A 57,671-nucleotide genomic window follows, 5' to 3' on the forward strand; every position below is an offset into this window, starting at 1 on the left:
CCACCTACTAGCTAATCCCATCTGGGCACATCTGATGGCAAGAGGCCCGAAGGTCCCCCTCTTTGGTCTTGCGACGTTATGCGGTATTAGCTACCGTTTCCAGTAGTTATCCCCCTCCATCAGGCAGTTTCCCAGACATTACTCACCCGTCCGCCACTCGTCACCCGAGAGCAAGCTCTCTGTGCTACCGTTCGACTTGCATGTGTTAGGCCTGCCGCCAGCGTTCAATCTGAGCCATGATCAAACTCTTCAATTTAAGTTTGATGCTCGTGAATTAAACTTCGTAATGAATTACGTATGTTCACTCAGAGACTTGGTATTCATTTTTCGTCCGAGGACGTTAAGAATCCATGTCACTTTGAGTGCCCACACAGATTGTCTGATAAATTGTTAAAGAGCAGTGCCGCTTCGCTTTTCGCTGCGGCGCGGGGTGTGCATATTACGCTTTCCCGCTTCAGAGTCAAGCGTTTATTTTCGCTATTCTCTGCTGACCCGGCGGCGTGTGTGCCGTTGTTCCGTGTCAGTGGAGGCGCATTATAGGGAGTTATTCCGACGTGACAAGAGGAAATTTAAAAAAAGTTTCTATCCGCCTTTTTTTTCACCAACAGCGGTGAAATCAAGCTACAAATTGTTCTATTTGATGTATCTGCAACCACAATCACATTCGAGGTGGCATAATTATCAGCATGAATCTTTAAGGAATAAAAGCGATGCCATTAAGCGCACAACAGCTGGCCGCCCAAAAAAACCTGTCGTATGTGCTGGCAGAAAAGCTGGCGCAGCGGATTTTAGCGGGTAAATATGCCCCGGGGAGCATCCTGCCGGGTGAATTGGAGCTGGGTGAGCAGTTTGGAGTAAGCCGTACCGCGGTTCGCGAGGCGGTGAAAACCCTGACGGCAAAAGGCATGGTGCTTCCACGCCCTCGTATTGGCACGCGCGTGATGCCACAGAATAACTGGAATTTTCTCGATCAGGAGCTGCTCTCCTGGTGGATGACCGAAGACAACTTTCATCAGGTCGTCGATCACTTTCTTGTAATGCGCAGCAGCCTTGAACCTCAGGCATGCCTGCTTGCCGCCACGCTCGGGACAGCAGAGCAGAAAGCGCAGCTTAACGCACTCATGGAAGAGATGGTGTTCCTGAAAAAACACTTCAACCGGGAACGATGGATTGAGGTCGATATGGCCTGGCATGAACATATCTATATGATGAGCGCCAATCCGTTCCTCACTTCCTTTGCTTCGTTATTCCATTCGGTGTACCACACCTACTTTACCTCTATTACACAAGACGAAGTGGTAAAGCTGGATTTGCATCAGGCGATAGTAGATGCCATTCAGGAGAGCGACGGGCAGCGAGCCCTGACTGCATGTCAGGCATTGCTGACCGCACCAACCCACCAGCAGGTAAATAAATGACAGAGAAAAAAGCGCGCAGCATGGCCGGATTGCCGTGGATTGCAGCCATGGCGTTCTTTATGCAGGCACTGGATGCCACCATCCTCAATACGGCGCTTCCCGCCATTGCGCAAAGCCTTAACCGCTCCCCGCTGGCAATGCAGTCCGCCATCATTAGCTACACCCTCACGGTGGCGATGTTGATCCCGGTAAGTGGCTGGCTGGCCGATCGCTTCGGTACCCGCAGAGTTTTCATGCTGGCCGTAACGCTCTTTACGCTCGGTTCACTGGCCTGCGCGCTCTCCACTTCATTAACGGAGCTGGTTATCTTTCGCGTACTGCAGGGAATAGGCGGCGCGATGATGATGCCGGTGGCGCGCCTCGCTTTGCTGCGTGCCTACCCACGCAGCGAACTGCTCCCCGTACTCAACTTTGTCACCATGCCGGGGCTGGTCGGCCCAATACTTGGCCCGGTCCTCGGGGGTGTGCTGGTTACCTGGGCAAGCTGGCACTGGATTTTCCTGATTAATATTCCGATTGGCGTGGCAGGGCTGATCTATGCCCGCAAATATATGCCGAACTTCACCACGCCAAGGCGCAGCTTCGATATGGGCGGCTTTTTCCTGTTTGGACTGAGCCTGGTGCTGTTCTCCAGTGGCATGGAACTCATTGGCGAGAAGCTCGTTGAAACGTGGCTGGCGCTCGCCGTCATCCTCAGTGGTATTCTGCTGTTCCTTCTTTATATACGCCATGCGCGTCGTCACCCGACACCGCTTATCTCTTTATCTCTCTTTAACACCCGAACCTTTTCCGTCGGGATCGCGGGCAATATTGCCTCACGTCTGGGCACGGGCTGCGTACCGTTCCTGATGCCATTGATGCTGCAGGTGGGGTTCGGCTACCCGGCGCTGATTGCCGGCTGCATGATGGCGCCCACGGCAATGGGTTCCATTCTGGCGAAATCGACGGTCACACAGGTGCTGCGCTGGTTTGGCTATCGTAAAACGCTGGTTGGCGTGACGGTCTTTATCGGTCTGATGATTGCGCAGTTCTCGCTGCAATCCGCGGCGTTACCGGTCTGGATGTTGATCCTGCCGCTGTTTGTGCTGGGAATGGCGATGTCAACGCAGTTCACGTCGATGAACACCATCACCCTTGCGGACCTGACCGACGAGAACGCGAGCAGCGGAAACAGCGTACTGGCGGTGACCCAACAGCTGTCGATCAGCCTCGGGGTAGCCGTGAGCGCGGCGGTGCTGCGGTTTTATGAAGGGTTTGACGGCACGAATACCGTTGAGCAGTTCCACTATACCTTTATCACCATGGGCGCGCTTACCGTGGTGTCGGCACTGGTCTTTATGTTGTTAAAACCGAAAGATGGCCGGAACCTGATTAAAGAGCGTCACAAAGAGAAAGCTAAACCGAACCGCGTTCCATCAGAACAGGAGTAAGCTGCAAACGTTGCTGTTGCAGCGTGGGCTGCGCCATACGGTGGATCAACACGTCGATGGCCAGCTCACCCAGTTCATCCTTCGGCTGATGGATCGTGGTCAGCGGCGGCGTCATGTAGCGCGCCAGTTCGATATCATCGTAGCCCACGATAGCCATATCGTCCGGAACGCGCAGTCCCGCCTGATACAGCGCCTGATAGGCACCAAACGCCATCGCATCGTTGCCGATAAACACCGCCTGCGGGCGAGGCTCTTGCGCCAGCAGCGTCTGCATTGCCTCAAAACCGCCGTTAAACTCGAAATCGCCGGTGATGCGATAGCCATCAGGAATGGCAAGCCCTGCCCGCTCCATTGCCGAAAGATAGCCTTCCAGACGCAAGCGCGCCGGGGTTTTATCCAGCGGGCCGGTAATGCAGGCAATGCGGGTATGGCCTTTATCAATCAGGTGCTGCGTCGCCATATCGCCGCCCAGCAGCGAGTTATCCTGAATCAGATCGCTGGTCCCGTCGAACGGCGCCCAGTCCATCATTACCGTGGGAATAGAAGGATAGCGCTGAATGATCTCTTTTGAAGGTTGATGCGTTTCGGTACAGAGCAGCAGCAGCCCGTCGACGCGTTTTTGCATCAGCGTTTCCAGGTTGCGGTTCATGCGCTGCTCGTCGCCTTCAGTATTGCACAGCACCAGACTGTAGCCACGCTCGAAGCAGCTGCGCTCTACGCCACGAACAAGTTCAGAATAGAAAGGATTGGTACTGGCCGTGATCAGCATGCCGATGGTGCGCGTCTGGTTAAGCTTCAGACTGCGCGCCAGCGCCGACGGCGCATAGTTGAGATCTTTTACTGCGGCTTCGACTTTCTCCCGAATCGCCTCGCTGACGAAGCGGTCGTTATTAATAACGTGAGAGACGGTCGAAGTAGAAACGCCCGCCATGCGGGCGACATCTTTCATCGTAGCCAAGCGTTACCCCTGCTGACTTAAGAATTCATCGATCTCTTTACGCCACGGAACGGAAGGCTGTGCGCCTTTGCGCGTCACCGCAATCGCGGCGGCGGCATGCGCAAAGCGGATCGCGTCATCCATCGCTTTTCCTTCCAGCAATGCCGTCACCAGCGCACCGTTGAAGGTGTCTCCAGCGGCGATGGTATCAATGGCTTTGACCTTAAAGCCCGGCACGCGACGGCCTTCGCCATTGACGCTAGCCCACACCCCGCGGCTACCAAGAGTAATGATAACGGTCCCGATGCCTTTTGCATGCAGCACTTTCGCCGCACGCGCGGCATCATTGTCATTTTCAACGCGAATGCCCGTCAGCTTTTCCGCTTCGGTTTCGTTCGGCGTAATGATGTCTACCAGCGCCAGCAGTTCATCTGATAATACACGGGCAGGCGCAGGGTTAAGTACGACAGTGGTATGATTTTCATGCGCAATTTTCGCGGCGGTCAGCACGCTTTCAACCGGAGACTCCAGCTGCATCAGCAGGGCTTCCGCTCCGGCGATGATCCCACGCTGCGCTTCGACGCGTTCAGTCGTTAACGCGGCGTTAGCCCCTGCATGAATACCGATGACATTCTCACCTTCCGCATTGACGAAGATCAGCGCCACACCGGTAGATTCCCCTTCAACAACGCTGACGGGTGCAGTATCGATGTTGTCACTTGCCAGCTGCTTGCGTACGCGCTCGCCGGTATCGTCATCACCCGTACAGGCGATAAACGCGATATTCGCCCCGCTGCGCCCGGCGGCAACTGCCTGGTTTGCGCCCTTACCGCCGAACGCGACCTGATACTGATTGCCGGTGACGGTTTCGCCCGGAGTGGGGAACGTTTCAAGGTTAAGAATGTGATCGGCATTGATACTGCCAAGGACGACGAGGTTGCCTGCGGTTTTCATGTATTGAGGTGTCCATCTGAGAGCGCCACCGGTATTACCCGGTGGCGTATGCCACACTTTTCTTTTATTTGGTGTCCCTCAGGCAGCCAGCGACTGCCTGAATCGCCTTTACTGCTTAATGACCAGCTTCAGGTCAACAGGGTATTTGGCCTGAACTTTTTCGCCCTTCAGCACTTTGTCGGCAGTTTCAACGCCAGTCGCGCCAATCTGCTCAGGCAGCTGAGCGATGGTCGCAGCCAGTTTGCCATCATTTACTGCTTTTTCACCATCCGGCGTGCCGTCAAATCCGACAACCATCACATCTGATTTACCTGCGGTCTGGAGCGCACGCAGCGCACCGAGCGCCATCTCATCGTTCTGTGCAAATACCGCCTGCACATCTGGATGCGCGGTCAGCAGGTTCTGCATGACGTTCAGACCCTTAGTACGGTCGAAGTCTGCCGGCTGGCTGGCCAGCACGTTGAATTTGTGTGCAGCCACGGCCTGCTGGAAGCCTTCACCACGTTCACGGGCCGCGGAAGTACCGGCGATACCCTGCAGTTCGATAACTTTCGCGCCTTCACCGGCTTTCTTCGCGATGTAGTCACCAGCAATTTTACCGCCCAGCACGTTATCAGACGCAATGTGGCTCACAACTTCGCCTTTCGTTGCCTGACGGTCCAGAGTGATCACCGGAATTTTCGCCTGGTTTGCCATCTTCACGGCGTTGCCTACGGCATCAGAATCGGTTGGGTTGATCAGCAGAATTTTGGTGCCACGAACGGTTAAGTCCTGAACGTTAGCCAGCTCTTTCGCCGGGTTGTTCTGTGAATCCAGCACCACCAGGTTGTAGCCCAGTTTGTCCGCTTCTTTCTGCGCACCGTCCTTCAGGGAGACGAAGAACGGGTTGTTCAGGGTAGAGACAACCAGCGCGATGGTATCTTTCGCCATGGCGTTAGCACTTACGGTTGCGCTCAGCGCGACAGCGGAAACCAGGGTAGCCAGTTTTTTCATGTTCATATCTAAGATGTCCTGTAGTGTCGTCAGTTACTGTTTTTTGTTGTCTACCAGTACCGCCAGCAAAATCACCACTGCCTTAACGATCATCTGGTAATAGGAGGAAACACCTAACAAATTCAAACCATTATTCAGGAAACCGAGGATCAGTGCGCCGATCAATGTCCCAACAATGCGACCTTTACCGCCCGCAAGGCTCGTACCGCCCAGAACCACCGCCGCGATGGCATCCAGCTCGTACCCCGTCCCCGCCGTCGGCTGCGCGGAAGAGAGGCGCGCCACTTCGATGATGCCCGCCAGTGACGCCAGCAGGCCGCACAGGGAGTACACGATAATTTTGACTTTATTAACGCTGATACCGGACAGGCGCGTGGCCGCTTCGTTACCGCCCAGGGCATAGATATAACGTCCCAGACGGGTATGGTGCAGCATGTACCACGCCGCCAGGAAGACGATAGCCATGATCCAGACCGGGGTCGGGACACCCAGCGGGCGACCGATACCGAACCAGCCAAACAAATCCGCGTTATCCGTAAAACCGGTATTCACCGGGCTACCGTTGGTGTAAACCATGGTCACACCGCGCAGCAGCAGCATCATCACCAGCGTGGCGATAAACGCCTGAACGCGGCCTTTTGCCACAATCACGCCGGTAACGGCACCAATCGCCGCGCCAGCCGCCAGTGCAGCCGCAACGGCCACCAGCGCGTTGACCTCAATTCCCACAATTGAAGCGGCGATCGCACCGGTGAGCGCCAGCAGGGAACCGACGGACAGATCGATACCCGAGGTCAAAATCACCAGCGTCATGCCGACCGCCATAATGGCGTTCACCGACGTCTGCTGCAGAATGTTGAACAGGTTATTCACGGTGAAGAAATTCGGGCTCATGGTCGAGACAATCGCGATCAGCACCAGCAGGGCAATCAGCGATTTTTGTTCCATCAGCCATGCCTTTGTGAAATAGCGGCGACCAGAAACAGCCTGGGTAGTCATCTTCTTACTCCTGATTCACGCGATTAAGCTTGCCCACAGCGGCAGCCATCAGAACTTCCTGGGTGGCCTGCTCGCGAGTGAATTCACCGCCGAGATGCCCTTCATGCATGACGATAATGCGATCGCTCATGCCTAATACTTCTGGCATCTCGGAAGAGACCAGAATGATGCTCAGACCGTCGGCCTTGAACTGGTTAATCAGCTGATAGATCTCTTTTTTCGCGCCCACGTCCACGCCGCGGGTTGGCTCGTCGAGGATCAACACCTTCGGGCGCGTCATCAGCCCGCGGGCAATCGCCACTTTCTGCTGATTCCCGCCGGACAGCAGGCCAATAGCCTGCTCCATCGACGGGGTTTTAACGTTGAAGAGACGGATAAAATCACTGACCGCCTGCTGCTCATCTTTATGCTTCAGGCTGCCGCCGCTATGGCTGAAATAGCGCAGCGCGGTCAGGGACATATTCTCTTTCACCGACATGCCCAGCACTAAGCCGTCGCGCTTGCGGTCTTCGGAGATATAGACAATGCCGTTCGCCAGCCCGTCCTGCGGCGAGCGGGTCACCACTTCATGGCCGTCAAGAGTAACGTAACCGCTGGTGCGCGGCAGTGCGCCGTACAGCACTTTCATCAGCTCGGTACGGCCCGCGCCCATCAGGCCCGCCACGCCCAGGATCTCGCCCTGACGCAGGGTAAAGGTCACATCATTTACGCCTGGGCCGCAGAGGTTATCTACCTTCAGGCGGATCTCGCCCGGCGCTTTGTCCAGATGCGGATATTGGTCTTCGAGCTTACGTCCCACCATCATTTCGATCAGCGTATCTTCGGTCAGCGTCGCCACTTCGCGCTCGGCGATAAACTGGCCGTCGCGGAAGACGGTCACGTCGTCGCAAATTTCGAAGATCTCTTTCATGCGGTGAGAGATATAGACAATGCCGCGCCCCTGCGCTTTCAGTTCGCGGATCACGCGGAACAGGGATTCGGTTTCGGTATCGGTCAGGGCATCGGTCGGTTCATCCATAATGATGACCTTCGACTCGAAGCTCAGCACCTTCGCGATTTCCACCATCTGCTGATCGCCGATGGAGAGGTCGCCCACCAGGCGGTCGCTCTTAAAGCGCAGGTTCAGCTTCGCCAGCAGCTTGTCCGCTTCGGCGTACATGGTTTTCCAGTCGATTTTGCCGAACCGGTTCACGAACTCGCGGCCCAGGAAGATGTTTTCCGCAATGGTCAGCTGCGGGATGAGGTTCAGCTCCTGGTGAATAATGCCGATGCCCGCTTCCTGAGAGGATTTCGGGCCGTTAAAGGTGGTTTCTTTACCCAGCCAAACGAGTGAACCGGCATCGCGCTGGTAGATCCCGGTCAGCACTTTCATCATGGTAGATTTGCCGGCACCGTTTTCGCCCACCAGCGCCATTACGCGTCCTGGGTAGACGTTAAGCGCCGCACCGGAGAGGGCTTTTACGCCCGGGAACGACTTATCGATCCCTTTGAGTTGCAGTAATGCGTCCATGATGGCCTCAGAAGGTGACGCCAGCACAGAGAATGATATTCGCATACGGGGAACACTCCCCGCTGCGAATCACCGCCTGACTGTCTGCGGTTTGTTGTTTGAACTGTTCGTGCGTTGTGTAACGAATTTCTATGGTGTTTCCCTGGTGTTGTTGCAGTTGCTCAATGTGGCTGAGCAACGTTTCGTGGAGTTGCGGATTATGTTGTTTGATTTCCGCCGCGAGAATGGCCGCCTCAACCTGCATCTCCGCCGTCACCACCTCCAGTACCTGCATAAACGAGGGCACACCCTGCGTTAACGCCATATCGATACGGGTTGTGCTGCGCGGAACCGGTAAGCCTGCATCGCAAACCACCAGCGTATCGGTATGCCCAAGACGGGAAATAACCGATGAGATTTCTGAGTTGAGAACCGTGCCTTTCTTCATTTTCTTGCTCCACTAGCGAAACGTTTCGCTAAAAACAGTGTAGCCGCATAAATGTTCAGAAAACCATCATGACGTAACGGATTTGTGATCAACGTCGAAACGTTTCGCTAAGTGAAATGGAGGGGGAGGTAAATGCAAAACGGTAACCGTCAGGTTACCGTTTTAGATGTTTGCGCCCTCTCCCTGTGGGAGAGGGACGGGGTGAGGGCATCAGGCCGCACGGAGACTTAAATCTCAACCTGCGTCCCCAGCTCAATGACGCGGTTAGGCGGGATCTCAAACTGGTCAGGCGCGCGCAGGGCGTTACGCTGCAGGATCAGATACAGCTTGCCGCGCAGACGCAGGTACCATGGGCGCTTGCCGATGATCAGCGACTCGTGGGACATAAAGAACGACGTCTCCATCATCCGGCAGCTTAACCCTTCCAGACCGCAGCGGTGGAACACCTCTTCCACGTTCGGCGTTTCGCGCCAGCCGTAGCTCGCCACCACGCGCCAGAAGGTCGGGGACAGCTGCTCAATCTGTACGCGGCGCACGTTGTGAACGTACGGCGCATCTTCGGTGCGCAGCGTCAGCAGGATCACGCGCTCGTGCAGCACTTTGTTGTGCTTAAGGTTATGCATCAGCGCAAACGGGATCACATTCAGGGCACGAGACATGTAAACCGCGGTACCCGGCACGCGCACCGGCGGGGATTTCTCAAGCGACGCGATCATTGCCTCCAGAGAATTACCGTGCTCATGCATGCGGCGCAGCAGGCGGAAGCGCTCGCTTTTCCATGTGGTCATGACAATGAACATCAACAGGCCCAGCGTCAGCGGCAGCCAGCCACCGGAGACAATTTTGTCGAGGTTCGCAGAGAACAGCGGCACGTCAATGCACAGGAAGCCCACCAGAATCATCCCCACGAGGAACTTATTCCAGTGCCAGTTGCGGTACGCCACCGTGGTGGAGAGAAGCGACGTCAGCACCATCGTACCGGTCACGGCAATACCGTAGGCCGCCGCAAGATTACTGGAGTGTTCGAAGCTAACAATCACGATCACAACAGCGAAGTAGAGCAGCCAGTTAACGAACGGGATGTAGATCTGGCCCGACTCCATCTCTGAGGTATGGATGATGCGCATTGGCGAGAGATATCCCAGACGAACGGCCTGACGGGTCAGAGAGAACACTCCGGAAATCACCGCCTGAGAGGCAATCACGGTCGCCAGCGTTGCGAGGATCAGCATAGGCACCAGCGCCCAGTCAGGCGCCAGCAGGAAGAACGGGTTTTTAATCGCCTCCGGGTTCTTGAGCAACAGCGCGCCCTGACCGAAGTAGTTCAGCACCAGCGACGGGAGCACCACAATAAACCATGCCACGCGGATAGGCAGCTTCCCGAAATGCCCCATGTCAGCATAGAGCGCCTCCACACCGGTGATGGAGAGCACGACCGCACCCAGCGCCACGAAGGAAACCACTTTGTATTCAAGGAAGAAATGCACCGCCCAGTAAGGGTTCAGCGCATGCAGCACGTCCGGGTTCGCGATAATGCTGCGTAAACCGAGCGCCGCCAGGATCAGGAACCAGGCCAGCATAATCGGCGCAAACAGTTTGCCCACCAGCCCGGTACCGTGTTTCTGGATCATGAACAGCAGCGTCAACACGATGATTGCCAGCGGGACAACCCAGGCATCAAGCTGCGGGGCAATAATCTCCAGCCCTTCAATCGCCGAGAGCACCGAGATAGCCGGTGTTATCACCACTTCCCCGTAGAAGAAGCTGCCACCTATCAGGCCGATAATCACCAGCACAGACGTCATTCTGGCCGAGGTATTGCGACCGGCAAGGGACATCAGGGTCAGGATCCCGCCTTCGCCCGCATTATCTGCACGCATAACGAAGGAGAGATATTTAACGGAAACGACCAGAATCAGCAGCCAGAAGATGAGGGACAGGAAGCCAAACACGGCATCGCGCTCAACACCAAAGCCAAACTGGCCGGACAAACATTCACGAAGCGTATAAAGTGGGCTGGTGCCGATATCACCGTAGACAACCCCGATCGCCGCAAGCGTTATTGCGGGTAATGATTGCTTATTATCAGTGCTCATAGACTAGTCTTTTCGTTTAAATAACAAATGTGTTCCTGTCCCTTGGTCCACAAAAAGCGCACAGTATGCACGATTCATTGCAAAATCGTACCCCTAAATGCAACCGCATTAATGTAGCGCAAAGAAAATTGCGCCGCACTTCAGCCTATTACCAGCCCTGACTGAAACGTCTATACTCGCTTCAATTGGCCGCCACAACGGCGAAAGGATGCAAAACTATTATGGCTCACTCACATTTATTAGCAGAAAGAATTTCCCGCCTCAGCAGCGCGCTGGAGAAAGGCCTTTACGAGCGTAGCCACGCCATTCGCCTTTGCCTGCTGGCGGCATTGAGCGGTGAAAGCGTATTTCTGCTGGGACCGCCGGGCATTGCCAAAAGTTTGATTGCACGCCGCCTAAAGTTCGCTTTCCAGAACGCTCGCGCATTCGAGTATTTGATGACGCGCTTCTCCACGCCAGAAGAAGTTTTCGGCCCGCTTTCTATTCAGGCGCTGAAAGATGAAGGGCGCTATGAGCGTCTGACGGCGGGCTATCTCCCGGAAGCGGAAATCGTCTTTCTTGATGAGATCTGGAAAGCCGGCCCGGCCATTCTGAATACCCTGCTGACGGCAATCAACGAACGCCGCTTCCGTAACGGCGCGAGCGAAGAGAAGATCCCCATGCGCCTGCTGGTGGCCGCGTCAAACGAACTGCCCGAAGCCGACAGCAGCCTGGAAGCGCTGTATGACCGCATGCTGATCCGCCTGTGGCTGGATAAAGTCCAGGATAAATCAAACTTCCGTTCAATGCTGGTGAGCCAGCAGGACGAAAACGAAAACCCGGTCGCGCCTTCACTGCAGGTGACGGACGAGGAGTACCATCAGTGGCAGGACGAGATCGGTAAAATTAAGCTGCCCGACGCCGTCTTTGAGCTGATCTTCATGCTGCGCCAGCAGCTTGATTCCCTGCCTTCCGCCCCGTACGTCTCGGATCGTCGCTGGAAAAAAGCGATCCGTCTGCTCCAGGCCAGCGCGCTGTTCAGCGGTCGCGACGCGGTCGCCCCTATCGATCTGATCCTGCTAAAAGACTGCCTCTGGCACGACGCAGAAGGCATGAACCTGATGCAGCAGCAGCTGGACGTTTTGATGACCGGGCACGCCTGGGGGCAGCAGGCGATGCTCAACCAGCTGGGGGCGATTGCCCAACGGCGCATTCAGCTCCAGCAGCAGCAAAGCGATAAAACCGCGCTAAAAGTGAACCGACTGGGCGGCATGTTCGCCCGCAAACCGCATTACGAGCTACCCGCCGATCTGACCGGCACGACGCTGACACTGCTGCTCCAGCAGCCCCTCAAGCTGCATGATATGCAGGTGGTGCACATTACGATTGAGCGCGAGCCGCTGGCGCAGTGGCTGGATAAGGGCGGGGAGATCCGCGGAAAGCTCAACGGCATCGGTTTCGCGCAGCCGCTGAATATGGAAGTGGACAGCAGCCAGCACCTGGTGATCCGCGACGTGAGCCTTCAGGGATCGCGTCTTGCGCTTCCCGGCACCGCCTCGGACAGCGTGCCGGAAGAGATTAAACAGCAGCTGGAAGCGCTGGATACCGAATGGCATCAGCAGCACACACGCTTCAGCGAGCAGCAAAAATGCCTCTTTATTCATAGCGACTGGCTAGGTCGCATTGAAGCCAGCCTGCAGGACGTCAGCGCGCAGATCAAACAGGCGCGTCAATGCTAACGCTGGACACGCTCAATATGATGCTGGCCGTCAGCGAGGAAGGGTTGATCGAGGAGGTGGTGATTACCCTTCTGGCATCGCCGCAGCTGGCGGCCTTCTTTGAAAAATTCCCGAAGCTCAAAAAAGCGATGACGGACGATCTCCCGCGCTGGCGCGACAATCTGCGGCAGCGGTTTAAGGAGACAGAAGTCCCGCCTGAACTGACGGAGGAAGTCGCGGCCTATCAGCAGTGTCAGCGGCTATCGACGCCACAGTTTATCGTCCAGATCCCGCAAACCCTTACCCTGCTCGATAAAGTCCACTCTCCGTTTGCCAGCCAGGCCAGAACGCTGGTCACAGAAAACGCCACCTTTACCCCGGCGCTGCACACGCTCTTTTTACAGCGCTGGCGCCTGAGCCTGGTCGTCCAGGCTACCACGCTGAACCAACAGCTTCTGGATGAAGAGCGGGAACAGCTGCTCAGCGAAGTCCAGGAACGCATGACGCTGAGTGGCCAGCTCGAAGAGGTGCTGGTAGAAAATGAAAACGCCGCTGGTCGCCTCTGGGATATGAGCGCCGGGCAGCTGCGGCGCGGGGATTATCAACTGATCGTGAAGTACGGCGACTTTCTTACCCAGCAGCCGGAGCTGATGAAGCTCGCGGAACAGCTCGGCCGCTCGCGAGAGGCCAAATCGGTCCCAAAGAAGGATGCCCCGATGGAAACCTTCCGCACCCTTGTACGCGAACCGGCTACCGTGCCGGAGCAGGTCGACGGACTCCAGCAAAGCGATGACATCCTGCGCCTGCTGCCGACCGAGCTAAGCACGCTGGGGATGACCGAACTGGAGTATGAGTTTTACCGGCGGCTGGTGGAAAAACAGCTTCTCACCTATCGGCTGCACGGCGAAGCCTGGCGAGAGAAGCTCAGCCAGCGCCCGGTCGTGCATCAGGACTTTGATGAGCAGCCGCGCGGGCCGTTTATTGTCTGCGTGGATACGTCCGGCTCAATGGGCGGCTTTAACGAGCAGTGTGCGAAGGCGTTCTGTCTGGCGCTGATGCGCGTGGCGCTCGCTGACCGCCGTCGCTGCTTTATCATGCTCTTCTCCAGCGAAGTCGTGGGCTACGAGCTGACGAACCAGCAGGGCATTGAGCAGGCCATCCGCTTTTTAAGCCAGCGTTTTCGCGGCGGCACCGATCTGGCCAGCTGTTTTCGCAGCATTGTAGAACGGATGCAGGGCGGCGACTGGTACGACGCTGACGCGGTGGTGATTTCCGATTTCATTGCCCAGCGGCTGCCGGAAGATGTGGTAAATAAAGTGAAGGAGCTGCAGCGCGTGCACCAGCACCGTTTTCATGCCGTGGCGATGTCCGCACATGGAAAACCCGGCATCATGCGCATCTTCGATCATATCTGGCGCTTTGATACCGGGTTGCGTAGCCGCCTGCTCAGACGCTGGCGGCGTTAATTAAAGAAGAGAATCGACGCTTTCACGTACCTGCTGCGGCCAGACCCCACACTGCACCTGACCAATGTGAGACAGTTGCAGCAGCAGCATGGTCAGACGGGACTGCCCGATACCGCCGCCGATGGTCTGCGGCATTTCACCGCGCAGCAGCGCCTGATGCCACTCTAATTTAAGGCGATCTTCATCACCAGTCACCGCCAGCTGGCGCTTCAGCGCCTCTGCATCCACGCGGATCCCCATCGAAGAGAGCTCAAACGCATCTTCCAGAACCGGGTTCCAGACCAGAATATCGCCGTTCAGACCGGCATATTCGCTTTCGCCCGCGGTGCTCCAGTCATCATAATCCGGCGCACGAACGTCGTGCCGTTTGCCATCAGACAGTTTGCCGCCGATGCCAATCAGAAATACCGCGCCCAGTTCTTTGGCGATCGCCCGCTCGCGGCCTTTGGCATCCAGATCCGGGAAGCGGCTCAGCAGTTCCTGGCTGTGGACAAAGTGGATCGTATCCGGCAGGAACGGTACCAGACCAAACTCTTTGCTCACGGCCGCTTCGGTCGCTTTGATCCCCGCGTAGATCGCCTCAACGGTTGATTTCAGCGTACCGACATGACGCTCGCCGTCACCCATCACGCGCTCCCAGTCCCACTGGTCAACGTAGACAGAGTGAATAGGGGAGAGGCGGTCTTCATCGGGGCGAAGGGCTTTCATGTGCGTGTAAAGCCCTTCGCCCGCGCTGAAGTCGTGTTGTCCCAGGGTTTGACGCTTCCACTTCGCCAGGGAATGCACCACTTCGAACTGTGCATCTGGCAGTGTTTTCACTTTTACCTGTACCGCTTTTTCGCAACCAGACAGGTTATCCTGCGTCCCGTCACCCACGCGGCTCAGAATCGGCGCCTGAACTTCAATAAGACCAAGCTTCTCTTCAAGCTGGCGGGAAAAATGGGATTTTACGAAACTGATCTGGCGTTGTTTTGCGATGTAAGCGGTTTTCATTATTTATACTCCTGCGTCCTGTTGATAATGATTAAGCAACAGAACCGACACTTAATTCAATAACCCATCAACAAAAAGCCAACTTCACTTTTGATTCGTTAAAATAAGACGCTAGAATAGACGTATTCATTAATCTTCATAAGAAAAAGCTATGGAAAATTATCAGATCGACAATCTGGACCGCGGCATCCTTGAGGCCTTAATGGCCAATGCCCGTACAGCCTACGCCGAACTGGCGAAACAGTTTGGCGTCAGCCCGGGAACCATTCACGTTCGCGTAGAGAAGATGAAGCAGGCAGGGATCATTACCGGTGCGCGCATCGACGTCAGCCCGAAGCAGCTGGGTTACGACGTCTGCTGCTTCATCGGCATTATTCTTAAAAGCGCAAAAGATTACCCCTCCGCGCTGGCAAAGCTGAACGCGCTCGATGAAGTCACCGAGGCGTACTACACCACCGGGCACTACAGCATCTTTATTAAGGTGATGTGCCGCTCCATCGATGCCCTCCAGCAGGTACTTATCAACAAGATCCAAACAATCGATGAAATTCAGTCCACCGAGACACTGATCTCCCTGCAAAACCCGATCATGCGTACCATCCGCCCGTGATCGGGCTAATTCATTCCCACATTTTCCACAGGTAGATCCCAGCTCGTTCACAGCGTACAATGATCCCCTCTTTATCTGAGCGAGCGATCAATGGCGGACATTACCCTTATCAGCGGCAGCACTCTTGGCGGTGCGGAATACGTAGCGGAACATCTGGCTGAAAAGCTGGAAGATGCAGGCTTTTCTACACAAACGCTGCACGGGCCGCTGCTTGAAGATCTCCCGGCTGACGGGGTCTGGCTGCTGATCACCTCCACGCACGGCGCGGGCGATCTGCCGGATAACCTGCAACCTTTATATGACGAACTGCTGGAACAGCAGCCCGACCTGTCAAACGTCCGTTTTGGCGCAGTGGGGATCGGCAGTCGTGAATATGACACCTTTTGCGGGGCAATAGAGAAGGTCGAAGCCGCTGTTACCGCTTGCGGAGCAAAACAGCTGGGTGAAACGCTCAAGATCAACATCCTCGATCATGACATTCCGGAAGATCCAGCCGAGATCTGGCTCGCGGAATGGAAAAATTTACTCAAAAACGATTAAAGATCGCGCGAACAGATGTGGATAACTCTGGTTAAAAGCTCGTATTAACCCGTAGTTATCCAAATAACAACCCTAGCGTCGTTTTTGGCCTGTGCATAAAGTCGCGATCTGATCCCAGCTTATACGGTCCTGGATCACCGATCATTCACAGCAAACGATCCTTCCTAACTGCATGATCTTATTTGCAGGATCGGACTTATCCACACGTGTCCGCGATCCTAATAAGAGATCACAATAGAACAGATTTCTAAATAAAAAGATCTTCTTTTTAATAGCCCAGGATCCCAATGCTTTCTCGAAAGACTAAAGTTGAGTAGAATCCACGGCCCGGGCTTCAATCCATTTTCATACCGCTTTACGCGAGGCAGACCACCATGTTTTATCAGGATCCTTTTGACGTCATCATCATTGGCGGGGGTCATGCAGGCACTGAGGCCGCAATGGCCGCAGCGCGAATGGGTCAGCAGACCCTGCTTTTGACACACAATATCGACACGCTGGGACAAATGTCCTGTAATCCGGCGATTGGCGGCATTGGGAAAGGACACCTGGTAAAAGAAGTGGATGCACTTGGCGGCCTGATGGCGAAAGCGATCGATCATGCGGGCATTCAGTTTAGGATACTAAACGCGAGTAAAGGCCCTGCTGTTCGCGCCACTCGTGCGCAGGCAGACCGCGTGCTTTACCGCCAGGCCGTGCGCACCGCGCTGGAGAACCAGCCGAACCTGATGATCTTCCAGCAGGCGGTAGAAGATCTTATCGTTGAGAACGATCGCGTCGTGGGCGCCGTGACCCAGATGGGCCTCAAGTTCCGCGCCAAAGCCGTGGTGCTGACGGTCGGGACATTCCTGGACGGCAAAATCCATATTGGTCTGGACAACTACAGCGGTGGCCGTGCTGGCGATCCGCCGTCCATTCCGCTGTCTCGTCGTCTGCGTGAACTGCCGCTGCGCGTCAGCCGTCTGAAAACCGGCACGCCGCCGCGTATCGATGCGCGCACCATTGATTTCAGCGTACTGGCCCAACAGCACGGCGATAACCCGATGCCGGTCTTCTCGTTCATGGGCAACGCGGCGCAACACCCGCAGCAGGTACCGTGCTACATCACGCATACCAACGAAAAAACCCATGACGTGATCCGCAATAACCTCGATCGCAGCCCAATGTACGCTGGCGTGATCGAAGGGATCGGCCCACGTTATTGCCCGTCGATCGAAGACAAAGTGATGCGCTTTGCCGATCGTAACCAGCATCAGATCTTCCTGGAGCCGGAAGGGCTGACCTCGAACGAAATTTACCCGAACGGCATCTCCACCAGCCTGCCCTTCGACGTGCAGATGCAAATTGTTCGCTCAATGCAGGGGATGGAGAATGCGAAAATCGTTCGCCCTGGCTACGCTATTGAGTACGATTTCTTCGACCCGCGTGACCTGAAGCCGACGCTGGAGAGCAAATTCATCCACGGTCTGTTTTTCGCGGGGCAGATCAACGGCACCACCGGCTACGAAGAAGCCGCAGCGCAGGGGTTGCTTGCCGGTCTGAACGCTGCCCGCTTCTCTGCCGAGAAAGAGGGCTGGGCGCCGTCGCGTTCTCAGGCCTATCTGGGCGTTTTGGTCGACGATCTCTGCACGCTGGGCACCAAAGAACCGTACCGTATGTTTACCTCTCGCGCGGAATATCGTCTGATGCTGCGCGAGGACAACGCCGACCTGCGTCTAACCGAGATAGGCCGCGAGCTGGGTCTGGTGGATGACGAACGCTGGGCGCGCTTCAACGAGAAGCTGGAACGTATTGAACAGGAACGTCAGCGCCTGAAAACCACGTGGGTAAACCCACAGGCGGAAACCGCTGCCGAAGTGAACGCTCACTTAACAGCGCCGCTATCGCGTGAAGCCAGCGGCGAAGATCTGCTGCGTCGTCCTGAAGTCACCTACGAGAATCTGGTCAAACTGACCGCGTTCGCACCGGGCCTTGAAGACGTTGAAGCTGCCGAGCAGGTCGAAATTCAGGTGAAGTACGAAGGCTACATCGCGCGTCAGCAGGATGAGATCGAAAAACAGCAGCGCAACGAAAACACGCTGCTGCCGGAAATGCTGGACTACCGTCAGGTGACGGGCCTTTCCAACGAAGTGATCGCTAAGCTGAACGATCACAAACCGGTATCGATTGGCCAGGCCTCCCGTATCTCGGGCGTTACGCCGGCGGCGATTTCGATCCTGCTGGTGTGGCTGAAAAAGCAGGGCATGCTGCGCCGTAGCGCGTAATTGACATTGCTTTTGGCGGGTGGCGCTTCGCTGGCCCGCCCTACTTATTCGTAGGCCCGGTAAGCGGCAGCGCCGCCGGGCAAAAAAACTCTCAACAGGTATTCACCGTGCTCAACAAACTCTCTCGTCTGCTGGATCAGGCAGGTATTTCGCTCACCGATCACCAGAAAAACCAGCTGGTGGCGTATGTCGATATGCTGAACAAATGGAATAAAGCGTACAACCTGACGTCTGTGCGCGATCCCAACGAGATGCTGGTTCGCCATATTCTCGATAGTATCGTGGTGGCGCCGTACCTGAAAGGTGAACGTTTTATCGACGTGGGGACGGGGCCGGGTTTGCCGGGCGTTCCGCTGTCGATTGTCCGACCCGAGAGCCATTTCACGCTGCTGGACAGCCTGGGCAAGCGCGTGCGCTTTTTACGCCAGGTTCAGCATGAACTGAAGCTCGATAACATCACGCCCGTACAGAGCAGGGTAGAGGAGTTTCCGGCAGAGCCGCCGTTTGACGGCGTTATCAGCCGTGCGTTTGCTTCGCTCAATGATATGGTGAGCTGGTGTAAGCATCTGCCGGCAGAAGATGGCCGTTTTTATGCGCTGAAAGGACAGCTGCCCGGTGATGAAATTCAACAGCTTCCGGACGGTTTTAGCGTTGAAACCATCGAGAAATTAAACGTTCCGCAGCTCGACGGTGAACGTCATCTGGTGATAATTAAGCCAAACAATTTTTAAAAAAATAATAAAAAATGTGGAATTTGTGCTGTTCTGAGTATGTTAAAAAACAGCACAACTAACCGGGATTAACCAGAGAGCGTTTAACCGCTTTTTTACCAGGGATTTTCTTGCGGTTAACCTTAAGTCGATTATTCATCGCGAAGATAGTCAACTATGAAAATATCAGCCTGCTAAAAGTGGAAGGCTGTAACCAGAACGCAATGTTAATTATTTATTAAGAATGTCAATAAAAGGTTTTTATTGTGTACGGGGCTGTTTTGAAAATAGTTGCGATATTTTGTGTTTAATTTCAGAAAGATAATCCTGGGTGATTTACGGCTTTGATAAATACAACCTTATCGCAAATGTGTGTTTTGTGATCTCGTGCACGCTTTGTAGTCAACGTTTTCGCGCTGTTTGCAGTTTTGCACGAAGGTCGGTGCTTTCTACGAAAGTTAAAAAATAGCGCTGGGGAAAAATATTTAAACATTTATTCACCTTTTCGCTACTTAATGTTTGAAATCACGGGTACGCACCGTATAATTTGTCCGCTTTTTGATGCTTGACTCTGAGCCTTAAAGGACGTTTTATACGACACGCGGCATACCTCGAAGGGAGCAGGAGTAAAAACGTGATGTCTGTGTCGCTCTTGAGTAGAAACGTTGCTCGTAAGCTTCTGTTCATTCAGTTTCTGGCTGTGATAGCAAGTGGACTGCTGTTTAGCCTCAAAGACCCCTTCTGGGGCATCTCCGCCGTGTGCGGGGGTTTGGCGGTCGTGCTGCCAAACGTGTTGTTTATGATTTTTGCCTGGCGTCATCAGGCGCATACACCCGCCAAAGGCCGCGTGGCCTGGTCCTTCGCCCTCGGCGAAGTGTGTAAGGTGTTGCTGACCTTTGCTCTACTGGTGATGGCGCTGGCGGTTTTGAAAGTGGTATTCATGCCGCTGATAGCAACGTGGGTTTTGGTGCTGGTGGTACAAGTTCTGGCTCCAGCTGTAATCAATAACAAAGGGTAAAAGGCATCATGGCTTCAGAAAATATGACGCCGCAGGATTACATAGGTCACCATCTGAATAACCTTCAGCTGGACCTGCGTACATTCTCGCTGGTGGATCCACATAACCCCCCGGCCACCTTCTGGACGATCAACATCGACTCCATGTTCTTCTCGGTGGTTTTGGGTCTTCTGTTCCTGGCCATGTTCCGCAGCGTTGCTAAAAAAGCGACCAGCGGTGTTCCAGGGAAATTCCAGACGTTCGTTGAGATGATCATCGGCTTCGTCCATGGCAGCGTGAAAGACATGTACCATGGTAAGAGCAAGCTGATTGCTCCGCTGGCCCTGACCGTGTTCGTTTGGGTCTTCCTGATGAACCTGATGGACCTGCTGCCAATTGACCTGCTGCCGTTCATCGGCGAGCACATCTTCGGCCTGCCTGCGCTGCGTGTTGTACCGTCTGCGGACGTGAACATCACCCTGTCGATGGCGCTGGGCGTGTTTATCCTGATTCTTTTCTACAGCATCAAAATGAAAGGCGTAAGCGGCTTTGTGAAAGAGCTTACCTTGCAGCCGTTCAACCACTGGGCGTTTATTCCGGTCAACCTGATCCTGGAAGGCGTTAGCCTGCTGTCCAAACCTGTTTCACTGGGTCTGCGACTGTTCGGCAACATGTATGCGGGTGAGCTGATTTTCATTCTGATCGCGGGTCTTCTGCCGTGGTGGTCACAGTGGGTTCTGAATGTGCCATGGGCCATTTTCCACATCCTGATCATTACGCTGCAAGCCTTTATCTTCATGGTTCTGACGATCGTCTATCTGTCGATGGCGTCTGAAGAGCACTGATTTTTTACCAACACTACTACGTTTTAATTGAAACAAACTGGAGACTGTCATGGAAAACCTGAATATGGATCTGCTGTACATGGCTGCCGCTGTGATGATGGGTCTGGCGGCTATCGGTGCTGCGATCGGTATCGGCATCCTCGGAGGTAAATTCCTGGAAGGCGCAGCGCGTCAACCTGATCTGATTCCTCTGCTGCGTACTCAGTTCTTTATCGTTATGGGTCTGGTGGATGCTATCCCAATGATCGCTGTAGGTCTGGGTCTGTACGTGATGTTTGCTGTCGCGTAGTAGTTGTTTTAAAACCCCAAGCCACAGAAATTTAAGAGGTATTGTGCTGTGAACATGAACGCAACAATCCTCGGCCAGGCCATCGCGTTTATTCTCTTTGTCTGGTTCTGCATGAAGTATGTATGGCCGCCTTTAATGGCTGCCATCGAAAAACGTCAGAAAGAAATTGCTGACGGTCTGGCTTCCGCAGAACGCGCTAAGAAAGATTTGGACCTTGCACAGGCCAACGCGACAGACCAGCTGAAAAAAGCGAAAGCTGAAGCTCAGGTAATCATTGAACAGGCTAACAAGCGCCGTTCTCAGATCCTGGACGAAGCCAAAGCTGAAGCAGAACAGGAACGTACTAAGATCGTGACACAAGCTCAGGCTGAAATTGAAGCTGAGCGTAAACGTGCTCGTGAAGAACTGCGTAAGCAGGTTGCGATTCTGGCTGTTGCTGGCGCCGAGAAGATCATCGAACGTTCCGTGGATGAAGCTGCTAACAGCGACATCGTGGACAAACTTGTCGCTGAACTGTAAGGAGGGAGGGGCTGATGTCTGAATTTGTTACGGTAGCTCGCCCCTACGCCAAAGCAGCTTTTGACTTTGCTGTCGAACACCAAAATGTCGATCGCTGGCAGAATATGCTGGCGTTTGCCGCTGAGGTGACGAAAAACGAACAAATGGCCGAGTTGCTTTCCGGTGCGTTAGCGCCTGAAACCCTCGCCGCGTCGTTTATCGCCGTGTGCGGAGAGCAACTGGATGCCAACGGCCAGAACCTGATTAAGGTCATGGCAGAAAATGGTCGTCTCCGTGTGCTCCCGGATGTTCTCGAGCAGTTTGAGCACTTACGTGCCCTTAGTGAAGCAACTGCAGAAGTCGAAGTGACTTCCGCGACTGAACTGAGTGACGAACAGCTTGCGAAAATCACCGCCGCGATGGAAAAACGTCTGTCACGCAAAGTTAAGCTGAATTGCAAAATCGATAAGTCTGTAATGGCAGGCGTAATCATCCGCTCGGGTGATATGGTCATTGATGGCAGCGTACGCGGCCGTCTTGAGCGCCTTGCAGACGTCTTGCAGTCTTAAGGGGACTGGAGCATGCAACTGAATTCCACCGAAATCAGCGAACTGATCAAGCAGCGCATTGCTCAGTTCAATGTTGTGAGTGAAGCTCACAACGAAGGTACTATTGTTTCTGTAAGTGACGGTGTTATCCGCATCCACGGCCTGGCCGATTGTATGCAGGGTGAGATGATTTCCCTGCCGGGTAACCGTTACGCTATCGCACTGAACCTGGAGCGCGACTCCGTAGGTGCAGTTGTGATGGGTCCATACGCTGACCTCGCCGAAGGCATGAAGGTTAAGTGTACTGGCCGTATTCTGGAAGTGCCGGTTGGCCGTGGCCTGCTGGGTCGCGTTGTTAACACCCTGGGTGCGCCAATCGACGGTAAAGGTCCGGTTGAGCACGATGGCTTCTCCCCAATCGAAGTTATCGCACCAGGCGTTATCGACCGTCAGTCCGTTGATCAGCCAGTGCAGACTGGTTATAAGTCCGTTGACGCCATGATCCCAATCGGTCGTGGTCAGCGTGAACTGATCATCGGTGACCGTCAGACCGGTAAAACCGCGATGGCAATCGACGCCATCATCAACCAGCGTGACTCCGGCATCAAATGTGTGTACGTGGCTATCGGCCAGAAAGCGTCCACCATTTCTAACGTGGTTCGTAAACTGGAAGAGCACGGCGCACTGTCTAACACCATCGTTGTGGTAGCAACCGCGTCTGAATCTGCTGCACTGCAATACCTGGCGCCATACGCCGGTTGCGCAATGGGCGAATACTTCCGTGATCGCGGTGAAGATGCGCTGATCGTATACGATGACCTGTCTAAACAGGCTGTTGCTTATCGTCAGGTTTCCCTGCTGCTCCGTCGTCCACCAGGACGTGAAGCATTCCCGGGCGACGTATTCTACCTCCACTCTCGTCTGCTGGAGCGTGCTTCCCGCGTTAACGCGGAATACGTCGAGAACTTCACCAAAGGTGAAGTGAAGGGCAAAACAGGTTCTCTGACCGCGCTGCCGATCATTGAAACCCAGGCGGGTGACGTTTCTGCGTTTGTTCCGACCAACGTAATCTCCATTACCGATGGTCAGATCTTCCTGGAAACCAACCTGTTTAACTCCGGTATTCGTCCGGCGGTTAACCCGGGTATCTCCGTATCCCGTGTGGGTGGTGCTGCTCAGACCAAGATCATCAAGAAACTGTCCGGTGGTATCCGTACCGCGCTGGCACAGTATCGTGAACTGGCTGCGTTCTCTCAGTTCGCATCCGATCTGGACGAAGCAACCCGTAAACAGCTGAGCCACGGTCAGAAAGTGACCGAGCTGCTGAAGCAGAAACAGTACGCTCCAATGTCTGTTGCTCAGCAGGGCCTGGTGCTGTTCGCGGCTGAACGCGGTTACCTCGAAGATGTGGAACTGGCGAAAATCGGTAGCTTTGAAGCCGCTCTGCTGGCTTACGTCGACCGTGATCACGCTCCGCTGATGCAAGAGATCAACCAGACCGGTGGCTATAACGACGAAATCGAAGGCAAGCTGAAAGCTATCCTCGATTCCTTCAAGGCAACCCAATCCTGGTAATCGTCCGGCGGCTTGTCTCAGGGCAAGCCGTCTGGCATTGAGGAGAAGCTCATGGCCGGCGCAAAAGAGATACGTAGTAAGATCGCAAGCGTCCAGAACACGCAAAAGATCACTAAAGCGATGGAGATGGTCGCCGCTTCCAAAATGCGTAAATCGCAGGATCGCATGGCGGCCAGCCGTCCTTATGCAGAGACCATGCGCAAAGTGATTGGTCACCTTGCAAACGGTAATCTGGAATATAAGCACCCTTACCTGGAAGAACGCGACGTTAAGCGCGTGGGCTACCTGGTGGTGTCGACTGACCGTGGTCTGTGTGGCGGCTTGAACATTAACCTGTTCAAAAAACTGCTGGCGGATATGAAAGGCTGGTCTGATAAAGGCGTTCAGTGCGATCTGGCACTGATTGGCTCTAAAGGCGTCTCTTTCTTTAACTCCGTTGGTGGCAACATTGTCGCTCAGGTGACCGGTATGGGTGATAACCCGTCCCTGTCCGAACTGATCGGCCCGGTTAAAGTGATGTTGCAGGCCTACGATGAAGGCCGTCTGGACAGACTGTACGTTGTCAGCAACAAATTCATTAACACCATGTCTCAGGTTCCAACGCTCACTCAGATGCTGCCGTTACCGGCATCAGAAGATGACGAGCTGAAGCAGAAAGCCTGGGATTACCTGTATGAACCCGATCCGAAACCGCTGCTGGATACCCTGCTGCGTCGTTACGTTGAATCTCAGGTTTATCAGGGCGTTGTAGAAAACCTGGCCAGCGAGCAGGCCGCACGAATGGTGGCGATGAAAGCCGCGACCGATAATGGCGGCAGCCTGATTAAAGAGCTGCAGTTGGTTTACAACAAAGCTCGTCAGGCCAGCATTACTCAGGAACTCACCGAGATCGTCTCGGGGGCCGCCGCGGTTTAACCAGGTTTACGAATTACGTAGAGGATTCAAGATGGCTACTGGAAAGATTGTCCAGGTAATCGGCGCCGTGGTGGACGTCGAGTTCCCTCAGGACGCCGTACCACGCGTGTACGACGCGCTTGAGGTACAGAATGGTAACGAGAGCCTGGTGCTGGAAGTTCAGCAGCAGCTCGGCGGCGGTATCGTGCGTACCATCGCCATGGGTTCTTCCGACGGTCTGCGTCGTGGTCTGGAAGTTAAAGACCTTGAGCACCCGATCGAAGTCCCGGTAGGTAAAGCAACGCTGGGTCGTATCATGAACGTATTGGGTCAGCCAATCGACATGAAAGGCGACATCGGCGAAGAAGAGCGTTGGGCTATCCACCGCGAGGCACCTTCCTACGAAGAGCTGTCCAGCTCTCAGGAACTGCTGGAAACCGGCATCAAAGTTATCGACCTGATGTGTCCGTTTGCGAAGGGCGGTAAAGTTGGTCTGTTCGGTGGTGCGGGTGTAGGTAAAACCGTAAACATGATGGAGCTGATCCGTAACATCGCGATCGAGCACTCCGGTTACTCCGTGTTTGCGGGCGTAGGTGAACGTACTCGTGAGGGTAACGACTTCTACCACGAAATGACCGACTCCAACGTTCTGGACAAAGTATCCCTGGTTTACGGCCAGATGAACGAGCCACCAGGAAACCGTCTGCGCGTTGCGCTGACTGGTCTGACGATGGCTGAGAAATTCCGTGACGAAGGCCGTGACGTTCTGCTGTTCGTTGATAACATCTATCGTTACACCCTGGCCGGTACCGAAGTATCTGCACTGCTGGGTCGTATGCCTTCAGCGGTAGGTTATCAGCCTACGCTTGCGGAAGAGATGGGTGTTCTTCAGGAACGTATCACCTCTACCAAAACCGGTTCTATCACCTCCGTTCAGGCGGTATACGTACCTGCGGATGACTTGACTGACCCATCTCCAGCAACCACCTTTGCGCACTTAGACGCAACCGTGGTACTGAGCCGTCAGATCGCGTCTCTGGGTATCTACCCGGCCGTTGACCCGCTGGACTCCACCAGCCGTCAGCTGGATCCACTGGTTGTTGGTCAGGAACACTACGACACCGCGCGTGGCGTACAGTCCCTGCTGCAGCGTTACCAGGAACTGAAAGACATCATCGCCATCCTGGGTATGGATGAACTGTCTGAAGAAGACAAACTGGTGGTAGCACGTGCGCGTAAGATCCAGCGCTTCCTGTCCCAGCCGTTCTTCGTTGCGGAAGTATTCACCGGTTCTCCGGGTAAATACGTTTCCCTGAAAGACACCATCCGTGGCTTTAAAGGCATCATGGAAGGCGAATACGATCACCTGCCAGAGCAGGCGTTCTACATGGTTGGTTCCATCGAAGAAGCCGTGGAAAAAGCCAAAAAACTTTAACGCCTTAATCGGAGGGTGATATGGCAATGACTTACCACCTGGACGTCGTCAGCGCAGAGCAACAAATGTTCTCTGGTCTGGTCGAGAAAATCCAGGTAACGGGCAGTGAAGGTGAACTGGGTATTTTCCCGGGTCACGCACCGCTGCTCACCGCCATTAAGCCTGGTATGATCCGCATCGTTAAACAGTTCGGTCACGAAGAGTTTATCTATCTGTCCGGCGGCATTCTTGAAGTGCAGCCTGGCAGTGTGACCGTTCTGGCCGATACCGCTATTCGTGGCCAGGATCTCGACGAAGCGCGAGCCCTGGAATCGAAGCGTAAGGCTGAAGAGCACATTAGCAGCTCTCATGGTGACGTGGATTACGCTCAGGCGTCTGCGGAGCTGGCCAAAGCGATCGCGAAACTGCGCGTTATCGAGTTGACCAAAAAAGCGATGTAACACCGGCTTGAAAAGCACAAAAGCCAGTCTGGATACCAGACTGGCTTTTTTTTTGATCCTTAATTCATGATGAAAAAGATGTAGAATTTTAGGCATCAAACGTTTTTACTTCTCACTCAAACTACCGTCAGGATGCGTATGTCAAACAGTGCGATGAGCGTGGTGATCCTTGCCGCTGGCAAAGGTACCCGCATGTATTCCGATCTGCCTAAAGTGCTCCACACGCTGGCAGGAAAGCCAATGGTGCAGCATGTCATTGATGCAGCGAATGAACTGGGTGCCCGTCAGGTTCACCTGGTCTACGGCCACGGCGGCGATCTGCTTAAGAAGACGTTGAGCGATGATGCGCTCAACTGGGTGCTTCAGGCTGAACAGCTGGGTACCGGTCATGCGATGCAACAGGCTGCGCCGTTCTTTGCCGATGACGAAGATATTCTGATGCTCTACGGCGACGTTCCGCTGATCTCCGTTGAAACGCTGACTCGCCTGCGTGCAGCCAAGCCGCAGGGCGGCATCGGTTTATTGACCGTTGTGCTGGACGATCCAACGGGCTATGGCCGTATCACGCGTGAAAACGGCAACGTAACGGGTATCGTTGAACATAAAGATGCCAGTGATGAACAGCGCAAGATTCAGGAGATCAACACCGGCATCCTGATTGCCAATGGTGCGGACATGAAGCGCTGGCTCTCTCAGCTCGACAACAATAACGCGCAGGGTGAGTACTACATCACCGACATCATTGCGATGGCATATCACGAAGGGCGTGAGATCGCCGCCGTTCATCCGGCGCGCATCAGCGAAACGGACGGCGTGAATAACCGCCTGCAGCTTTCCCGTCTTGAGCGTATTTATCAGTCCGAGCAGGCCGAAAAACTGCTGCTCGCGGGCGTGATGCTGCGCGATCCGGCGCGTTTCGATTTGCGCGGCACCGTGTCTCACGGGCGCGACGTTGAGATCGATACTAACGTTATCCTGGAAGGTAACGTCACGCTGGGTAACCGCGTCAAAATCGGCGCTGGCTGCGTGATTAAAAACAGCGCCATCGCCGACGACTGCGAAATCAGCCCGTACAGCGTGGTGGAAGATGCTCATCTTGAAGCAGCGTGTACCATCGGCCCGTTTGCGCGTCTGCGCCCGGGCGCTGAGCTGCTGGAAGGCGCGCACGTGGGCAACTTCGTGGAAATGAAAAAAGCGCGTCTGGGTAAAGGCTCGAAAGCCGGTCATTTGACCTATCTGGGCGACGCGGAGATTGGCGATAACGTGAATATTGGTGCAGGAACCATTACCTGTAACTATGACGGCGCCAATAAGTTTAAAACCATCATCGGCGATGACGTGTTCGTGGGCTCGGACACGCAGCTGGTGGCACCGGTTACCGTGGGTAACGGCGTGACCATTGCCGCCGGCACAACCGTCACGCGCGACGTAGCGGATAACGAGCTGGTGTTAAGCCGCGTGCCGCAGGTACACAAGCAGGGCTGGAAACGCCCGGTGAAGAAAAAGTAACAACAAGGCGGGTGGCGCTACGCTTACCCGCCCTACGATTGAGTAGGCCTGATAAGGCGTAGCCGTCATCAGGCAAACCCGGGAGAGGAGATAAATATATATCTTCCCCCACAAGCAGTACCCATAAAAATAACCCCACTCTCTACAAGGCTCGGGGCGCCCGGAAAGGGTAAATACAGGTCAGCGACAACGCAGGCATAATGCCTAAATTCGGAATCTAAAATATGTGTGGAATTGTTGGCGCAGTTGCGCAGCGTGATATTGCTGAAATCCTTCTCGAAGGTTTACGTCGTCTGGAATACCGTGGTTACGACTCTGCCGGTCTGGCTGTCGTCGATGCAGAAGGGCATATGACCCGTCTGCGTCGTCTCGGTAAAGTGCAGATGCTGGCCCAGGCCGCGGAAGAACACCCGCTGCACGGTGGTACCGGTATCGCGCACACCCGCTGGGCGACGCATGGCGAACCGTCTGAAGGTAACGCGCACCCGCATGTGTCTGAACACATCGTGGTGGTGCATAACGGCATTATCGAAAACCACGAACCGCTGCGCGAAGAACTGAAAGCGCGCGGCTATACCTTCGTCTCTGAAACCGACACCGAAGTGATTGCTCACCTGGTGCACTGGGAGCTGGCAAAGGGCGGTACGCTGCGTGATGCGGTGCTGCGCGCTATCCCTCAGCTGCGCGGTGCGTATGGTACGGTGATCATGGACTCCCGCGATCCATCTACCCTGCTGGCCGCGCGTTCCGGTAGCCCGATGGTTATCGGTCTGGGCATGGGTGAAAACTTTATCGCCTCCGATCAGCTGGCGCTCCTGCCGGTCACCCGTCGCTTTATCTTCCTGGAAGAGGGCGATATCGCGGAAGTGACGCGCCGCAGCGTGACCGTCTTCGACACCAAAGGCGAGCAGGTGAAGCGTCAGGAGATCGAATCTAACCTGCAATACGACGCGGGCGACAAAGGCGCTTACCGTCACTACATGCAGAAAGAGATCTACGAGCAGCCGAACGCTATCAAAAACACTCTGACCGGGCGCATCAGCCACGGCGAGGTGGATCTGAGCGAGCTGGGGGCAAACGCCAACGAACTGCTCGGCAAGGTTGAACATATTCAGATCGTAGCCTGCGGTACCTCATATAACTCCGGTATGGTCTCTCGCTACTGGTTTGAATCCCTGGCGGGCGTGCCATGCGACGTGGAAATCGCGTCTGAGTTCCGCTATCGCAAGTCTGCGGTGCGTCGTAACAGCCTGATGATCACCCTTTCCCAGTCCGGCGAAACGGCGGATACGCTGGCAGCGCTGCGTCTGTCTAAGGAATTGGGTTATCTGGGCTCGCTGGCCATCTGTAACGTCCCGGGCTCATCCCTGGTGCGTGAGTCCGATCTGGCGCTGATGACCAAAGCGGGTACCGAAATCGGCGTGGCCTCCACCAAAGCGTTTACCACTCAGTTGACCGTTCTGCTGATGCTGGTGGCGAAGCTGGCGCGTCTGAAAGGCGAAGATGCTTCCGTTGAGCACGACATCGTTCACGGTCTCCAGGCGCTGCCGAGCCGTATTGAGCAGATGCTGTCTCAGGACAAACGCATTGAAGCGCTGGCGGAAGATTTCTCTGACAAACATCACGCCCTGTTCCTGGGTCGTGGCGATCAGTACCCGATTGCGCTGGAAGGCGCACTGAAGCTGAAAGAGATCTCCTACATCCACGCGGAAGCCTACGCGGCAGGTGAGCTTAAGCATGGCCCGCTGGCGCTGATTGACGCGGATATGCCGGTCATTGTTGTCGCACCGAACAACGAACTGCTGGAAAAACTGAAATCCAACATCGAAGAGGTGCGTGCCCGCGGCGGCGTGCTGTACGTCTTCGCTGATAAAGATGCCGGTTTCGCCAGCAGCGACAATATGCACATCATCGAGATGCCGCACGTTGAAGAGGTGATTGCACCGATCTTCTACACCGTTCCGCTGCAGCTGCTGGCTTACCACGTGGCGCTGATCAAAGGCACCGACGTTGACCAGCCGCGTAACCTGGCGAAATCGGTCACCGTAGAATAATCCCTTCTGTTAATGGCTACACGACGTGTAGCCATTTCTTCCTTACTTTTTTCTCATCAGCTTTCTCTTTGCTATCAATCATCTTACTCTGACGTATTTCGTTACTTTATTGTGTGAATAATGAACGAGATTGCTTCTGAGCATTAGTATTTTCTATTTTGATCACTAAACGATCAGCTTTTATTAACGGAATCCTAAAAATGGTTTGTTTATAAAATATGTGTCCTTTTTATGTGTATACTGAAAAGGAATTTTAATGATAAAGCAAAAATAATATTATATTTGTTTTTCTCTATTATTATTCCAGCTCTGGTTCGTCATTATTCCATTAATTTAAACTCCCCCCTTGAAGATCATTCTTCCCGAAGAATATTATTTCATCGCATTTGGGATGGCGTTGTCTTTATGATAAACGCAATATTGATTTAATTAATGGAGTTATCATGAAAAATAATGGAATTACGGTGGCGATTGCACTCGCATCGGCGTTAATGGCAGGACAATCATTTGCTGCGGATGGTACGGTTCATTTCCGCGGAGAGGTTATTGATTCAACGTGTGAAGTGACGCCTGATACCGCCGATCAGACGGTGAATATCGGCCGCGTTGCCAAAACGACGTTCTCCGGCATTGACTCAACGGCGTCAGTAAAAGATTTCCATATTAAACTGGAGAAATGCCCTGCAACCTATACTCAGGCAGCAGTTCGTTTTGACGGAACAGAAGATAAAGACACCATCGGCAAAGGATATTTGTCTATTGGCACGCCTGTTAACGGTGAAGCGGATACTGACGGTATTTACACCGGCGAAGGTGAAGCCGTTACGGCTACCGGCGTTGCAATCAAGCTCTTCAACCTGAACGATGATACGGCGATCCCGCTGTATAACAATTCAAATTATGTTGCTATCACCGACGGCAAAGCGGACATGGGCTTTAAAGCGAAGTTTGTGCAGACGCTGGCTACGGTTACGCCGGGTACAGCGAACGCGGATTCCCAGTTCACCATTGAATACCTGAAATAATCTTCAGCTGTTCGCCAGGAGCCTGTTTTATCCTTTTGCAGGCTCCTCCACAGGATGTGAGGATAACTGATGTATTTACGGCGTTTGTTGACTCTGTTCATCATGCTCTCTTTTTCATTTTTAACACCCTTGTCGACGGCTGGCGTCATTATTGGCGGAACCCGCGTTGTTTATAGTAGCGATAAATCCGATGCGACAATTAGCATAAAAAATAACGAAGCGACCACGCCTTATCTCATACAGACGTGGGTCGATCCTTTTAAAGGCGATACAGCGTCGAATAAACCTCCTTTTACCGTTATTCCGCCGGTTTCAAGGCTGGAGGCCGGGCAGGAGAAAGTATTGCGCATCATGAAAGTGAAGGGCGAACTGCCTCACGATCGGGAATCGCTGTTCTGGCTCAACATCAAAAATATTCCGCCGTCCAGTTCAAACCCCAATTCGCTCGAAATTGCGATTAAGACGCAGATAAAACTTTTTTGGCGTCCGGCGACCCTGAATATCACGCCTGAACGGGCTGCGGCGAAGGTTAAATGGCGTGTTCAAAACCGGCAGCTCGTGATTGAAAATCCGAGCCCGCTACATATTAACGTTATGAATGTTACCGTCGATGGTAAAGACGTTACGTTAAATATTATTCCCCCTTTTGACACCGTGCGTTTGCCGCTTCCGGATGGCATTAACGGCCGCGCGCTGGTCTGGCGTTTCGTTAACGATTTTGGGGCAATCAGTCAGGAAATTCACGTCACGCTGTAAACATAGGGATGTTTGATATGGGGTGTTTCCGTTTTTTCATTGCGCTGGCCTCGGGGGTATCTCTCGGCTTTTCAGGCGTGACGCTGGCAAAAGATATCTTTAACCCTGCGCTTCTTGAAATTGACCATCCGGTGGATGTTGATATCCACCAGTTTAACCGCGCCAATACGTTACCTGCGGGCTCTTATAAGGTTGATATTCATGTTAACGATGAGTTTATCGGTAGCCGGGAGGTCACCTTTATTGAAGATAAGGCTGGCGATAGGCTGCATCCCTGTTTTAAGCACGTCAGGACGGTGCTTGCGGAGCTCGGGGCTAAGGTGGCGGCGATCGGTTCGCTGGATCGCCTGGACGAAAACGCCTGTGTGGACCCTACCCCGCTGATCCCTGGCGCCACATGGACATTCGATACCGATAAGCTGCTGCTCAACGTCACGCTGCCGCAGATTTACATTGATACCACCGCCCGCGGCACCATCAATCCTGCCCGCTGGGATGAAGGTATTAATGCGCTAATGATGAACTATGACTTTTCCGGCTCCAGCACATTGCAGTCTGATGATGACGACAACAGCGATTTCTACTACCTGAACCTGCGAAACGGGGCGAACATTGGCGCGTGGCGTTTACGCAATTACAGCACGCTAAACATCATCGACGGTCATTCGGATTACCATTCCATCAGCACCTATGTGCAGCGAAACCTTGCGACGTTACGCAGCCAGATCATGCTGGGTGATACCTGGACCGCAAGCGATGTCTTTGACAGTACCCAGGTGCGCGGCGTGCGCCTGTATACCGATGATGAAATGCTTCCTTCCAGCCTGACGGGCTTTGCGCCGGTCGTCCGGGGCGTAGCGAAAAGCAATGCGACGGTGATTATTCGGCAGAATGGCTACGTCATTTATCAATCTGCCGTGCCGCAGGGGCCATTTGCGCTTAAAGATTTAAACACCACCAGCTCCGGCGGCGACCTGGACGTGACCATAAAAGAAGAAGACGGCAGTGAGCAACACTTCACGCAGCCCTACGCCTCGCTGGCCATCCTCAAGCGTGAAGATCAGACCGACGTTGATATCAGCGCGGGTGAACTGCGCGATCAAAGCGAATTCCAGCCCAACGTTTTTCAGGCGCAGGTTCTGCACGGCTTTCCTGCCGGGATAACGGTATACGGTGGCGTGCAGGCCGCGGAAGCGTATCGCTCGGCAGCGGTGGGGGTCGGCAAAGATATGGGTGCAGTTGGCGCGTTTTCCGTCGATATCACCCAGGCACGCGCGCAGTTTACGGACGAGGACTCAGAGGAGTCCGGCCAGTCCTGGCGTTTTCTCTATTCGAAACGGTTTGATGAGACGGATACCACGCTGAGGCTGGTGGGGTATCGCTACTCAACACAGGGCTACTACACCCTCAATGAATGGGCGTCACGCCAGAACAGTCAGCGCGATTTCTGGGTAACGGGCAACCGACGCAGCCGGCTTGAAGGGTCCTGGACGCAGAATTTCGGCGATGGCATGGGGAACATTTATCTCACGCTGAGCCGCCAGCAGTACTGGAAAACCGACGAAGTTGAACGCCTGGTTCAGCTTGGCTACAGCAATGTCTGGCGGTCGCTTTCCTGGAACCTCTCCTGGAACTACAGCGATTCCATCACCACGGCGCAGAGCGCGGAGTATACAGATAGCGACGATCGAGAAAGCGAACAGGTTTTTATGCTGTCGTTCTCCGTGCCGCTGTCAGCATTGCTGCCGGACAGCTATGTGAGCTACGGCCTCACGCAGAACAACAGCGGAAAAGGAATGCACCAGCTTGGCCTGAACGGTACGGCGCTTGATAACCGTAATCTCTCCTGGAACCTCCAGCAGTCCTGGGATGCGGATGACAGTGTGTACAGCAGCAGCGCGGGGGTGGGATATGACGGAACCTATGGTTCGGTTAACGGCAGCTATGACTACAACCAGGACAGCCAGCGGCTCAACTACGGCGCGCGCGGCGGGATCCTGCTGCATGGCGATGGAGTGACGTTCTCGCAGGAGATGGGCGAAACCGTGGCGCTGATTAAAGCACCCGGTGCAGCCGGTCTGGCAATGGAAAACGGCACCGGTACGGCAACCGACTGGCGAGGCTACACCGTTCAAACGCAGCTTAACGCTTACGATGAAAACCGTGTGGAAATTGAGAGCGGCTATTTTGAAAAAGCGAACGTCGAGCTGGAGAACAGCGTGCTTAACGTCATCCCCACGCGAGGTGCGGTGGTGCGGGCGGAATTTATCACCCACGTTGGCTATCGCGTGCTCTTTGAGGTCACACAGGCCAACGGCAAACCGGTTCCCTTTGGCGCAGTGGCGTCTGCCGAACTGGCGACGGGCAGCGTGTCGGGCATTACCGGCGAGAATGGCGAACTCTATCTTTCGGGCATGCCGGAAGAGGGAACGTTCACGCTGAAGTGGGGGAGTGAAAAGACAAAACCTTGCAAGGTCCATTATCAGTTCCCCAAACCAACGGGTGTTGAACTGGTTCAAACAGCGGTCGTGTGCCAATAGGGAAATGAGATGAAACGACGTATCACTTTTATAGCAGTCGCCATGCTGCTTTTTACCCCTTTTTCCCACGCCGCGACGACAGAAGGCGGGGTGTGTTTCGCCATCGGCGGCACCTATATTTTCAACCTTAATCTTAACGGGGCAGAGATACCGGCAGATAAAAATCAGGCGGGAACCGAGGTGCGCGATCTGACGACCCTGCAATCGCCTTCCCGGTATAAACTGGGATGTAACTGCCTGACCCATTTCACCACCACTTTTCGTAGCATCTACTTCACCGCGCGTTCGCCCTTAAGCGTTGATACCGTAAAAAACGGGTATACCTACTACAGGTTGAACGACCAGCTCAGCATTGCGTCCTCTATTCACGTGTTGGGACGCGACTACCTTCCCGTTCCCTTTGAGGCCGAGCCCAACCGGGTGACATCCGGTCTTTACTGCTATGCCTCCGGTGAAGAAGGCTCAGAGGCAACGCTTGATACCGGTTCTCAGGTAAAATTATCGTTTTTAATCGACAAGCCCTTTATTGGAAAAGTTACCGTTCCGGGTACGACGATTGCCACGCTCTATGGCGGTATCGATGAAGCGTCCTCTCTGGCAAGTACCGAGAAGCTCGCCGAAATAAAAATTGCCGGAGACATCGTGGTACCGCAAAACTGCGAGATCGCGCCGGGTCAGTCGCTGGAAATTGATTTTGGAAAAATTCCCGCCAGCGCGTTTTCCGCCACCAAAGGCGAGGCGGTCGGTAGCCGCAAAATCCGCAAGATGATACAGGTGAAATGTACCGGCATGCTGGATGAGAACATCGTCCGATCCGCTTTCCATGCCGATCCCGTTGACGCTGACGCCACGATGATGAAAGTGAACGGCAATGATGACGTAGGGATCGTTATTTATGATAAATGGGACCGCGTCGTCAACGTCAATGGGGGGAGCATGGAGATGGATATGGGAGCCAACCAGGGGGGCGCCGAAGTTAACTCGCTCACCTTCTCTGCTGCCCCGGCCAGCGCGACGGGGAGTATTCCGAAGCCCGGCGCCTTTGAAGCCTGGGCAACCCTGACCCTCGAAATTCAAAATTAATGACAACGGCTGTTTATGACAGCCGTTGTCATATTCACATCTTTGAACCAGGCTTAACGCATCTCAGTGTGACATTATCATGACAGGGATATGATTTTATTTTTATTAAAATCATTAGCTTAACTCAAACACGTTGATTGTCATAAAACTGTCATATTTCGTACATTTATCTGTCACCTGTTTGTCCTATTTTGCTCATCGTAGCCACTTAAACAATGATTTACGAAATCCTTGCAGGAGACATTATGAAAGTTATGCGTACCACTGTCGCAACTGTTGTCGCCGCGACCTTATCTCTGAGCGCTTTCTCTGCTTTTGCAGCAGCAAGCCTGACTGGCGCTGGTGCAACCTTCCCTGCGCCGGTGTATGCCAAATGGGCGGATACCTACCAGAAAGAAACCGGTAACAAGGTTAACTATCAGGGTATCGGCTCCTCCGGTGGCGTAAAACAAATTACCGCGAATACCGTTGATTTCGGCGCATCCGACGCTCCGCTGTCTGATGACAAACTGGCTCAGGAAGGCCTGTTCCAGTTCCCTACCGTGATCGGTGGCGTGGTCCTGGCCATCAACCTGCCGGGCGTGAAGTCGGGCGAGCTGGTGCTGGACGGCAAAACGCTGGGTGACATCTACCTGGGCAAAATCAAAAAATGGGATGACGAAGCGATCGCCAAACTCAACCCAGGCCTGAAGCTGCCTTCCCAGAACATCGCCGTGGTTCGCCGCGCGGATGGTTCCGGCACCTCTTTCGTGTTCACCAGCTACCTGGCAAAAGTGAACGAAGAGTGGAAATCTAAAGTCGGCTCCGGCTCTACCGTTAACTGGCCTACCGGTCTGGGCGGTAAAGGTAACGATGGTATCGCCGCGTTCGTACAGCGTCTGCCGGGCTCCATCGGCTACGTAGAATATGCCTACGCGAAGCAGAACAACCTGTCCTACACCAAACTGGTTTCTGCCGACGGCAAACCGGTTAGCCCGACCGAAGAGAACTTTGCTAACGCCGCTAAGGGCGCGGACTGGAGCAAATCCTTCGCACAGGATCTGACTAACCAGAAGGGCGATGATGCATGGCCAATCACCTCTACCACCTTCATCCTGGTGCACAAAGAGCAGAAGAAACCTGAGCAGGGCGCTGAAGTGCTCAAGTTCTTCGACTGGGCATACAAAAACGGCGGCAAACAGGCTAACGACCTGGATTACGCCAGCCTGCCAGACAGCGTGGTTGAGCAGATTCGTGCTGCATGGAAAACCAACGTGAAAGACAGCAGCGGTAAAGCATTGTATTAATTTAGCATTCTGACGAAAATGGCGGGTGGCGCTTGCGCTTACCCGCCGATTTCGTAAACGCGTTTAACAGAAGAGTGATTTATGGCTGCAACCAAGCCTGCATTTAACCCTCCGGGTAAAAAAGGTGACATGATTTTCGGCGCGCTGGTCAAACTGGCTGCGCTGATTGTGCTATTGCTGCTGGGCGGCATTATCGTGTCTCTGATTTTCTCCTCCTGGCCGAGCATTCAGAAATTCGGTTTCTCCTTCCTGTGGACCAAAGAGTGGGACGCGCCGAACGATATCTACGGTGCGCTGGTGCCGATTTACGGCACGCTGGTGACCTCGTTCATCGCCCTGCTGATTGCGGTTCCGGTAAGCTTCGGTATTGCGCTGTTCCTGACGGAACTGGCGCCGGGCTGGCTGCGTCGCCCGCTGGGTATTGCCATCGAACTGCTGGCGGCCATCCCAAGTATCGTATACGGCATGTGGGGCCTGTTTATCTTTGCGCCGCTGTTTGCCACGTACTTCCAGGAGCCGGTAGGTAATGTTCTCTCCGCCGTTCCGTTTGTGGGAGCCCTGTTCTCTGGCCCGGCATTCGGTATCGGTATTCTGGCGGCAGGTGTGATCCTCGCCATCATGATTATTCCGTACATTGCGGCGGTAATGCGCGATGTCTTCGAACAAACCCCGGTGATGATGAAAGAGTCGGCCTACGGCATCGGCTGTACCACCTGGGAAGTTATCTGGCGCATTGTCCTTCCGTTCACCAAAAATGGGGTGATCGGCGGCGTAATGCTGGGCTTAGGTCGCGCGCTGGGTGAAACTATGGCGGTCACCTTTATCATCGGTAACACCTACCAGCTCGACAGCGCTTCACTCTATATGCCGGGTAACAGTATTACCTCCGCGCTGGCAAACGAATTTGCCGAAGCGGAATCCGGGCTTCACGTCGCAGCGCTGATGGAACTGGGGCTGATTCTGTTCGTTATCACCTTCATTGTTCTGGCGATTTCCAAGCTAATGATCCTGCGTCTCGCGAAAAATGAGGGGGCACGCTGATGGCAACTCTCGAAATGCAAAGCACCGCCCAGCTTGCCGAATCTCGCCGCAAAATGCAGGCGAAGCGTCGTTTTAAAAACCGCATTGCGCTGACGCTTTCCATGGCAACGATGGCATTCGGCCTGTTCTGGCTGATCTGGATCCTGATGTCCACCATCACCCGTGGTATTGATGGAATGTCTCTGGCGCTGTTCACCGAGATGACGCCGCCGCCAAATACGGCGGGTGGTGGTCTGGCGAACGCCCTGGCGGGCAGCGGCCTGCTGATCCTGTGGGCGACCGTTTTCGGTACGCCGCTGGGCATCATGGCCGGCATCTACCTGGCCGAGTACGGGCGTAAATCCTGGCTGGCAGAGGTGATTCGCTTCATTAACGACATCCTGCTTTCCGCTCCGTCGATTGTCGTGGGCCTGTTTGTTTACACCATTGTAGTCGCGCAAATGGAACACTTCTCCGGCTGGGCGGGCGTAATTGCGCTGGCGCTGCTGCAGGTGCCTATCGTAATTCGTACCACCGAAAACATGCTGAAACTGGTGCCGGATAGCCTGCGTGAAGCAGCTTACGCGCTGGGTACGCCGAAATGGAAAATGATTTCTGCGATCACCCTCAAAGCGTCGGTCTCCGGGATCATGACCGGCATCCTGCTGGCTATCGCCCGTATTGCTGGTGAAACGGCACCGCTGCTGTTTACTGCCCTCTCCAACCAGTTCTGGAGCACGGACATGATGCAGCCGATCGCCAACCTGCCGGTGACGATCTTTAAATTTGCGATGAGCCCATTCGCGGAATGGCAGCAGCTGGCCTGGGCCGGGGTGCTGATCATCACCCTTTGCGTACTGTTGCTGAACATTCTGGCGCGCGTCATTTTCGCGAAGAAGAAACACGGTTAATTTTTTACGGCGCGGCAGCTCGCGGCGCCGAATGAGGAAATGAGTCAATGAGTATGGTTGATACTGCCCCGGGTAAGATTCAGGTTCGTGATTTGAACTTCTACTACGGCAAATTCCATGCCCTGAAGAACATCAACCTGGATATCGCGAAGAACCAGGTCACGGCATTCATCGGTCCGTCTGGCTGTGGCAAGTCCACGCTGCTGCGTACCTTTAACAAAATGTATTCGCTCTATCCGGAGCAGCGCGCTGAAGGTGAAATTATCCTGGATGGCGAAAACATTCTGACCCAGGCCCAGGATATCGCCCTGCTGCGCGCTAAAGTGGGGATGGTGTTCCAGAAACCGACGCCGTTCCCGATGTCCATCTATGACAACATCGCGTTTGGCGTTCGCCTGTTTGAGAAGCTCTCCCGTGCGGACATGGACGAGCGCGTGCAGTGGGCATTGACCAAGGCCGCATTATGGAACGAAACCAAAGATAAACTTCATCAGAGCGGGTACTCTCTCTCCGGTGGTCAACAGCAGCGTCTGTGCATTGCGCGCGGTATCGCCATTCGCCCGGAAGTGTTGCTGCTGGATGAACCATGTTCAGCGCTGGACCCGATCTCAACCGGCCGTATTGAAGAGCTGATCACCGAGCTGAAGCAGGATTACACCGTGGTTATCGTGACCCACAACATGCAGCAGGCTGCGCGTTGCTCAGATCACACGGCGTTTATGTACCTGGGCGAGTTGATTGAGTTCAGCGATACGGACGCGCTGTTCACCCGGCCCGCGAAGAAACAAACCGAAGATTATATTACTGGCCGCTACGGTTGATTTGCCTTAGTGCATGTGGAGAAACCATGGACAACCTCAATCTTAATAAACACATTTCAGGCCAGTTCAACGCAGAGCTGGAAAGTATTCGCACGCAGGTGATGACCATGGGTGGCATGGTCGAGCAGCAGCTTTCTGATGCGATTACGGCAATGCATAACCAGGACAGCGAGCTGGCGAAGCGCGTCATCGAAGGCGACCATAACGTCAACATGATGGAAGTGGCGATCGATGAAGCCTGCGTGCGTATTATCGCCAAGCGTCAGCCGACCGCGAGCGACCTGCGTCTGGTAATGGCGATCATTAAAACCATCGCCGAGCTGGAACGTATTGGTGACGTGGCGGATAAAATCTGCCGCACCGCGCTGGAGAAGTTTTCCCAGCAGCATCAGCCGCTGCTGGTGAGCCTGGAGTCGCTGGGCCGCCACACTGTGCAGATGCTGCACGACGTGCTGGATGCCTTTGCGCGTATGGATCTGGACGAAGCGGTGCGTATCTACCGTGAAGACAAGAAAGTCGACCAGGAGTATGAAGGCATTGTGCGTCAGCTGATGACCTACATGATGGAAGATTCCCGTACCATCCCAAGCGTGCTGACGGCCCTGTTCTGCGCGCGCTCAATCGAGCGTATCGGCGACCGCTGCCAGAACATTTGCGAATATATTTTCTACTTCGTGAAGGGACAGGACTTCCGTCACGTGGGCGGCGACGAGCTGGACAAGCTGCTGGCGGGTAAAGATCCGAAAGAGTGATGGTTGTGGCGGGTGGCGCTGGCGCTTACCCGCCCTACGTTAGCTTAACGCGTAATATCCCACCCGCGTGCCTTCCACAACTCTGGCAATTGCGCCAGATCGGTAAAGGTCGTCACTTTTGGATGATCGATCGGCTTGTTGTGCGGATCGGCACAGAAGTAAAAAACCTCCATCCCTGCATCAATCCCCGACTGGGCACCCGCAGGCGAGTCATCCACCAGAATGCAGTTCTCCACGTTGACGTTCATCGCTTTCGCCGCGTGGAACATCAGGGCCGGATCGGGCTTCCAGCGCTGAATATCGTAGCCGCTGAACAGTTTTTCCGGAAAGTGGTGCAGCATTTCAAGCTTGCCCAGTGAATGCTGCATTTTGCTGACCGGACCGTTGGAAACTACGCAGATTGGCACCGTCATCGCATCCAGCAGCGCGTTAGCCCCGGCAATAACGTCCAGTTCTGAGTCGAAGAGGCGTGCGACCTCGGCGCGGTACACTGGTTCCAGCTCCGCTTTCGCCAGATCCACCCCGTGCTCTTCGTTAATGATGTCGATGATCTCGTACAGCTTCACGCCCTTAAAGCGTTTGAACACCTCTTCGAGATCGAGCGTAATGCCAAATTCCTGGAACATGGCGACATACGCGCGGGAACAAATGACCTCACTGTCGACCAGCGTACCGTCACAGTCGAAAAATACCGCTTCAATTCCGGACATGCCCTTCCCTTTTAACAAGTTTAACGTTTACGTACGACAGATTTACGAGACGCAATCGTTGCCGTATAAGCATAATCAATGAAAAAAGTATCCCGTAACCGCCACTATTGTCGCATTTTGGTATAGGATAGCGACGAATTTTCCCTCCTTGTTCGGAAATTGATGATGAGTCAACAACACACAACCCAGACATCTGGTCAGGGTCTGCTTGAGCGCGTATTCAAACTGCGCGAGCACGGCACAACGGCACGCACCGAAGTGATCGCCGGTTTCACCACCTTCCTGACGATGGTCTATATCGTTTTTGTGAACCCGCAAATTCTGGGCGTCGCTGGCATGGACACCAGCGCCGTCTTTGTTACCACCTGTCTGATCGCGGCCCTTGGCAGCATCCTGATGGGCGTTTTCGCTAACCTGCCCGTGGCGCTGGCACCCGCTATGGGCCTGAATGCGTTCTTCGCGTTCGTGGTGGTTCAGGCGATGGGCCTGCCGTGGCAGGTTGGTATGGGCGCTATCTTCTGGGGTGCGGTCGGCCTGCTGCTGCTGACCATCTTCCGCGTCCGCTACTGGATGATTGCCAATATCCCGGTGAGCCTGCGCGTGGGTATCACCAGCGGTATCGGTCTGTTCATCGGCATGATGGGGCTGAAAAACGCCGGTGTGATCGTGGCGAACCCGGAAACGCTGGTGAGCATCGGTAACCTGACCTCGCACAGCGTGCTGCTGGGCGTGCTGGGCTTCTTCATCATCGCGATCCTGGCGTCGCGCAACATCCACGCTGCGGTGCTGGTCTCTATCATTGTGACCACGCTGCTGGGCTGGATGCTGGGTGACGTGCATTACAGCGGTATTGTCTCTGCGCCGCCGAGCGTCTCTACCGTGATTGGTCACGTTGACCTGGCGGGTTCCCTGAACCTGGGCCTGGCGGGCGTGATCTTCTCCTTCATGCTGGTCAACCTGTTTGACTCCTCCGGTACGCTGATTGGCGTGACGGACAAAGCGGGTCTGGCTGACGAGAAAGGCAAATTCCCGCGCATGAAGCAGGCGCTGTATGTGGACAGCATCTCTTCCGTGGCGGGTTCTTTCATTGGCACCTCATCTGTTACCGCTTACATTGAATCCTCTTCCGGCGTGTCCGTGGGTGGCCGTACCGGCCTGACGGCGGTGGTGGTGGGTATCCTGTTCCTGCTGGTGATCTTCCTCTCTCCGCTGGCGGGTATGGTTCCACCGTATGCGGCTGCCGGCGCGCTGATTTACGTGGGCGTGCTGATGACCTCGAGCCTGGCGCGCGTGAAGTGGGAAGATTTAACCGAAGCGGTGCCGGCCTTTATTACTGCCGTGATGATGCCGTTCAGCTTCTCGATCACCGAAGGTATCGCGCTGGGCTTTATCTCTTACTGTGTGATGAAGATCGGTACCGGCCGCTTCCGCGAACTCAGCCCGTGCGTGATTATCGTTGCGGTGCTGTTTGTGTTGAAGATTGTGTTTATTGACGCGAAATAAACAGGTTTGTTCCCTCTCCACGTGGGAGAGGGCCAGGGTGAGGGCATCAGGCCGCTCCGGCTTACGCCTTCACCCGCTTAATATAATCCCCAAACGCGGTCAGCTGGCCAGAGAGATGGTCACGCGTGCTCTGATCCACCACTTCACCCGTCTGCGGGTCGACCTTGTTTTGAATCACACCGCCCATAAATTCCGGCTTGTTCATCACCATCGCATCCAGGAACACCAGGATCTGACGCAGGTGATACTGGCAGCGTGCGCCACCAATCGCGCCCATTGAGCTGGTCTGGATCAGCACCGGTTTGCCAGACAGCGGCTGCTCCGGTAAACGGGATAACCAGTCAATCGCGTTCTTCAGGCCACCCGGAACCGAGTAGTTATACTCCGGCGTGACAATGACCACACCGTCGGCCTGGCGGATCTGCTCGGCTATCGCCTCCACGCTCTGCGGGAACCCCTCTTCCTGCTGGACATCTGCATCATACAGCGGGATATCGCCAATAGATGGCAGGGCGCTAATTTCCATACCTGCCGGGGCCAACTGCGGCAGCGTGCGGGCAACCATTCCGTTAAATGAACCTTTGCGCAGGCTTCCCAGTAACGTAACTACTTTCAACGTATCAGACATGATTACTCCTGTTTCATCATGATGACCCTGATTGGATCAGCTATGGGTAAATGCTTTTTCTGCCGGTAAACTGGTTAAACGCATCAGGCGTGCGGCGGGCTCGTTGGCGCGCTCGGGCACATCCGGAAGGCTATTCCATCCCTCTTTACTGTCAAATTCCCAAATCTTTAGCCGTTCGATGGCTGGGCTAACTGCAACAGACCATATCAACACATCTTCTGCATCGCTGAGCGCCTCTACAAGCGTGGCTTTAGCGGCACGCAGGCGTCCGGAGCCAGGCAACAATTGCAACAGACTGGCGTCGTCTGAAGCGCATCCGCAGAGCTTGCGAATACTCTGGCGCAGGGTGATGAGCTGGGCTCTGGCCTCGACGGAGTCGTTCTGGTTGCGTACCCACAGCTTCTCATTACTGGAGAGCGGGTAGTCATCGTGCGGGCTTGCGCCGTGGAAGCTCCGCGTCGCACGCTGAAGCTCCATATCCAGCCCGCAATCCCCTTCGGTGGTCAGCGCCACGCCAATGATATTGCCCGTATAGGCAATGGAAAAACGGGGGAGTTCCGGGTCAGCAAAGACCGGGCGGCCTTCTGGTTGCGTGACGATCTCCGGCAGTTCGCTGGTGCCGTACAGCATAAACAGCAGTTCTGCGAGAAGTGCTCTCGAGGCTAAAAACCGCGTCCTGCGGTGTTCGGGGAGTTTGAGCGCCTCACTGTGACAGGCTGAAGAGAGTCTGGCCGATACGAGACGTCCTTCTGTAAGTATCCCTCTTGCAAAGTGCGTTGCCATTTTTCGCTCCTTGATAATGGTCGTAATCGGTTAAACGGTTACATGATTATCGCTTAACTTGACTCCTGTTTTAATCAGTAAATCGGAGTAAGAGAAGCCTGAAGGCCGAACTTTACATTTTCTTAGGCAAAAATTGGATCGCTGCCACCGTACAACGCCTTGATGGTCTCCCGCAGCCAGAGGATTTTCGGATTATGGCTGTTCCGTTTATGCCAGATCAGCGTGAAGGGAACGGTCAGCTTTTCAGCCTGCGCTTCGTCAATGGGAATAGGAAGCGCGATCAGCTTCCGCTGGTGGAGTTCATTGTAGTGGCGACAGTAGTGGGGAGCCGTGGCGATATAGTTATGACCGGGCTGCGCCGCCATAAACATCGACTGCTCAAAGCCCGGCAAACACATGGCAATGTTTCTCTCCCGCCCCATCTCTTTTAGCACCTCATCCAGCGCCCAGGTGTCGCTCCGTTCCCAGAAGATACTGATATGGGGATAGCGCAGGAAGGTCTCCAGATTCCACTCCTCCTGCAGAGCGGGGTGGTCCTCACGCAAATAGACGTATGGACGGTCGCTAAACAGGATTTCGTAGTCGATAAACCACGGCATCAGCTTCAGCAGTTCACGCGAGCGCGGGTGGGTTTCGCGACCGGTGAAGCCAACGTCCACTTCCCCGCGCGTAATGGCGTCCAGCGAGTCGTAATCCCAGTGACGCATCTTCACCGTCGCCTGCGGATAACGCTGGTTCACCAGCTCAAGCAGGGCGTTAAAGCGGATGAGCATCAGCGGCGTTTCGGCGGCCAGCACAAACGTCAGCCCGCCAGGCGAATCATGGTGAGATTTATCGAGGATCTGGTTGCCGATCTGCATCCAGTCGGCCAAATCCTGCTCCAGGCTGACCGTCAGCGGCGTAGGCAGCAGCCCTAACGGCGTTTTGACAAACAGCGGGTCGTCAAACCAGTCGCGCAGCCTGGCCAGCGATTTACTCACTGCCGACGGCGTCACGTTCATCCGCTTCGCGGCTTTGGTGACGCTGCGCTCCTGCAGCAAAAGCTGCAGGCAAAGCAACAGGTTAAGATCGAGACTGCTGATGGGCTTCTTCATACTGTGCCGCGGGCTGGATGACCATAAGTAAGGTGATGCAGACTATGCTACAGCCAATCAGAATCCCGATCAGCATATTGAGCGCGTTAAGTCCGATGACCGCCGCCAGCCATATCCACAGAGACGAGCCGCAGACCTGCGCGATCCCCAGCACCGAGCTTGCCACGCCTGCCCGCAGCGAGAACGGGCCGAGCGCCTGACTCATCGCCACGCCAAAGCCAACCGAGAACCCGGCACAGATGAGCGTAATGCCCACCAGCATCAGCGCATGAGAGCTGGTGGTTGCCAGAACCACACCTGTGGCGAGAAACAGTACTTGAGAGGTCAGCATCAGCGTGCGCTGGCGGAAGATATTCAGCGCGAAGGGGGTAGAAAATGAGACGGCCATACTGACCATAGCGGTTAATGCCATTACCGTGGAATACTCACCGCGATCGAAACCCATGGTCTCCATCAGCAAAACCGGGGAAACGTTTACATACGTCAGGATCACCGCCACGCTTAACGTGGTTACGGCCAGACGGCTGAGGAAAAAGCGATTGAGAAGTTTCTCTGCCGGATGAATGGTCGCGGTATGGCTGGGATTCTGCGAGCCCGGGTGGGTCTCTTTCAGTACGGCGATCGACAGCACAAAGACCAGGGCGCCCATGGCAGCCATGGTCCAGAACAGGCTCTGCCACGGGAATTTCAGCATGATCAGATAGCCTACAACCGGTGCCAGCACCGGAATGATGCAGGTTATCCCGTTCAGCATGGAGAGCACCTTAGCACGGCGCTGGGCGCTTAAGGTGTCGCGCAAAATAGCAAACGCCACCACGTAACAGCCGCCGGCACCAATGCCCTGGATGAACCGTCCTGCCAGGAACAAGGTGCTGTTCTGTGCCTGTGAGCAGAGAAGAGAGGCCAGGGCAAAGATGATGGCTCCGGTTATTGCGACGGGCTGACGGCCAGCCTTATCCGCGATCTTCCCGGCAAAGACCATCGACGACGCCATTCCTGCGAGGTAGGCCGAAAACGCGATATGCAGCTGCGCTTCGCTGGCACCCAAATCGCGGGCGATGTGCGGTAATCCCACCAGATACATATCAATACCCGACGGATAAAGCAGAACTAATGCGAAACTACAAAACAGAAAACGCGCCATAAACCCCCCATAAATGCAGGCAAGCAGAATAGGGGGTGAAAAGGGTTAAAGCGAGTTGCCATTTGGACAATGGTGATTTCCTGAGAGGAAATCACCATCAATTAGCGGAAACTATTTACCGATACAGAAGCTCGAAAAGATCCGTCCCAGCAGATCGTCCGACGTAAACTCCCCGGTGATCTCGCTTAGATTCTGCTGCGCCAGACGCAGCTCTTCCGCCAGCAGTTCACCCGCCCACGCACCAATCAGCTGCGCTTTGCCCTGGTCAAGATGGCGTGCCGCCTCTTCCAGCGCCTGCAGGTGACGGCGACGCGCCAGGAAGCCGCCTTCCATGCTGGTATCAAAGCCCATGCTCTGCTTGAGATGGTTACGCAGGGCTTCCACGCCTTCCCCTGTACGTGCCGAAAGGCGAATAAGTGAGTGACCATTCACATCGCTGATGCCCAGCGTTTCGCCGGTCACGTCTGCCTTGTTGCGCACTACGGTGATCGGCAGTTTGGCCGGCAGACGGGCGATAAAGTCCGGCCAGATCTCCGCCGGGTCAACGGCGTCGGTCGTGGTGCCATCTACCATAAACAGCACGCGGTCGGCCTGCTTGATTTCCTGCCAGGCGCGCTCGATACCGATGCGCTCAACCTCGTCGCTGGCATCGCGCAGACCCGCGGTATCGATAATGTGCAGCGGCATCCCGTCGATGTGGATATGCTCGCGCAGCACGTCGCGGGTGGTCCCGGCTATGTCGGTGACGATCGCCGCTTCACGGCCCGCCAGGGCGTTCAGCAGGCTCGATTTCCCGGCGTTAGGGCGACCAGCAATGACGACCTTCATCCCTTCACGCAGCAGGCTGCCCTGACGCGCTTCGGCGCGGACGGCATCCAGATCGCTCATCACCTGGTTCAGCTGGGCTTCGATTTTACCGTCAGAGAGGAAGTCGATCTCCTCGTCCGGGAAGTCGATAGCCGCTTCGACATAGATTCGCAGGTGAGTAAGTGCTTCCACAAGGTGATTCACACGTGCGGAAAACGCGCCCTGCAACGAGTTCAGCGCGGAGCGGGCCGCCTGTTCAGAACTGGCATCGATCAGGTCAGCAATCGCCTCCGCCTGCGCCAGGTCGAGCTTGTCGTTCAGGAACGCACGCTCGGAAAATTCGCCCGGCTTCGCAATGCGCAGGCCAGGCAGGGTCAGAATACGTTTTAACAGCAGGTCGAGGATCACCGGACCGCCGTGGCCCTGAAGTTCCAGCACGTCTTCGCCGGTAAAGGAGTTCGGGCCGGGGAACCACAGCGCAATGCCCTGGTCCAGCGGCGTGCCGTCGGCATCTTTAAACGGCAGGTAATCAGCGTAGCGCGGCTTTGGCAATTTACCCAGCACCGCTTCAGCCACCTCGCGCGCCTTCAGGCCGGAGATGCGCAGAATGCCTACACCACCGCGTCCCGGTGGGGTTGCCTGGGCGACGATAGTGTCGTTATGGCTCATGGTTGCTCTCGTTCAATACAAATAAAAAAGGCGGTCAATCGACCGCCCTTATTTTAGCGTTATCTTACCGAATCAGGACTTTTTCTTTTCGCGGCTATGCAGGCCACGTTTTTCCAGACCACGGTAAATCAGCTGCTGCTGGATGATGGTCACCAGGTTGCTGACGATATAGTACAGCACCAGACCTGACGGGAACCACAGGAAGAACACGGTGAAGATGACCGGCATAAAGGTCATGATCTTCTGCTGCATCGGGTCGGTCACGGTGGTCGGAGACATCTTCTGGATGAAGAACATCGTCACGCCCATCAGGATCGGCAGGATGTAGTACGGGTCCTGTGCGGACAGGTCATGGATCCACAGAGCGAACGGTGCGTGGCGCAGCTCAACGGAACCCATCAGCATGTAGTACAGCGCAAGGAAGATTGGCATCTGAATCAGCAGCGGGAAGCAACCACCCAGTGGGTTCACTTTCTCTGCCTTATACAGGGCCATCATTTCCTGGCTCTGACGCTGTTTATCATCGCCCAGACGCTCACGCATCGCCTGAATCTTCGGCTGCAGCATGCGCATCTTCGCCATGGAGGTGTACTGCGCTTTGGTCAGCGGGTACATGATGCCACGAACGATAAAGGTGATAACGATGATGGAGAAGCCCCAGTTACCCAGGAAGCTGTGGATGAACTTCAGCAGCTTAAACAGCGGCTGAGAGATGAACCACAACCAGCCGTAATCAACGGTCAGATCCAGGTGCGGCGCGACGGCAGCCATTTTGTCCTGAATTTCCGGGCCGACCCACAGGGTGCTTGCCAGCTTACCGGTTTGACCCGGCTGAACCAGAACAGGCTGTGATTTGTAGCCGATGGCTGCAATACCGTTGCCCAGGTTCGCGGTGTAGAAGTTATTCGTACCGTCGTTATTCGGGATCCACGCGGTCGCGAAATACTGCTGCAGCATTGCGACCCAACCGCCTTTGGAGCTGACGTTCAGGTTTTCGTTATCGGCAATGGTGTCGAATTTGTATTTCTCGTACTTCGCATCAGGCGTGGAGTACGCCGCGCCACGGAAGGTATGCAGCGCAAAGTTGCTGCTTCCGGTGTCACGGTGTGACGGCAGATTGATGGACTGCTTCAGCTGACCGAAGGTAGACAGTTCCAGCGGTTTCGCACCGGCGTTCTGTACGCTGTAGCCCACGTTCACCGCATACTCACCGCGTTTCAGGGTGAAGGTTTTGGTGAAGGTGTTGCCTGCCGCGTCGGTGTAGGTCATCGGGATAACGAGTTCGTTCTGGCCATCGGCCAGTACAAAGGTGTCGTTCTCGACGTTATACAGTGGACGCGCACCGTTAGCCGGGTTGTCCGGGCCATCACGACCGGTCAGGCCGCTCTGCGCCTGATACAGAAACTCCGGTGTGGTTTCCAGTAACTGGAACGGTTCGTTAGACTTCAGCTCTTTCGGGTAGGTCAACAGCAGCGCCTGCTCAACATCACCACCACGGGTGTTGATAGTCAGCTCAAGCACATCGGTCTTAACCGTAATCTGTTTCCCCTGGCCACTGGCCGGTACGCCCTGGTCGGCGGCGCTACCCGCTGCGGTGGTCGTGGTCTGCGTGGTCTGCTGCTGGGGTTGAGGATTTTTATCCTGCTCCCATGCCTGCCAGATCATGAAAGACACGAACAACAAAGCGATGATAAGAAGATTGCGTTGCGAATCCATCGTTAGTGTTCTCTGGTATCAAAAGGTCCTGGGGGGACGGGGTCGTCTCCACCGGGGTGTAAAGGGTGGCATTTTAATACGCGTTTCACCGTCAACCAACTGCCTTTTATCACTCCAAACCTGCGCAATGCCTCAATTCCGTAGCTTGAGCATGTTGGTGTGAAACGGCAGTGCGGCCCGAGTAGCGGACTAATCAGGCGTTGATAGACCCGAATGAGGGCTATCAGGACCCGTGAGCCAGGCGACAGTGGCGGCGCCATAATTTTTCCAACGCTTCCGAGAGAGCACGGTTATCGAGGTCGGCAACCCCCTTTTTAGCCACCACCACGAAATCCATAGAAGGCAGTTCGTGCTGACGTAAACGGAAGCTTTCACGCGTCAGACGTTTAATCCGGTTGCGTTCATGCGCACGCTTAACGTTTTTCTTAGCGACTGTGAGACCGATGCGGGGATGCCCCAGCGAATTTTGGCGGCCGAGGATGGTGATTTGCGGCGTGCCAGCCCGTTGTGGCTGCTGGAAGACGAAAGTGAAATGAGTGGGAGTTAACAAACGTAACTCCCTGGGAAATGCTAGCTTAACCACTCAGGGGTTAGCTTTATTACTTGGAAACGGTCAGACGAGCGCGGCCTTTAGCACGACGACGTGCCAGAACCTGACGACCATTTTTAGTAGCCATACGAGCACGGAAGCCGTGAGAACGGTTGCGCTTCAGTACAGACGGTTGAAAAGTGCGTTTCATGGCGATTTCTACCTAAACTTGAAAAAATTCATGACTTTTGCGGATGCCCGACCGAGTTTCGAATGACGGACGCCGAAGCCGTGGGTGATTAAAGAGGCCGGATTGTAATAATTGTACACTCCGGAGTCAATTCTCTTTCCTTATTTCCCGCGTATTTCCGCACGATTTCGCGTGGAAAATGAGCAACGGACGACGCAGGAAGATGAGCATCACGCGCCGGGTCGAGGATTATACGGCCTCGCCAACAAAGCGCAAGGATCGTCCCGGATCTTCGTTAGATCATTTAAGCAATAAATTGTCGCTGCTCATTAAATTTTCCAATATGCGGGCTAAATCGCGGGGCACTCGCGCCAGGATCGTTTACACTTACCCGGTTTCGGATCTTCCTGTGGATAAATCGGGAAGAATCTGTGAGAAACAGAAGATCTCTGGCTCAGTTTACGCTATGATCCGCGGTCCCGATCGGGATCCCAGGATCCTGGTCAGGATAAATTGCAGATAGCAATTCGCACGTCCCCCTTTACACAGGGTCATGTCGATGTGCGCCAACAATCATGAATATTCAATAGTTTTCTTTTATTGTTCGAGTGGAGTCCGCCGTGTCACTTTCGCTTTGGCAGCAGTGTCTTGCCCGATTGCAGGATGAGTTACCAGCCACAGAATTCAGTATGTGGATCCGCCCGTTGCAGGCGGAGCTGAGCGATAACACGCTGGCTTTGTATGCGCCAAACCGTTTTGTGCTCGATTGGGTAAGAGACAAGTACCTTAATAACATCAATGGCCTGCTGAACGATTTTTGCGGGTCAGATGTCCCACAGCTGCGTTTTGAAGTGGGCACAAAGCCGGTCACCCAAACCGTACGTGAAACCGTGAATGTGGCTGCGCCCGCTCAGGCTGTTCCGGCTCCGGCGCCTCGCGTTGCACCTGCTCGTCAGGGCTGGGATAACGTCCCTGCCCCCGCAGAGCCAACCTACCGCTCTAACGTTAACGTGAAACACACGTTCGATAACTTCGTTGAAGGTAAGTCGAACCAGCTGGCGCGCGCGGCAGCCCGTCAGGTTGCCGATAACCCCGGCGGTGCTTACAACCCGCTGTTCCTGTATGGCGGCACGGGTCTCGGTAAAACGCACCTTCTGCACGCGGTGGGTAACGGCATTATGGCGCGTAAGCCGAATGCGAAAGTGGTGTATATGCACTCCGAGCGCTTCGTTCAGGACATGGTAAAAGCCCTGCAAAACAATGCGATCGAAGAGTTTAAACGCTACTACCGTTCCGTTGACGCGCTGCTGATCGATGACATCCAGTTCTTTGCCAATAAAGAACGATCGCAGGAAGAGTTTTTCCACACCTTCAACGCCCTGCTGGAAGGTAATCAGCAGATCATTTTGACCTCGGATCGTTATCCTAAAGAGATCAACGGCGTTGAAGATCGTCTGAAATCCCGCTTCGGCTGGGGCCTGACCGTGGCGATCGAGCCACCGGAGCTGGAAACCCGCGTCGCGATCCTGATGAAGAAAGCCGATGAGAACGACATCCGCCTGCCGGGTGAAGTGGCGTTCTTTATCGCCAAGCGCCTGCGCTCCAACGTGCGTGAGCTGGAAGGGGCGCTGAACCGCGTTATCGCCAATGCCAACTTCACAGGTCGTGCGATCACCATCGATTTTGTGCGTGAAGCGCTGCGCGATTTGTTGGCATTGCAGGAAAAACTGGTCACCATCGACAATATTCAAAAGACGGTGGCTGAGTACTACAAGATCAAAGTGGCAGATTTACTGTCTAAACGTCGTTCCCGCTCGGTGGCGCGTCCGCGTCAGATGGCGATGGCGCTGGCAAAGGAGTTAACCAACCACAGTCTGCCGGAAATCGGCGATGCGTTTGGTGGCCGTGACCATACGACCGTGCTGCACGCCTGTCGCAAGATTGAGCAGTTACGCGAAGAAAGCCACGACATAAAAGAAGATTTTTCCAATCTAATCAGAACATTATCATCGTGACGCTATGAAATTTACCGTTGAACGTGAACATTTATTAAAACCGCTGCAACAGGTGAGTGGCCCATTAGGCGGCCGCCCAACGCTGCCTATTCTCGGAAACCTGCTGCTTCAGGTCGCGGACGGTACGCTGTCGCTGACCGGTACAGATCTGGAAATGGAAATGATCGCGCGCGTTACGTTGACGCAGCCGCACGACGCGGGCGCGACCACGGTTCCGGCACGTAAATTCTTTGATATTTGCCGCGGGTTGCCGGAAGGCGCTGAAATCGCCGTGCAGCTGGAGGGCGACCGCATGCTGGTGCGCTCTGGCCGCAGCCGTTTCTCGCTCTCCACGCTGCCCGCTGCGGACTTCCCGAACCTGGACGACTGGCAGAGTGAAGTTGAATTCACTCTTCCGCAGGCGACGATGAAGCGTCTGATTGAAGCCACGCAGTTCTCCATGGCGCATCAGGACGTTCGTTACTACTTAAACGGCATGCTGTTCGAAACCGAAGGTGAAGAGCTGCGTACCGTCGCCACCGACGGCCACCGTCTGGCGGTCTGTTCCATGCCGATTGGCGACTCGCTGCCGAACCATTCGGTGATCGTGCCGCGTAAAGGCGTGATTGAACTGATGCGTATGCTCGACGGCGGTGACACGCCGCTGCGGGTGCAGATTGGCAGCAATAACATCCGTGCCCACGTGGGCGATTTTGTCTTCACTTCGAAGCTGGTTGATGGCCGTTTCCCGGATTATCGCCGCGTATTGCCGAAGAACCCGGACAAAACGTTGGAAGCGGGCTGCGATAGCCTCAAGCAGGCGTTTGCCCGCGCGGCGATTCTCTCGAACGAGAAATTCCGCGGCGTACGTCTGTACGTGAGTGAAAACCAGATCAAAATCACCGCCAACAACCCGGAGCAGGAAGAGGCAGAAGAGATTCTGGACGTTACCTACGCCGGGGCTGAGATGGAAATCGGCTTCAACGTCAGCTACGTGCTGGATGTGCTCAATGCACTGAAATGCGAGAATGTGCGCATTCTGCTGACCGACTCCGTTTCGAGCGTACAGATTGAAGATGCGGCCAGCCAAAGCGCGGCTTATGTTGTCATGCCAATGAGACTGTAATGTCGCTCACCCGTCTGTTGATCCGCGACTTTCGCAATATTGAAAGCGCGGATCTCGCTTTATCCCCCGGCTTTAACTTCCTGGTTGGCGCGAACGGCAGCGGCAAAACCAGCGTGCTGGAAGCCATCTATACGCTCGGCCATGGCCGGGCGTTTCGCAGTTTGCAGATTGGTCGCGTCATTCGCCACGAGCAGGAATCCTTTGTTCTGCACGGGCGTTTGCAGGGCGCAGAGCGGGAAACCGCCATCGGCCTGACCAAAGACAAGCAGGGCGATAGCAAGGTGCGCATCGACGGCACCGACGGCCATAAGGTGGCGGAGCTGGCGCTGCTGATGCCAATGCAGCTGATTACGCCCGAGGGGTTTACTTTACTCAACGGCGGCCCCAAATACAGAAGAGCGTTCCTCGACTGGGGATGCTTTCACAATGAAGCCGGTTTCTTTAACGCCTGGAGCAACCTGAAGCGTTTGCTTAAACAGCGTAACGCCGCGTTACGCCAGGTCACGCGCTACGCCCAGCTGCGTCCGTGGGACATGGAACTCATCCCTCTTGCGGAACAGATAAGCCGCTGGCGTGCCGAATACAGCGCGGGTATCGCCGAAGATATGGCCGACACCTGCAAACAGTTTTTACCCGAGTTCTCTCTCACCTTCTCCTTCCAGCGTGGCTGGGAGAAAGAGACGGATTATGCCGAGGTGTTAGAGAGAAGCTTCGAGCGCGATCGGATGTTGACCTACACCGCGCACGGCCCGCACAAGGCGGATTTCCGCATTCGTGCCGACGGTGCGCCGGTGGAAGACACGCTGTCGCGCGGGCAGCTCAAGCTCCTGATGTGCGCGCTACGCCTGGCGCAGGGGGAGTTCCTCACCCGTGAGAGCGGACGACGCTGCCTGTACCTGATAGATGATTTTGCCTCGGAACTTGACGACGCGCGGCGCGGGCTGCTTGCCAGCCGCTTAAAAGCCACGCAGTCGCAGGTTTTCGTCAGCGCCATTAGCGCTGAACACGTTATGGACATGTCGGACGAAAATTCGAAGATGTTTACCGTGGAAAAGGGTAAAATAACGGATTAACCCAAGTTGAAATGAGCGAGAAACGTTGATGTCGAATTCTTATGACTCCTCCAGTATCAAAGTCCTGAAAGGGCTGGATGCGGTGCGTAAGCGCCCGGGTATGTATATCGGCGACACGGATGACGGCACCGGTCTGCACCACATGGTATTCGAGGTGGTAGATAACGCTATCGACGAAGCGCTCGCGGGTCACTGTAAAGACATCGTGGTCACCATCCATGCGGACAACTCCGTCTCCGTTACCGATGACGGCCGTGGCATCCCGACCGGTATTCACCCGGAAGAGGGCGTCTCTGCTGCGGAAGTGATCATGACCGTACTGCACGCAGGCGGTAAGTTCGACGATAACTCCTATAAAGTTTCCGGCGGCCTGCACGGCGTAGGCGTTTCCGTAGTAAACGCCCTGTCGCAAAAGCTGGAGCTGGTTATTCAGCGCGAAGGCAAAATTCACCGTCAGATCTATCAGCACGGCGTGCCTGAAGCCCCGCTGGCCGTTACCGGTGATACCGATAAAACCGGTACCATGGTGCGTTTCTGGCCGAGCCTTGAAACCTTCACCAACGTCACTGAATTCGAGTACGACATCCTGGCGAAGCGCCTGCGTGAACTGTCGTTCCTGAACTCCGGCGTCTCTATTCGCCTGCGCGACAAACGCGACAACAAAGAAGACCACTTCCACTACGAAGGCGGTATCAAGGCGTTTGTTGAGTATCTGAACAAGAACAAAACGCCAATTCACCCGAATATCTTCTATTTCTCCACCGAAAAAGACGGTATCGGCGTGGAAGTGGCGCTGCAGTGGAACGACGGTTTCCAGGAAAACATCTACTGCTTTACCAACAACATTCCACAGCGCGACGGCGGTACTCACCTTGCGGGCTTCCGTGCGGCGATGACCCGTACCCTGAACGCCTACATGGACAAAGAAGGCTACAGCAAAAAAGCGAAAGTCAGCGCCACCGGTGACGACGCCCGTGAAGGCCTGATTGCCGTGGTCTCCGTGAAGGTGCCGGATCCGAAGTTTTCCTCACAGACCAAAGACAAGCTGGTTTCTTCTGAGGTGAAATCGGCGGTTGAGCAGCAGATGAACGAACTGCTGAGCGAATACCTGCTGGAAAACCCGAACGATGCGAAAATCGTGGTGGGCAAAATTATTGATGCGGCACGTGCCCGTGAAGCGGCGCGTAAAGCCCGTGAAATGACCCGTCGTAAAGGCGCGCTGGACCTGGCAGGCCTGCCGGGCAAGCTGGCTGACTGCCAGGAACGCGACCCGGCACTGTCCGAACTGTACCTCGTGGAAGGGGACTCCGCGGGCGGTTCTGCGAAGCAGGGCCGTAACCGTAAGAACCAGGCGATCCTGCCGCTGAAGGGTAAAATCCTCAACGTTGAGAAAGCGCGCTTCGATAAGATGCTCTCTTCTCAGGAAGTGGCGACGCTCATCACCGCGCTCGGCTGCGGCATTGGCCGCGACGAGTACAACCCGGACAAGCTGCGCTATCACAGCATCATCATCATGACCGATGCGGACGTCGACGGCTCGCACATCCGTACGCTGCTGTTGACATTCTTCTATCGTCAGATGCCTGAAATCGTTGAGCGCGGCCACGTCTACATTGCCCAGCCGCCGCTGTACAAGGTGAAGAAAGGCAAGCAGGAACAGTACATTAAAGATGACGACGCTATGGATCAATACCAAATCGCGATCGCCCTTGATGGCGCGACCCTGCACGCGAACTCCAGCGCGCCGGCACTGGCAGGCGAGCCGCTGGAGCGTCTGGTCTCCGAGTTCAACGCCACGCAGAAAATGATTGGCCGTATGGAACGCCGCTATCCAAAAGCGCTGCTGAAGGAGCTGGTCTATCAGCCAACCCTGACCGAAGCCGATCTGAGCAACGAGCAGGCCGTGACCCGCTGGGTGAATACCCTGGTGAGCGAGCTGAACGAGAAAGAGCAGCACGGCAGCCAGTGGAAGTTCGACGTTCAACAGAATGCGGCACAGCAGTTTGAGCCGATTGTTCGCGTGCGTACTCACGGCGTCGACACCGACTACCCGCTGGAGCACGAATTCGTGACCGGCCCGGAATACCGCCGTATCTGCACCCTCGGCGAGAAGCTGCGCGGCCTGATCGAAGACGATGCCTTCATCGAACGTGGCGAGCGTCGTCAGCCGGTAGCAAGCTTCGAGCAGGCGCTGGACTGGCTGGTGAAAGAATCCCGTCGCGGTCTGTCTATCCAGCGTTATAAAGGTCTGGGCGAAATGAACCCGGATCAGCTGTGGGAAACCACCATGGATCCGGAAAGCCGTCGCATGCTGCGCGTCACCGTTAAAGACGCGATTGCTGCGGATCAGCTGTTCACCACCCTGATGGGCGATGCGGTAGAACCACGTCGTGCGTTCATTGAAGAGAACGCGCTGAAAGCGGCGAATATCGATATTTAACAGTCGCTATCCCGCATGAAAACTGGCCGCGCTTTTAGCGCGGCTTTTTTATGGGCGCAGGAATGTCCAGCGACATCGCCGCCGGTAAACGGCTCGCCAGCGCATCTATGGCCATTCTTACCCTCAGGGGCAGGTACGGCGTCTGTTGCCAGACGGCATGGACGTCAAAATGGACATCCGGCGCCTGCTTAAAGAGCGGGACAAGCTTTCCCTGATGAATTTCTTTGATGGCCATCCAGCAGGGGAGCCAGGCAATGCCGTGCCCGGTCACCGCCGCGTCGCAGATGGCCTGCAAATCATCCATATTGAGTGATGACCGCGGCGTAAACGTGCGCGGCGTTCCGTCGCTGTCCATAAGCTGCCAGGATAGCACGCGGCCTGCGCGCAGATAGTTAATGGCCGCGTGCCGGGATAAATCATCCACAGCGTCTGGATGACCTCTTTTTTGCAGATAGTCGGGCGAGGCGCACAGGACCATGCGGTGTTCTCCGAGCTTTCTGGCCACCAGCACGCTGCTGTCCTGCAGCGTGCCGTTACGAACCGCCATATCGAAGCCTTCCTCGACCAGATCCACCACGCGGTCGCTGAACGACATTTCAAGCTCAAGCCCAGGGTGTTCCTGCGCCAGTTCAATCAGCAGCGGCGCGACGCACTGGCGTCCAAACAGCACCGGCATGGCAACACGAAGCCGACCGTTGATCTGATGTTTCCCCGTTTCCAGCAGGGATTCCGCGCTCCTGATCTCCTCCAGCGCGCGCAGGCAGCGCTCGTAGAACAGGGCGCCGTTATCGGTGAGCCGCTGGCTGCGGGTGGTGCGCTGAAACAGCCGCACTCCCAGACGTTCCTCAAGTCGAGCAATGCTTTTACCCACCGCAGAGCGCGACAGGTGCAGGCGAACTGCGGCCTGCGCAAAGCTTCCTGCCTCCACGGCAGCGACAAAAAC

Annotated in this window: 52 protein-coding genes and 1 rRNA gene (1 of these 53 running past the window's edge); 33 read left to right on the forward strand and 20 right to left on the reverse strand. The window is 55.0% G+C overall.

Features of this window, described 5'->3' with window-relative positions; genetic code table 11:
* Window positions 1-256, reverse strand: a 16S ribosomal RNA gene (locus tag IM303_RS08745); the annotation flags it as partial.
* A gap of 454 nt (window positions 257-710) precedes the next feature.
* Between IM303_RS08745 and IM303_RS08750 the strand changes: the two genes are divergently transcribed.
* Both IM303_RS08750 and mdtD read left to right on the forward strand, forming a co-directional pair.
* Window positions 711-1,418: a FadR/GntR family transcriptional regulator gene (locus tag IM303_RS08750; protein ID WP_028014903.1), complete on the forward strand. Its 708-nt coding sequence runs from the start codon at window positions 711-713 to the stop codon at window positions 1,416-1,418.
* Window positions 1,415-2,848: a multidrug transporter subunit MdtD gene (gene mdtD / locus IM303_RS08755; RefSeq protein ID WP_028014904.1), complete on the forward strand. Its 1,434-nt coding sequence runs from the start codon at window positions 1,415-1,417 to the stop codon at window positions 2,846-2,848. The genes IM303_RS08750 and mdtD overlap by 4 nt, the downstream gene beginning before the upstream one ends.
* Here the strand turns inward: mdtD and rbsR are convergent.
* The 7 genes from rbsR to kup form a co-directional block, all read right to left on the reverse strand.
* Window positions 2,814-3,806, reverse strand: a complete 993-nt coding sequence (gene rbsR / locus IM303_RS08760; protein WP_028014905.1) for a ribose operon transcriptional repressor RbsR — start codon at window positions 3,804-3,806, stop codon at window positions 2,814-2,816. The two genes, mdtD and rbsR, sit on opposite strands and share 35 nt — an antisense overlap.
* Window positions 3,807-3,809: 3 nt before the next feature.
* Window positions 3,810-4,739 carry a ribokinase gene (rbsK, locus tag IM303_RS08765; protein ID WP_045631283.1) on the reverse strand — a complete coding sequence of 310 codons (930 nt, stop codon included), beginning with the start codon at window positions 4,737-4,739 and terminating at the stop codon, window positions 3,810-3,812.
* A gap of 108 nt (window positions 4,740-4,847) precedes the next feature.
* The gene (gene rbsB, locus IM303_RS08770; protein ID WP_010426610.1) at window positions 4,848-5,738 is read right to left on the reverse strand and encodes a ribose ABC transporter substrate-binding protein RbsB; all 891 of its coding nucleotides are present in this window, start codon (window positions 5,736-5,738) and stop codon (window positions 4,848-4,850) included.
* A 27-nt stretch (window positions 5,739-5,765) separates the two neighbouring features.
* Window positions 5,766-6,731: a ribose ABC transporter permease gene (gene rbsC / locus IM303_RS08775; RefSeq protein WP_006808742.1), complete on the reverse strand. Its 966-nt coding sequence runs from the start codon at window positions 6,729-6,731 to the stop codon at window positions 5,766-5,768.
* A 4-nt stretch (window positions 6,732-6,735) separates the two neighbouring features.
* Window positions 6,736-8,241 (reverse strand): ribose ABC transporter ATP-binding protein RbsA, encoded by a 1,506-nt coding sequence (gene rbsA, locus IM303_RS08780; RefSeq protein ID WP_041911754.1) that lies wholly within the window; start codon window positions 8,239-8,241, stop codon window positions 6,736-6,738.
* A 7-nt stretch (window positions 8,242-8,248) separates the two neighbouring features.
* Complete coding sequence (gene rbsD, locus IM303_RS08785) at window positions 8,249-8,668, reverse strand: D-ribose pyranase (protein WP_003862392.1); 420 nt, start codon at window positions 8,666-8,668, stop codon at window positions 8,249-8,251.
* A 227-nt stretch (window positions 8,669-8,895) separates the two neighbouring features.
* Entirely contained in the window at window positions 8,896-10,764 is a 1,869-nt protein-coding gene (gene kup / locus IM303_RS08790) for a low affinity potassium transporter Kup (protein ID WP_041911753.1), read from the reverse strand.
* 221 nt (window positions 10,765-10,985) lie between these two features.
* Here kup and ravA point away from each other — a divergent pair, with 221 nt between their 5' ends.
* The gene (gene ravA / locus IM303_RS08795; protein ID WP_045631286.1) at window positions 10,986-12,482 is read left to right on the forward strand and encodes an ATPase RavA; all 1,497 of its coding nucleotides are present in this window, start codon (window positions 10,986-10,988) and stop codon (window positions 12,480-12,482) included.
* Complete coding sequence (viaA, locus tag IM303_RS08800) at window positions 12,476-13,927, forward strand: ATPase RavA stimulator ViaA (RefSeq protein WP_041911751.1); 1,452 nt, start codon at window positions 12,476-12,478, stop codon at window positions 13,925-13,927. Before ravA ends, viaA begins: the two co-directional genes overlap by 7 nt.
* On the opposite strand, the gene asnA is transcribed toward viaA, so the two are convergent.
* Complete coding sequence (asnA, locus tag IM303_RS08805) at window positions 13,928-14,920, reverse strand: aspartate--ammonia ligase (protein ID WP_041911750.1); 993 nt, start codon at window positions 14,918-14,920, stop codon at window positions 13,928-13,930.
* Between the two features lie 151 nt (window positions 14,921-15,071).
* Here asnA and asnC point away from each other — a divergent pair, with 151 nt between their 5' ends.
* From asnC to phoU, 24 genes are all read left to right on the forward strand, one after another.
* Window positions 15,072-15,530 carry a transcriptional regulator AsnC gene (gene asnC / locus IM303_RS08810; protein WP_008500198.1) on the forward strand — a complete coding sequence of 153 codons (459 nt, stop codon included), beginning with the start codon at window positions 15,072-15,074 and terminating at the stop codon, window positions 15,528-15,530.
* A gap of 90 nt (window positions 15,531-15,620) precedes the next feature.
* Window positions 15,621-16,070, forward strand: coding sequence for an FMN-binding protein MioC (gene mioC / locus IM303_RS08815; protein WP_041911749.1), 450 nt, complete (start codon window positions 15,621-15,623; stop codon window positions 16,068-16,070).
* A gap of 374 nt (window positions 16,071-16,444) precedes the next feature.
* Window positions 16,445-18,334 carry a tRNA uridine-5-carboxymethylaminomethyl(34) synthesis enzyme MnmG gene (mnmG, locus tag IM303_RS08820; protein ID WP_049001580.1) on the forward strand — a complete coding sequence of 630 codons (1,890 nt, stop codon included), beginning with the start codon at window positions 16,445-16,447 and terminating at the stop codon, window positions 18,332-18,334.
* 107 nt (window positions 18,335-18,441) lie between these two features.
* Window positions 18,442-19,065, forward strand: coding sequence for a 16S rRNA (guanine(527)-N(7))-methyltransferase RsmG (gene rsmG / locus IM303_RS08825; protein ID WP_193359834.1), 624 nt, complete (start codon window positions 18,442-18,444; stop codon window positions 19,063-19,065).
* A 616-nt stretch (window positions 19,066-19,681) separates the two neighbouring features.
* The gene (atpI, locus tag IM303_RS08830) at window positions 19,682-20,062 is read left to right on the forward strand and encodes a F0F1 ATP synthase subunit I (RefSeq protein WP_008500194.1); all 381 of its coding nucleotides are present in this window, start codon (window positions 19,682-19,684) and stop codon (window positions 20,060-20,062) included.
* A gap of 8 nt (window positions 20,063-20,070) precedes the next feature.
* Complete coding sequence (gene atpB, locus IM303_RS08835) at window positions 20,071-20,886, forward strand: F0F1 ATP synthase subunit A (protein ID WP_028014916.1); 816 nt, start codon at window positions 20,071-20,073, stop codon at window positions 20,884-20,886.
* A 49-nt stretch (window positions 20,887-20,935) separates the two neighbouring features.
* On the forward strand, window positions 20,936-21,175 hold the full coding sequence (atpE, locus tag IM303_RS08840; protein ID WP_000429386.1) for a F0F1 ATP synthase subunit C: 240 nt from the start codon (window positions 20,936-20,938) through the stop codon (window positions 21,173-21,175).
* 48 nt (window positions 21,176-21,223) lie between these two features.
* Window positions 21,224-21,694: a F0F1 ATP synthase subunit B gene (atpF, locus tag IM303_RS08845; RefSeq protein WP_003862370.1), complete on the forward strand. Its 471-nt coding sequence runs from the start codon at window positions 21,224-21,226 to the stop codon at window positions 21,692-21,694.
* Between the two features lie 14 nt (window positions 21,695-21,708).
* On the forward strand, window positions 21,709-22,242 hold the full coding sequence (gene atpH / locus IM303_RS08850) for a F0F1 ATP synthase subunit delta (protein ID WP_003862369.1): 534 nt from the start codon (window positions 21,709-21,711) through the stop codon (window positions 22,240-22,242).
* Window positions 22,243-22,254: 12 nt separating this feature from the next.
* Window positions 22,255-23,796: a F0F1 ATP synthase subunit alpha gene (atpA, locus tag IM303_RS08855; RefSeq protein WP_003862367.1), complete on the forward strand. Its 1,542-nt coding sequence runs from the start codon at window positions 22,255-22,257 to the stop codon at window positions 23,794-23,796.
* Window positions 23,797-23,847: 51 nt separating this feature from the next.
* Window positions 23,848-24,711, forward strand: a complete 864-nt coding sequence (gene atpG, locus IM303_RS08860; RefSeq protein ID WP_003862364.1) for a F0F1 ATP synthase subunit gamma — start codon at window positions 23,848-23,850, stop codon at window positions 24,709-24,711.
* Window positions 24,712-24,742: 31 nt separating this feature from the next.
* Window positions 24,743-26,125 (forward strand): F0F1 ATP synthase subunit beta, encoded by a 1,383-nt coding sequence (gene atpD / locus IM303_RS08865; RefSeq protein WP_193359835.1) that lies wholly within the window; start codon window positions 24,743-24,745, stop codon window positions 26,123-26,125.
* A 20-nt stretch (window positions 26,126-26,145) separates the two neighbouring features.
* Window positions 26,146-26,565: a F0F1 ATP synthase subunit epsilon gene (locus IM303_RS08870; protein ID WP_006177560.1), complete on the forward strand. Its 420-nt coding sequence runs from the start codon at window positions 26,146-26,148 to the stop codon at window positions 26,563-26,565.
* 138 nt (window positions 26,566-26,703) lie between these two features.
* Window positions 26,704-28,074: a bifunctional UDP-N-acetylglucosamine diphosphorylase/glucosamine-1-phosphate N-acetyltransferase GlmU gene (gene glmU, locus IM303_RS08875; protein WP_192971863.1), complete on the forward strand. Its 1,371-nt coding sequence runs from the start codon at window positions 26,704-26,706 to the stop codon at window positions 28,072-28,074.
* Window positions 28,075-28,298: 224 nt separating this feature from the next.
* Entirely contained in the window at window positions 28,299-30,128 is a 1,830-nt protein-coding gene (gene glmS / locus IM303_RS08880; protein ID WP_047366743.1) for a glutamine--fructose-6-phosphate transaminase (isomerizing), read from the forward strand.
* Window positions 30,129-30,571: 443 nt separating this feature from the next.
* Complete coding sequence (locus tag IM303_RS08885) at window positions 30,572-31,153, forward strand: chaperone-usher fimbrial major subunit (RefSeq protein ID WP_047366742.1); 582 nt, start codon at window positions 30,572-30,574, stop codon at window positions 31,151-31,153.
* Window positions 31,154-31,222: 69 nt separating this feature from the next.
* Entirely contained in the window at window positions 31,223-31,909 is a 687-nt protein-coding gene (locus IM303_RS08890; RefSeq protein WP_193359836.1) for a fimbrial chaperone, read from the forward strand.
* A gap of 17 nt (window positions 31,910-31,926) precedes the next feature.
* Window positions 31,927-34,449 carry a fimbria/pilus outer membrane usher protein gene (locus tag IM303_RS08895; RefSeq protein ID WP_049001584.1) on the forward strand — a complete coding sequence of 841 codons (2,523 nt, stop codon included), beginning with the start codon at window positions 31,927-31,929 and terminating at the stop codon, window positions 34,447-34,449.
* Between the two features lie 9 nt (window positions 34,450-34,458).
* Window positions 34,459-35,532: a fimbrial protein StgD gene (gene stgD / locus IM303_RS08900; RefSeq protein ID WP_053087970.1), complete on the forward strand. Its 1,074-nt coding sequence runs from the start codon at window positions 34,459-34,461 to the stop codon at window positions 35,530-35,532.
* A 245-nt stretch (window positions 35,533-35,777) separates the two neighbouring features.
* The gene (gene pstS / locus IM303_RS08905) at window positions 35,778-36,818 is read left to right on the forward strand and encodes a phosphate ABC transporter substrate-binding protein PstS (RefSeq protein ID WP_193359837.1); all 1,041 of its coding nucleotides are present in this window, start codon (window positions 35,778-35,780) and stop codon (window positions 36,816-36,818) included.
* 81 nt (window positions 36,819-36,899) lie between these two features.
* Window positions 36,900-37,859 (forward strand): phosphate ABC transporter permease PstC, encoded by a 960-nt coding sequence (gene pstC, locus IM303_RS08910; RefSeq protein WP_028014924.1) that lies wholly within the window; start codon window positions 36,900-36,902, stop codon window positions 37,857-37,859.
* Window positions 37,859-38,749 (forward strand): phosphate ABC transporter permease PstA, encoded by an 891-nt coding sequence (gene pstA, locus IM303_RS08915; protein WP_014881893.1) that lies wholly within the window; start codon window positions 37,859-37,861, stop codon window positions 38,747-38,749. Before pstC ends, pstA begins: the two co-directional genes overlap by 1 nt.
* Before the next feature lie 47 nt (window positions 38,750-38,796).
* Entirely contained in the window at window positions 38,797-39,570 is a 774-nt protein-coding gene (gene pstB, locus IM303_RS08920) for a phosphate ABC transporter ATP-binding protein PstB (protein ID WP_010426574.1), read from the forward strand.
* Between the two features lie 26 nt (window positions 39,571-39,596).
* Entirely contained in the window at window positions 39,597-40,322 is a 726-nt protein-coding gene (gene phoU, locus IM303_RS08925; RefSeq protein WP_003861153.1) for a phosphate signaling complex protein PhoU, read from the forward strand.
* A 44-nt stretch (window positions 40,323-40,366) separates the two neighbouring features.
* Here phoU and yieH read toward each other — a convergent pair whose 3' ends face one another.
* Window positions 40,367-41,032, reverse strand: coding sequence for a 6-phosphogluconate phosphatase (gene yieH / locus IM303_RS08930; protein WP_047366739.1), 666 nt, complete (start codon window positions 41,030-41,032; stop codon window positions 40,367-40,369).
* A gap of 165 nt (window positions 41,033-41,197) precedes the next feature.
* Between yieH and adeP the strand changes: the two genes are divergently transcribed.
* A complete protein-coding gene (adeP, locus tag IM303_RS08935) occupies window positions 41,198-42,535 on the forward strand; it encodes an adenine permease AdeP (protein ID WP_192971869.1) in 1,338 nt (445 codons plus the stop codon).
* Window positions 42,536-42,596: 61 nt separating this feature from the next.
* On the opposite strand, the gene IM303_RS08940 is transcribed toward adeP, so the two are convergent.
* From IM303_RS08940 to rpmH, 9 genes are all read right to left on the reverse strand, one after another.
* Complete coding sequence (locus IM303_RS08940) at window positions 42,597-43,163, reverse strand: NADPH-dependent FMN reductase (protein ID WP_003861147.1); 567 nt, start codon at window positions 43,161-43,163, stop codon at window positions 42,597-42,599.
* 36 nt (window positions 43,164-43,199) lie between these two features.
* Window positions 43,200-43,946 carry a 4'-phosphopantetheinyl transferase superfamily protein gene (locus tag IM303_RS08945; RefSeq protein WP_192971860.1) on the reverse strand — a complete coding sequence of 249 codons (747 nt, stop codon included), beginning with the start codon at window positions 43,944-43,946 and terminating at the stop codon, window positions 43,200-43,202.
* Between the two features lie 122 nt (window positions 43,947-44,068).
* Window positions 44,069-45,040 carry an HTH-type transcriptional regulator YidZ gene (gene yidZ, locus IM303_RS08950; RefSeq protein ID WP_048961462.1) on the reverse strand — a complete coding sequence of 324 codons (972 nt, stop codon included), beginning with the start codon at window positions 45,038-45,040 and terminating at the stop codon, window positions 44,069-44,071.
* Window positions 45,009-46,184 carry an MFS transporter gene (locus IM303_RS08955; protein WP_049001556.1) on the reverse strand — a complete coding sequence of 392 codons (1,176 nt, stop codon included), beginning with the start codon at window positions 46,182-46,184 and terminating at the stop codon, window positions 45,009-45,011. The genes yidZ and IM303_RS08955 overlap by 32 nt, the downstream gene beginning before the upstream one ends.
* Before the next feature lie 111 nt (window positions 46,185-46,295).
* On the reverse strand, window positions 46,296-47,660 hold the full coding sequence (gene mnmE / locus IM303_RS08960) for a tRNA uridine-5-carboxymethylaminomethyl(34) synthesis GTPase MnmE (RefSeq protein ID WP_193359838.1): 1,365 nt from the start codon (window positions 47,658-47,660) through the stop codon (window positions 46,296-46,298).
* A 72-nt stretch (window positions 47,661-47,732) separates the two neighbouring features.
* Entirely contained in the window at window positions 47,733-49,376 is a 1,644-nt protein-coding gene (gene yidC / locus IM303_RS08965; RefSeq protein WP_028014931.1) for a membrane protein insertase YidC, read from the reverse strand.
* A 2-nt stretch (window positions 49,377-49,378) separates the two neighbouring features.
* Entirely contained in the window at window positions 49,379-49,636 is a 258-nt protein-coding gene (yidD, locus tag IM303_RS08970; protein ID WP_001307474.1) for a membrane protein insertion efficiency factor YidD, read from the reverse strand.
* On the reverse strand, window positions 49,600-49,959 hold the full coding sequence (rnpA, locus tag IM303_RS08975; protein ID WP_014072458.1) for a ribonuclease P protein component: 360 nt from the start codon (window positions 49,957-49,959) through the stop codon (window positions 49,600-49,602). Before rnpA ends, yidD begins: the two co-directional genes overlap by 37 nt.
* Before the next feature lie 16 nt (window positions 49,960-49,975).
* Window positions 49,976-50,116, reverse strand: a complete 141-nt coding sequence (rpmH, locus tag IM303_RS08980; RefSeq protein ID WP_000831330.1) for a 50S ribosomal protein L34 — start codon at window positions 50,114-50,116, stop codon at window positions 49,976-49,978.
* 599 nt (window positions 50,117-50,715) lie between these two features.
* Between rpmH and dnaA the strand changes: the two genes are divergently transcribed.
* The 4 genes from dnaA to gyrB are packed head-to-tail and all read left to right on the forward strand — an operon-like array spanning window position 50,716 to window position 56,728.
* Entirely contained in the window at window positions 50,716-52,110 is a 1,395-nt protein-coding gene (gene dnaA, locus IM303_RS08985) for a chromosomal replication initiator protein DnaA (protein WP_032644944.1), read from the forward strand.
* Between the two features lie 4 nt (window positions 52,111-52,114).
* A complete protein-coding gene (gene dnaN / locus IM303_RS08990) occupies window positions 52,115-53,215 on the forward strand; it encodes a DNA polymerase III subunit beta (protein WP_008500170.1) in 1,101 nt (366 codons plus the stop codon).
* Window positions 53,215-54,288: a DNA replication/repair protein RecF gene (gene recF, locus IM303_RS08995; protein ID WP_045260850.1), complete on the forward strand. Its 1,074-nt coding sequence runs from the start codon at window positions 53,215-53,217 to the stop codon at window positions 54,286-54,288. The genes dnaN and recF overlap by 1 nt, the downstream gene beginning before the upstream one ends.
* A 28-nt stretch (window positions 54,289-54,316) precedes the next feature.
* Window positions 54,317-56,728, forward strand: coding sequence for a DNA topoisomerase (ATP-hydrolyzing) subunit B (gene gyrB, locus IM303_RS09000; protein ID WP_028014934.1), 2,412 nt, complete (start codon window positions 54,317-54,319; stop codon window positions 56,726-56,728).
* Between the two features lie 34 nt (window positions 56,729-56,762).
* On the opposite strand, the gene IM303_RS09005 is transcribed toward gyrB, so the two are convergent.
* A protein-coding gene (locus IM303_RS09005) for a LysR family transcriptional regulator (protein ID WP_045630889.1) crosses the window boundary here: on the reverse strand, window positions 56,763-57,671 show its 3' portion. Its footprint extends 27 nt past the window's final position; the window shows 909 of its 936 coding nt (coding positions 28-936); its start codon lies off the right edge, out of view — the gene reads right to left on this strand; its stop codon occupies window positions 56,763-56,765.

Source organism: Enterobacter cloacae complex sp. P38RS, assembly GCF_014930775.1.
In the GTDB taxonomy this organism is placed as follows: domain Bacteria; phylum Pseudomonadota; class Gammaproteobacteria; order Enterobacterales; family Enterobacteriaceae; genus Enterobacter; species Enterobacter bugandensis.

Excerpts from the sequence above, each read along its gene's own strand:
- atpG (WP_003862364.1), top strand. The coding sequence starts at position 23,848 with ATGGCCGGCGCAAAAGAGATACGTAGTAAGATCGCAAGCGTCCAGAAC.
- glmU (WP_192971863.1), top strand. The coding sequence starts at position 26,704 with ATGTCAAACAGTGCGATGAGCGTGGTGATCCTTGCCGCTGGCAAAGGT.
- atpA (WP_003862367.1), top strand. The coding sequence starts at position 22,255 with ATGCAACTGAATTCCACCGAAATCAGCGAACTGATCAAGCAGCGCATT.
- pstC (WP_028014924.1), top strand. The coding sequence starts at position 36,900 with ATGGCTGCAACCAAGCCTGCATTTAACCCTCCGGGTAAAAAAGGTGAC.
- IM303_RS08945 (WP_192971860.1), bottom strand. The coding sequence starts at position 43,946 with ATGGCAACGCACTTTGCAAGAGGGATACTTACAGAAGGACGTCTCGTA.
- asnC (WP_008500198.1), top strand. The coding sequence starts at position 15,072 with ATGGAAAATTATCAGATCGACAATCTGGACCGCGGCATCCTTGAGGCC.
- viaA (WP_041911751.1), top strand. The coding sequence starts at position 12,476 with ATGCTAACGCTGGACACGCTCAATATGATGCTGGCCGTCAGCGAGGAA.
- IM303_RS08885 (WP_047366742.1), top strand. The coding sequence starts at position 30,572 with ATGAAAAATAATGGAATTACGGTGGCGATTGCACTCGCATCGGCGTTA.
- glmS (WP_047366743.1), top strand. The coding sequence starts at position 28,299 with ATGTGTGGAATTGTTGGCGCAGTTGCGCAGCGTGATATTGCTGAAATC.
- phoU (WP_003861153.1), top strand. The coding sequence starts at position 39,597 with ATGGACAACCTCAATCTTAATAAACACATTTCAGGCCAGTTCAACGCA.
- mnmG (WP_049001580.1), top strand. The coding sequence starts at position 16,445 with ATGTTTTATCAGGATCCTTTTGACGTCATCATCATTGGCGGGGGTCAT.
- mioC (WP_041911749.1), top strand. The coding sequence starts at position 15,621 with ATGGCGGACATTACCCTTATCAGCGGCAGCACTCTTGGCGGTGCGGAA.
- yieH (WP_047366739.1), bottom strand. The coding sequence starts at position 41,032 with ATGTCCGGAATTGAAGCGGTATTTTTCGACTGTGACGGTACGCTGGTC.
- mdtD (WP_028014904.1), top strand. The coding sequence starts at position 1,415 with ATGACAGAGAAAAAAGCGCGCAGCATGGCCGGATTGCCGTGGATTGCA.
- yidZ (WP_048961462.1), bottom strand. The coding sequence starts at position 45,040 with ATGAAGAAGCCCATCAGCAGTCTCGATCTTAACCTGTTGCTTTGCCTG.
- dnaN (WP_008500170.1), top strand. The coding sequence starts at position 52,115 with ATGAAATTTACCGTTGAACGTGAACATTTATTAAAACCGCTGCAACAG.
- pstA (WP_014881893.1), top strand. The coding sequence starts at position 37,859 with ATGGCAACTCTCGAAATGCAAAGCACCGCCCAGCTTGCCGAATCTCGC.
- IM303_RS08890 (WP_193359836.1), top strand. The coding sequence starts at position 31,223 with ATGTATTTACGGCGTTTGTTGACTCTGTTCATCATGCTCTCTTTTTCA.
- IM303_RS08955 (WP_049001556.1), bottom strand. The coding sequence starts at position 46,184 with ATGGCGCGTTTTCTGTTTTGTAGTTTCGCATTAGTTCTGCTTTATCCG.
- rbsC (WP_006808742.1), bottom strand. The coding sequence starts at position 6,731 with ATGACTACCCAGGCTGTTTCTGGTCGCCGCTATTTCACAAAGGCATGG.
- asnA (WP_041911750.1), bottom strand. The coding sequence starts at position 14,920 with ATGAAAACCGCTTACATCGCAAAACAACGCCAGATCAGTTTCGTAAAA.
- rbsA (WP_041911754.1), bottom strand. The coding sequence starts at position 8,241 with ATGGACGCATTACTGCAACTCAAAGGGATCGATAAGTCGTTCCCGGGC.
- atpE (WP_000429386.1), top strand. The coding sequence starts at position 20,936 with ATGGAAAACCTGAATATGGATCTGCTGTACATGGCTGCCGCTGTGATG.
- IM303_RS08750 (WP_028014903.1), top strand. The coding sequence starts at position 711 with ATGCCATTAAGCGCACAACAGCTGGCCGCCCAAAAAAACCTGTCGTAT.
- yidC (WP_028014931.1), bottom strand. The coding sequence starts at position 49,376 with ATGGATTCGCAACGCAATCTTCTTATCATCGCTTTGTTGTTCGTGTCT.
- ravA (WP_045631286.1), top strand. The coding sequence starts at position 10,986 with ATGGCTCACTCACATTTATTAGCAGAAAGAATTTCCCGCCTCAGCAGC.
- pstB (WP_010426574.1), top strand. The coding sequence starts at position 38,797 with ATGAGTATGGTTGATACTGCCCCGGGTAAGATTCAGGTTCGTGATTTG.
- IM303_RS08940 (WP_003861147.1), bottom strand. The coding sequence starts at position 43,163 with ATGTCTGATACGTTGAAAGTAGTTACGTTACTGGGAAGCCTGCGCAAA.
- yidD (WP_001307474.1), bottom strand. The coding sequence starts at position 49,636 with ATGGCGCCGCCACTGTCGCCTGGCTCACGGGTCCTGATAGCCCTCATT.
- kup (WP_041911753.1), bottom strand. The coding sequence starts at position 10,764 with ATGAGCACTGATAATAAGCAATCATTACCCGCAATAACGCTTGCGGCG.
- rbsB (WP_010426610.1), bottom strand. The coding sequence starts at position 5,738 with ATGAACATGAAAAAACTGGCTACCCTGGTTTCCGCTGTCGCGCTGAGC.
- IM303_RS08870 (WP_006177560.1), top strand. The coding sequence starts at position 26,146 with ATGGCAATGACTTACCACCTGGACGTCGTCAGCGCAGAGCAACAAATG.
- recF (WP_045260850.1), top strand. The coding sequence starts at position 53,215 with ATGTCGCTCACCCGTCTGTTGATCCGCGACTTTCGCAATATTGAAAGC.
- pstS (WP_193359837.1), top strand. The coding sequence starts at position 35,778 with ATGAAAGTTATGCGTACCACTGTCGCAACTGTTGTCGCCGCGACCTTA.
- IM303_RS08895 (WP_049001584.1), top strand. The coding sequence starts at position 31,927 with ATGGGGTGTTTCCGTTTTTTCATTGCGCTGGCCTCGGGGGTATCTCTC.
- mnmE (WP_193359838.1), bottom strand. The coding sequence starts at position 47,660 with ATGAGCCATAACGACACTATCGTCGCCCAGGCAACCCCACCGGGACGC.
- rbsK (WP_045631283.1), bottom strand. The coding sequence starts at position 4,739 with ATGAAAACCGCAGGCAACCTCGTCGTCCTTGGCAGTATCAATGCCGAT.
- gyrB (WP_028014934.1), top strand. The coding sequence starts at position 54,317 with ATGTCGAATTCTTATGACTCCTCCAGTATCAAAGTCCTGAAAGGGCTG.
- atpD (WP_193359835.1), top strand. The coding sequence starts at position 24,743 with ATGGCTACTGGAAAGATTGTCCAGGTAATCGGCGCCGTGGTGGACGTC.
- adeP (WP_192971869.1), top strand. The coding sequence starts at position 41,198 with ATGAGTCAACAACACACAACCCAGACATCTGGTCAGGGTCTGCTTGAG.
- atpI (WP_008500194.1), top strand. The coding sequence starts at position 19,682 with ATGTCTGTGTCGCTCTTGAGTAGAAACGTTGCTCGTAAGCTTCTGTTC.
- atpH (WP_003862369.1), top strand. The coding sequence starts at position 21,709 with ATGTCTGAATTTGTTACGGTAGCTCGCCCCTACGCCAAAGCAGCTTTT.
- rbsD (WP_003862392.1), bottom strand. The coding sequence starts at position 8,668 with ATGAAGAAAGGCACGGTTCTCAACTCAGAAATCTCATCGGTTATTTCC.
- rpmH (WP_000831330.1), bottom strand. The coding sequence starts at position 50,116 with ATGAAACGCACTTTTCAACCGTCTGTACTGAAGCGCAACCGTTCTCAC.
- stgD (WP_053087970.1), top strand. The coding sequence starts at position 34,459 with ATGAAACGACGTATCACTTTTATAGCAGTCGCCATGCTGCTTTTTACC.
- atpB (WP_028014916.1), top strand. The coding sequence starts at position 20,071 with ATGGCTTCAGAAAATATGACGCCGCAGGATTACATAGGTCACCATCTG.